The sequence below is a fragment of the Haloarcula sp. CBA1131 genome (assembly GCF_008728975.1).
In the GTDB taxonomy this organism is placed as follows: Archaea; Halobacteriota; Halobacteria; order Halobacteriales; family Haloarculaceae; genus Haloarcula; species Haloarcula hispanica.
The window spans coordinates 115,344-173,014 of sequence record NZ_RPCY01000002.1 but is presented as its reverse complement, the minus strand read 5'-3'; the positions used below and the strand labels follow the sequence as shown (position 1 = coordinate 173,014).

At 62.1% G+C, this 57,671-nt stretch carries 43 protein-coding genes and 11 pseudogenes (2 of these 54 cut by a window edge); 31 read left to right on the top strand and 23 right to left on the bottom strand.

Annotation, left to right across the window (positions count from 1 at the left end; genetic code table 11):
• Positions 1-91, bottom strand: the beginning of a protein-coding gene (locus tag Har1131_RS16195; protein ID WP_225308145.1) for a response regulator. Its footprint begins 419 nt before the window's first position; the window shows 91 of its 510 coding nt (coding positions 1-91); the start codon lies at positions 89-91; the stop codon falls past the left edge of the window.
• A 540-nt stretch (positions 92-631) separates the two neighbouring features.
• Here Har1131_RS16195 and rdfA point away from each other — a divergent pair.
• From rdfA to Har1131_RS16165, 6 genes and pseudogenes are all read left to right on the top strand, one after another.
• Positions 632-1,279, top strand: a complete 648-nt coding sequence (gene rdfA / locus Har1131_RS16190) for a rod-determining factor RdfA (protein ID WP_050038396.1) — start codon at positions 632-634, stop codon at positions 1,277-1,279.
• Positions 1,276-3,066, top strand: coding sequence for an archaea-specific SMC-related protein (locus tag Har1131_RS16185; protein ID WP_050038397.1), 1,791 nt, complete (start codon positions 1,276-1,278; stop codon positions 3,064-3,066). Before rdfA ends, Har1131_RS16185 begins: the two co-directional genes overlap by 4 nt.
• Positions 3,067-3,219: 153 nt before the next feature.
• Positions 3,220-4,044: a hypothetical protein gene (locus Har1131_RS16180; RefSeq protein ID WP_050038398.1), complete on the top strand. Its 825-nt coding sequence runs from the start codon at positions 3,220-3,222 to the stop codon at positions 4,042-4,044.
• Between the two features lie 407 nt (positions 4,045-4,451).
• Positions 4,452-5,299 (top strand): annotated as a pseudogene (nadE, locus tag Har1131_RS22745) (NAD(+) synthase).
• Between the two features lie 146 nt (positions 5,300-5,445).
• The gene (locus Har1131_RS22740) at positions 5,446-5,643 is read left to right on the top strand and encodes a 30S ribosomal protein S17 (RefSeq protein ID WP_050038399.1); all 198 of its coding nucleotides are present in this window, start codon (positions 5,446-5,448) and stop codon (positions 5,641-5,643) included.
• 119 nt (positions 5,644-5,762) lie between these two features.
• Positions 5,763-7,097: a 5'-deoxyadenosine deaminase gene (locus Har1131_RS16165; protein WP_151147443.1), complete on the top strand. Its 1,335-nt coding sequence runs from the start codon at positions 5,763-5,765 to the stop codon at positions 7,095-7,097.
• Between the two features lie 19 nt (positions 7,098-7,116).
• On the opposite strand, the gene Har1131_RS16160 is transcribed toward Har1131_RS16165, so the two are convergent.
• The 3 genes and pseudogenes from Har1131_RS16160 to yqeC all read right to left on the bottom strand — a co-directional run bounded on the left by Har1131_RS16160 (position 7,117) and on the right by yqeC (position 8,972).
• Positions 7,117-7,497, bottom strand: a complete 381-nt coding sequence (locus tag Har1131_RS16160; RefSeq protein ID WP_151104074.1) for a Rid family detoxifying hydrolase — start codon at positions 7,495-7,497, stop codon at positions 7,117-7,119.
• Between the two features lie 32 nt (positions 7,498-7,529).
• Positions 7,530-8,146, bottom strand: a pseudogene (locus Har1131_RS22735) (nucleotidyltransferase family protein).
• 46 nt (positions 8,147-8,192) lie between these two features.
• Positions 8,193-8,972: a selenium cofactor biosynthesis protein YqeC gene (gene yqeC, locus Har1131_RS16150; protein WP_151147437.1), complete on the bottom strand. Its 780-nt coding sequence runs from the start codon at positions 8,970-8,972 to the stop codon at positions 8,193-8,195.
• 94 nt (positions 8,973-9,066) lie between these two features.
• Between yqeC and Har1131_RS16145 the strand changes: the two genes are divergently transcribed.
• Positions 9,067-9,315 carry a sulfurtransferase TusA family protein gene (locus Har1131_RS16145; RefSeq protein ID WP_014031298.1) on the top strand — a complete coding sequence of 83 codons (249 nt, stop codon included), beginning with the start codon at positions 9,067-9,069 and terminating at the stop codon, positions 9,313-9,315.
• Between the two features lie 2 nt (positions 9,316-9,317).
• Positions 9,318-10,358: a selenide, water dikinase SelD gene (gene selD, locus Har1131_RS16140; RefSeq protein ID WP_058990897.1), complete on the top strand. Its 1,041-nt coding sequence runs from the start codon at positions 9,318-9,320 to the stop codon at positions 10,356-10,358.
• Positions 10,359-10,375: 17 nt separating this feature from the next.
• Here the strand turns inward: selD and yqeB are convergent, their stop codons facing one another.
• From yqeB to Har1131_RS16085, 11 genes and pseudogenes are all read right to left on the bottom strand, one after another.
• Entirely contained in the window at positions 10,376-11,956 is a 1,581-nt protein-coding gene (gene yqeB, locus Har1131_RS16135) for a selenium-dependent molybdenum cofactor biosynthesis protein YqeB (RefSeq protein WP_050038402.1), read from the bottom strand.
• Positions 11,953-12,198, bottom strand: coding sequence for a hypothetical protein (locus tag Har1131_RS16130; protein WP_023843018.1), 246 nt, complete (start codon positions 12,196-12,198; stop codon positions 11,953-11,955). Before Har1131_RS16130 ends, yqeB begins: the two co-directional genes overlap by 4 nt.
• Positions 12,199-12,200: 2 nt before the next feature.
• Positions 12,201-12,554 (bottom strand): DsrE family protein, encoded by a 354-nt coding sequence (locus tag Har1131_RS16125; protein ID WP_014031294.1) that lies wholly within the window; start codon positions 12,552-12,554, stop codon positions 12,201-12,203.
• On the bottom strand, positions 12,551-12,922 hold the full coding sequence (locus Har1131_RS16120) for a DsrE/DsrF/TusD sulfur relay family protein (protein WP_014031293.1): 372 nt from the start codon (positions 12,920-12,922) through the stop codon (positions 12,551-12,553). Before Har1131_RS16120 ends, Har1131_RS16125 begins: the two co-directional genes overlap by 4 nt.
• Before the next feature lie 100 nt (positions 12,923-13,022).
• A pseudogene (locus Har1131_RS16115) lies at positions 13,023-15,501 on the bottom strand (xanthine dehydrogenase family protein molybdopterin-binding subunit).
• Positions 15,498-16,067: a (2Fe-2S)-binding protein gene (locus Har1131_RS16110; RefSeq protein ID WP_014031291.1), complete on the bottom strand. Its 570-nt coding sequence runs from the start codon at positions 16,065-16,067 to the stop codon at positions 15,498-15,500. Before Har1131_RS16110 ends, Har1131_RS16115 begins: the two are co-directional and overlap by 4 nt.
• Before the next feature lie 134 nt (positions 16,068-16,201).
• On the bottom strand, positions 16,202-16,561 hold the full coding sequence (locus Har1131_RS16105) for a hypothetical protein (protein ID WP_014031290.1): 360 nt from the start codon (positions 16,559-16,561) through the stop codon (positions 16,202-16,204).
• Entirely contained in the window at positions 16,554-16,922 is a 369-nt protein-coding gene (locus tag Har1131_RS16100; protein WP_014031289.1) for a hypothetical protein, read from the bottom strand. Before Har1131_RS16100 ends, Har1131_RS16105 begins: the two co-directional genes overlap by 8 nt.
• 159 nt (positions 16,923-17,081) lie before the next feature.
• Positions 17,082-19,531 (bottom strand): annotated as a pseudogene (locus Har1131_RS16095) (xanthine dehydrogenase family protein molybdopterin-binding subunit).
• Positions 19,524-20,102, bottom strand: a complete 579-nt coding sequence (locus Har1131_RS16090; protein WP_175055174.1) for a (2Fe-2S)-binding protein — start codon at positions 20,100-20,102, stop codon at positions 19,524-19,526. Before Har1131_RS16090 ends, Har1131_RS16095 begins: the two are co-directional and overlap by 8 nt.
• Before the next feature lie 203 nt (positions 20,103-20,305).
• Positions 20,306-21,538, bottom strand: a complete 1,233-nt coding sequence (locus Har1131_RS16085) for a Zn-dependent hydrolase (RefSeq protein WP_050038406.1) — start codon at positions 21,536-21,538, stop codon at positions 20,306-20,308.
• 149 nt (positions 21,539-21,687) lie between these two features.
• Between Har1131_RS16085 and Har1131_RS16080 the strand changes: the two are divergent.
• Positions 21,688-23,402 (top strand): annotated as a pseudogene (locus Har1131_RS16080) (amidohydrolase family protein).
• 95 nt (positions 23,403-23,497) lie between these two features.
• Here the strand turns inward: Har1131_RS16080 and Har1131_RS16075 are convergent.
• Together Har1131_RS16075 and Har1131_RS16070 are read right to left on the bottom strand one after the other, a co-directional pair.
• On the bottom strand, positions 23,498-24,625 hold the full coding sequence (locus Har1131_RS16075) for a BMP family ABC transporter substrate-binding protein (protein ID WP_014031284.1): 1,128 nt from the start codon (positions 24,623-24,625) through the stop codon (positions 23,498-23,500).
• A gap of 195 nt (positions 24,626-24,820) precedes the next feature.
• Positions 24,821-25,971: pseudogene (locus Har1131_RS16070) on the bottom strand (BMP family ABC transporter substrate-binding protein).
• 307 nt (positions 25,972-26,278) lie between these two features.
• On the opposite strand from Har1131_RS16070, the gene Har1131_RS16065 reads away from it, so the two are divergent.
• From Har1131_RS16065 to Har1131_RS16050, 4 genes and pseudogenes are all read left to right on the top strand, one after another.
• A complete protein-coding gene (locus Har1131_RS16065) occupies positions 26,279-27,943 on the top strand; it encodes an ABC transporter ATP-binding protein (protein ID WP_151147434.1) in 1,665 nt (554 codons plus the stop codon).
• The gene (locus Har1131_RS16060; RefSeq protein ID WP_014031281.1) at positions 27,943-29,043 is read left to right on the top strand and encodes an ABC transporter permease; all 1,101 of its coding nucleotides are present in this window, start codon (positions 27,943-27,945) and stop codon (positions 29,041-29,043) included. The genes Har1131_RS16065 and Har1131_RS16060 overlap by 1 nt, the downstream gene beginning before the upstream one ends.
• Positions 29,043-30,034, top strand: a pseudogene (locus Har1131_RS22730) (ABC transporter permease). Before Har1131_RS16060 ends, Har1131_RS22730 begins: the two are co-directional and overlap by 1 nt.
• Positions 30,035-30,134: 100 nt before the next feature.
• Positions 30,135-31,169 (top strand): LLM class flavin-dependent oxidoreductase, encoded by a 1,035-nt coding sequence (locus tag Har1131_RS16050; protein ID WP_151147431.1) that lies wholly within the window; start codon positions 30,135-30,137, stop codon positions 31,167-31,169.
• A 48-nt stretch (positions 31,170-31,217) separates the two neighbouring features.
• On the opposite strand, the gene thrC is transcribed toward Har1131_RS16050, so the two are convergent.
• Positions 31,218-32,477, bottom strand: coding sequence for a threonine synthase (gene thrC / locus Har1131_RS16045; protein ID WP_151104088.1), 1,260 nt, complete (start codon positions 32,475-32,477; stop codon positions 31,218-31,220).
• A gap of 160 nt (positions 32,478-32,637) precedes the next feature.
• On the bottom strand, positions 32,638-33,981 hold the full coding sequence (locus tag Har1131_RS16040) for a dihydroorotase family protein (RefSeq protein ID WP_151104089.1): 1,344 nt from the start codon (positions 33,979-33,981) through the stop codon (positions 32,638-32,640).
• Between the two features lie 142 nt (positions 33,982-34,123).
• On the opposite strand from Har1131_RS16040, the gene Har1131_RS16035 reads away from it, so the two are divergent.
• The 3 genes from Har1131_RS16035 (at position 34,124) to Har1131_RS16025 (ending at position 37,579) form a co-directional block, all read left to right on the top strand.
• A complete protein-coding gene (locus tag Har1131_RS16035) occupies positions 34,124-35,422 on the top strand; it encodes an amidohydrolase family protein (RefSeq protein WP_151147428.1) in 1,299 nt (432 codons plus the stop codon).
• Positions 35,423-35,716: 294 nt separating this feature from the next.
• Positions 35,717-36,643, top strand: coding sequence for a hypothetical protein (locus Har1131_RS16030; RefSeq protein WP_014031275.1), 927 nt, complete (start codon positions 35,717-35,719; stop codon positions 36,641-36,643).
• Between the two features lie 87 nt (positions 36,644-36,730).
• A complete protein-coding gene (locus Har1131_RS16025; RefSeq protein ID WP_014031274.1) occupies positions 36,731-37,579 on the top strand; it encodes a hypothetical protein in 849 nt (282 codons plus the stop codon).
• A 214-nt stretch (positions 37,580-37,793) separates the two neighbouring features.
• On the opposite strand, the gene Har1131_RS16020 is transcribed toward Har1131_RS16025, so the two are convergent.
• The gene (locus Har1131_RS16020) at positions 37,794-38,564 is read right to left on the bottom strand and encodes a hypothetical protein (RefSeq protein WP_146417873.1); all 771 of its coding nucleotides are present in this window, start codon (positions 38,562-38,564) and stop codon (positions 37,794-37,796) included.
• Between the two features lie 92 nt (positions 38,565-38,656).
• On the opposite strand from Har1131_RS16020, the gene Har1131_RS16015 reads away from it, so the two are divergent.
• Positions 38,657-38,887, top strand: a complete 231-nt coding sequence (locus Har1131_RS16015; protein WP_079980859.1) for a hypothetical protein — start codon at positions 38,657-38,659, stop codon at positions 38,885-38,887.
• 68 nt (positions 38,888-38,955) lie between these two features.
• On the opposite strand, the pseudogene Har1131_RS16010 reads toward Har1131_RS16015, so the two are convergent.
• Positions 38,956-40,790 (bottom strand): annotated as a pseudogene (locus Har1131_RS16010) (bacteriohemerythrin).
• 102 nt (positions 40,791-40,892) lie between these two features.
• Between Har1131_RS16010 and Har1131_RS16005 the strand changes: the two are divergent.
• The 10 genes and pseudogenes from Har1131_RS16005 (at position 40,893) to Har1131_RS15960 (ending at position 50,408) form a co-directional block, all read left to right on the top strand.
• On the top strand, positions 40,893-41,327 hold the full coding sequence (locus Har1131_RS16005) for a pyridoxamine 5'-phosphate oxidase family protein (RefSeq protein ID WP_050006953.1): 435 nt from the start codon (positions 40,893-40,895) through the stop codon (positions 41,325-41,327).
• Positions 41,328-41,481: 154 nt separating this feature from the next.
• Complete coding sequence (locus Har1131_RS16000) at positions 41,482-41,760, top strand: SHOCT domain-containing protein (protein ID WP_023843015.1); 279 nt, start codon at positions 41,482-41,484, stop codon at positions 41,758-41,760.
• A 134-nt stretch (positions 41,761-41,894) separates the two neighbouring features.
• A complete protein-coding gene (locus Har1131_RS15995; protein WP_014031268.1) occupies positions 41,895-42,512 on the top strand; it encodes a bifunctional 2-polyprenyl-6-hydroxyphenol methylase/3-demethylubiquinol 3-O-methyltransferase UbiG in 618 nt (205 codons plus the stop codon).
• Between the two features lie 125 nt (positions 42,513-42,637).
• Positions 42,638-42,907 (top strand): hypothetical protein, encoded by a 270-nt coding sequence (locus tag Har1131_RS15990; RefSeq protein WP_005532887.1) that lies wholly within the window; start codon positions 42,638-42,640, stop codon positions 42,905-42,907.
• A gap of 276 nt (positions 42,908-43,183) precedes the next feature.
• Positions 43,184-44,173, top strand: coding sequence for a DMT family transporter (locus tag Har1131_RS15985; RefSeq protein ID WP_064289027.1), 990 nt, complete (start codon positions 43,184-43,186; stop codon positions 44,171-44,173).
• Between the two features lie 133 nt (positions 44,174-44,306).
• On the top strand, positions 44,307-45,767 hold the full coding sequence (locus tag Har1131_RS15980; RefSeq protein WP_151147425.1) for a carotenoid oxygenase family protein: 1,461 nt from the start codon (positions 44,307-44,309) through the stop codon (positions 45,765-45,767).
• A gap of 267 nt (positions 45,768-46,034) precedes the next feature.
• Positions 46,035-47,014 (top strand): annotated as a pseudogene (locus Har1131_RS15975) (NAD(P)/FAD-dependent oxidoreductase).
• Positions 47,014-48,128: pseudogene (locus Har1131_RS15970) on the top strand (FecCD family ABC transporter permease). Before Har1131_RS15975 ends, Har1131_RS15970 begins: the two co-directional pseudogenes overlap by 1 nt.
• The gene (locus Har1131_RS15965; RefSeq protein ID WP_151104097.1) at positions 48,128-49,060 is read left to right on the top strand and encodes an ABC transporter ATP-binding protein; all 933 of its coding nucleotides are present in this window, start codon (positions 48,128-48,130) and stop codon (positions 49,058-49,060) included. Before Har1131_RS15970 ends, Har1131_RS15965 begins: the two are co-directional and overlap by 1 nt.
• Before the next feature lie 136 nt (positions 49,061-49,196).
• The gene (locus Har1131_RS15960) at positions 49,197-50,408 is read left to right on the top strand and encodes an ABC transporter substrate-binding protein (RefSeq protein ID WP_151147422.1); all 1,212 of its coding nucleotides are present in this window, start codon (positions 49,197-49,199) and stop codon (positions 50,406-50,408) included.
• A 478-nt stretch (positions 50,409-50,886) separates the two neighbouring features.
• Here Har1131_RS15960 and Har1131_RS15955 read toward each other — a convergent pair whose 3' ends face one another.
• A complete protein-coding gene (locus tag Har1131_RS15955; protein ID WP_014031261.1) occupies positions 50,887-51,927 on the bottom strand; it encodes a zinc-dependent alcohol dehydrogenase family protein in 1,041 nt (346 codons plus the stop codon).
• Positions 51,928-52,040: 113 nt separating this feature from the next.
• Here Har1131_RS15955 and Har1131_RS15950 point away from each other — a divergent pair, with 113 nt between their 5' ends.
• Together Har1131_RS15950 and Har1131_RS15945 are read left to right on the top strand one after the other, a co-directional pair.
• Positions 52,041-52,619, top strand: coding sequence for an FAD-dependent oxidoreductase (locus Har1131_RS15950; protein ID WP_044952838.1), 579 nt, complete (start codon positions 52,041-52,043; stop codon positions 52,617-52,619).
• Between the two features lie 219 nt (positions 52,620-52,838).
• A complete protein-coding gene (locus Har1131_RS15945; protein WP_050038422.1) occupies positions 52,839-53,408 on the top strand; it encodes a hypothetical protein in 570 nt (189 codons plus the stop codon).
• A gap of 90 nt (positions 53,409-53,498) precedes the next feature.
• Here Har1131_RS15945 and Har1131_RS15940 read toward each other — a convergent pair whose 3' ends face one another.
• Positions 53,499-54,239, bottom strand: coding sequence for a ThuA domain-containing protein (locus Har1131_RS15940; RefSeq protein WP_044952836.1), 741 nt, complete (start codon positions 54,237-54,239; stop codon positions 53,499-53,501).
• A 677-nt stretch (positions 54,240-54,916) separates the two neighbouring features.
• On the opposite strand from Har1131_RS15940, the gene Har1131_RS15935 reads away from it, so the two are divergent.
• Positions 54,917-56,695 (top strand): L-lactate permease, encoded by a 1,779-nt coding sequence (locus Har1131_RS15935; protein WP_151147419.1) that lies wholly within the window; start codon positions 54,917-54,919, stop codon positions 56,693-56,695.
• 27 nt (positions 56,696-56,722) lie between these two features.
• Positions 56,723-57,671, top strand: a pseudogene (locus tag Har1131_RS15930) (FAD-binding and (Fe-S)-binding domain-containing protein); it runs 2,095 nt beyond the window's last position.

Here is a 57,671-nt window from a genome sequence, read left to right as displayed (position 1 = left end):
CGTAGTCATCGACTAACAACACCTTGATTTTCGAGGCTGCCGTTCCACTATCCGTTGGTGCCGGTCCAGTCTCACCGGCCAACTTCCGCATACTACACTACTTACGCAACAGTCCGTATAAACGTTTGACTTGGTTGCAACGCTGCACGGTTCTACGTCTGGTAACAGTAACCATCTCTCGCGAGGAATCCGGTCTGCCCTCCAAATGCGTAGGAAACTCATATTTTGGAATGTATACGGATACTGCGATCTACCCTAGTTCCCCTCCAAATTTTATTGGAGGTTGTATATCTTGGAACTTTGTATGTTCTAAAATACACTTTTTGCTTATACTATTATACAGATGTGAAACATCCTGAAACGCCCATAATCGAAGGAATAGATGGAAAATCGACTTTAGTTCTGCGTGAAATTATAGTATAATAACGTTCTTTAATTATCAGATTTCAGTATAAACACCCCAAATTCAGAAAATTTGATAGTATCCTCGATTCATAAATACACACTCTGTTCAACCCTGTATTCCATCTCTAAAATACACACTAAGGGTGTGTTTTCTGCAGGATATACCTACACTGTGCGTACACCGACTGTCAAAAACTATTACTGAGCAGGCAGAAAAAGCTGAACAATGGCTGTTAACTCCGGTTGCAAAGTAGACGCGGTTATCGACAAGTACGGGTTGGCATCAACAGACCCAGTCTACGACACCCTTGATGATGGCCTGCTCGCACGCTGGACGGGCGCTGATGACCGAACCGAAATGGGGTATCGGTCGCTGACAGCGTGGTTCAACAAACGGCTGCTTAAACAAGTCTATACCGAACACGGGCGTGAAACCCTTGACACGCGTGTAGACAGCGATTACGACACGTTGCGTGGTGACGACGACTTGCGACGGGACGAACTCATCGAGCGACTGCAAGCTACGGGTATCCCGGGAGCGTCGCTTCACGACGATATGGTGTCGTGGGGAACGATGCGAACGCACCTCAACGACTGTTTAGACGGTGAAAAAGAGCCCAGGAAGGCGACAACTAACTGGGAGCAGGAGAGCGTGGCAACGGCCAAAACGGTCGTCGAACGGAAGGCCGAAACGGCACTGTCCTCACTCGCGAAGAAGGGTGATATCGACGGCGGTGACACCGCGGAGATAGAGGCCCAGATACAACTCGGATGCCCGGACTGTCCGACCCGTGTTCCGTTCGATGTTGCACTCGAACGTGGGTACGTCTGCAAGCAACACCGGAGCGCGAACTTGTCAACACACGATTCATGACCTGGAACATCGAAATCGAACGAATCGCGGGTATACTTGACGGATCGGCGACAGTAGAGCCGGGAGTGAACGTCGTCCGTGGCTCGAACTGGCAGGGGAAATCGAGCTTCATCGAATCTGTCAAGACGGCCCTTGGCACCTCCACTGAACTGACCGAAGGCGCAGACAGCGGTGCGGTGCACCTCGAAACGCCAACCGGTGTCTACGACGTGACGCTTACCCGAGAGAACGGTACCGTAGTCCGGCACGGCGAGCCGTACCTCAGCGACGAGTACGACGTGATCCGCGCTGAACTGTTCGCGTGTCTGGACGAGCGTAACGAAGTCCGTCGCGCTGTCCGGACAGGAGAAAACCTCGAGGACGTGCTGTTACGGCCGCTGGACTTCCAGAACATCGACTCGCAGATCGAGACGTTACAACGGGAACGCGAACAGATCGAAACGGAACTCACGCAGGCACGCGAGGCCAAAAAGCGGCTCCCCAGCGTGCAAGAGAAAGTGACACGGCTGGAAAACGAGATCGAAGACCTGCGGGCCAAACGCGAGACGATCGACAGTGAGGCAGGAAGCGACGACAGTCCGGAGTCGGTCCGCCGCCAACTCAGCCAAGCTCGGACTGAACAGAATCAGGCGAAAAACCGCGTCGAACGACTCGAACAAAGTATCGAGCGGACGGAACAGCGTCTCTCGGAGCGCCAGGACGCTCTCGACGCTCTCGAAATACCGGAGTACAATGACGTCGCGGACAAACTCTCGGAGGCGCGCGAGAGCCTCTCGCAAGTGGAGCGAGACGCCGAGGTACTCCAGTCCATGTACTCGGCCACTGAGATGGTACTCAGCGAGGACCGGGTTGACCTGCTTACCGAGGTGGAGCGCGATATCGACGGTGACACCGTCGCCTGTTGGACGTGCGGCAGTGAGACGACACGGGCGGACTTGGCTGACCAACTGGACGCGCTCGGAAACGAACTCACGGCGCTCCGGGCCCAGAAAGAGACCTACCGAGATACTGTCGAGGAACTGGAAACACAGCGCGAGGAGATCAGCCAGGCCCGCCGTCGAAAGGCCGATCTAGAGGAAGACATCGCTGAGCTAGAGGCGACGCTGGCCGACCGGAAACAGAGTCTCGACGCAGCCAGAAACAGGCTCGAACAGGCTCAGTCGGACGTGGAGCAGCTTTCGGACCACGTTGATGCGGCCGTGGCGGAGCTTTCGGACGTCGAAAGTGAGATCAAGTACCGCGAGGCCGAACTCGAAGACACCGCCGACGAACTGGCGCAACTCGAAACGAGGGCGGCCCGTGTCGACACGCTCGAAACCGACCTCGAAACCGTCCGTGACGACCTCGCGGAACTTCGAAACCGGAAAGACCGAATCAAGCGTGAGGCACGGGAAGCGTTTGACACCGCGATGAAGGATATCCTCTCCCGATTCGGGACAGGGTTCGAAACGGCTCGACTCACCGCTGACTTCGATATTGTGGTCGCCCGCGACGGCCAGGAAGCGAGCTTAGATGCCCTCAGCGAGGGGGAACTCGAACTCATCGGCTTTGTGGCAGCGCTGGCCGGTCGGCAGTCGTTCGATGTCGGCGACGCTGTGCCACTTCTGCTCGTCGACGGCCTGGGCGGGCTCGACGACGACAACCTCCACACCCTCATCGAGTACCTGCAGCAGGGAACGGAGTATCTGGTGTTTACTGCGTACCCGGAATACACGGCGTTCGACGGACGCGAGATCGACCCGACCCAGTGGACTGTTGCGAACGAGAAAGAGGCCTCGGCCGACTGATAGCGACCGAACTGGAGTGTTCTCGTCACTGACGCCGATACCCTTAGCTGCAGGCCTCTGGTGTCTGAGAATAGCATATCTACCTAGGTGTAATTTCACTTTTAGGACAATAATACAAAAATACTATTAACAAAGACGGCTTTTTCAAACCAGATGGCAAACATACGGGTCAAAGATTGGACGAAAAATAAATTGAGGGGAATACGGGCTGCGGAGTCACACTCATCGTACGATTCGGTCGTCAAAACACTGCTAAAAGACCGTAAAATCGCGAAGTACGCGGACGACGCCTCCGATACCGTGACTGGCGAGTCCGTGCAGTCACAGGACGCCGACATCGATAAGCCGTTCGACGATATGACTGTGCTGGCAGAACTGACTGGTAGCCACGACGACGTGTTGTTCCTGTGGTGTCCGAACTGCGGGAACGAACTCGTCCACTTCACGGTCGAGCGGCCGCTTGGTTGCTCCGTATTTGAGATGGAGTGCCAGCGGTGTCTTACGCATCTCGACAGCTGGGCCATCGTCGCTATCGAACTGCAGTATCCAATCGAACAGAAGATGATCGAGGGACAGCTTCAGGCAGATCTCAAAGCCTGTGTGATAGACTACTGGGACCGGACATTGCAGGCGGCGGCTAACGATACTCTCGACACAGAGGCCCCTGCCGACCGTCTCGTGTGGCAGTTCGATCAGTATCACAAGCAGTTCTCCTGGGACTGGCCGACTGATGTCCCGACTGTCAGTTTTGTCCCCGGCGTCACGTATCGCAACACCGTGACTGATGAGCGAATCGAAGTCGTCGAAGCTGTCACCGAGAACCGGAACGCGATGGATGCGTACACAGTCAGACGCTACGCTGCAGACGGCGATGTCGTCTCGGACCAGCTAGACAGCAGTGCAATCGTCGACCGGATCGTCAACCGGGAACTTGTCGTCGCCGAGCAGGCCGTGGGAACGACCAAACCCACGACCTGATGAATCACGATGCCAACCGTCTTGGCTTATTGCTGGTGTACGCGGTCTGCCTTTCAGAACACGGTTTGGCGGGGCCGGGATGAGCGGGGAGTACAATTGCTCTGAAAGCGCCCGTTCCCCCTCAGCAAAGGGTTAAAGATAAAACGATATACTGGATATAGTGAAGCGCACATCCGATTATAGTCACAAGAATATTGTGATATTGGTCAGATACCCGTATACAGTTTTGTATAACCATAGGTAATGTATAAGGTGTATCGAGGCTACCGAAGACACTCATGACGTTTGTCGACAACAGTTATACGACACCAGTGGCCTACGTTGTAGTATGATTAGGCTGGTTGGATGCACGCGTTCGGTAGTCGTATCTCCGAGCGTGCCTTGGGTAGCGGGGGAGGAGAAAGTCCGTGAGTAAAGCGACGCACCCTCACACGCTCACACTCCCGCGTGAGGACCACGGATTGGCGACGTCGAAGGCAGCGACCAGACGGATACAGGGAATCCTTCCGGTGTTCCTGGAGAACAAGATCACGGAGGCGGAGGCTAACGGACTGGTCGTTCCGCTCGACGGCAGCATCGAATCGACAGTTGCGGCGGCGCTGGCTGTCGACGGCATCGGGGCCGACTACGTGACTGGACTGGTGATGCCGGTACAGCTAAGCGACGAGGGGCCTGCTCGGACGGCTGAAACCGTCGCGTCGCTGCTTGACATCGACTGTCACCGGCTCAATCTGCAGCCAGTGCTGACGGCGTTCCAGCGAGTTGTCGGTGAGACCGGGGGCCGACCGACGACCTCGTGGCGATGCAAAACGCTGGCGAACGCTTCCGGATGGCGTGTAAGTACTACGTCGCAAACACCAGGAACGAACTCGTTGTAGGGACTGTCTCCCGGACTGACCGACTGCTGGGCTCCGTTGCGAAACACGGCGAGAACGGCGTGGACCTGTCGCTGTTTGGCGACCTCTATAGAACTGAGATCGAGGCCCTGGCTGCTGCACTTGCGGTTCCATCGGACCTCCTCGACCAGTCACCCCATCCAATGGAGCACACTGGGGCAACTGATGCGGCGGAACTGGGTATCGACCAGCGAGACCTCGACAGCGTCCTCCACTTCGCGATTGATAGAGGCTGTTCCGTGTCGGTGGTTGCCGACAAGGTCGGCGTCAGCGAATCTGTCGTTGAGCGTACGGTTCAGTGGTGTGCCAGTACGCGCCACAAGCGACACACGCCACCAAAGCCATCGATGGATAACTGACACTGTCGGCTGTTCGTCTGTGGCGTATTTCGCCACCCTCGGGGAGTCACAAATCTCTCGCAAGAGGGACAGCCAACAGTACGAGCCAAACGTGGTATTTCTGTGAGCAAAGCAGTTAACAGCCACACTCCGCGATTCTCACACCCATGCAGGCCGACCCTCAGGAGATAATCGACATCGGCGACAGGCTACTGTCGGAGTACCCCGAACTGTTTACTGAGCAGTACGAGACAAACACCCGTCTCGTTCAGCGACTTGCCAGCGTGGATTCGTTTCGTACCCAAACCAGACTCACCAGATACATCACCCATCAAAAACGGACACGGAACGGCTCGCAAAGATGAGGCCACTGCGAAGCACACGCGACACACGGAATGCCACACGTCTGTGGCCGGGTTGTCTGCACTCGGCGCTCGTCCCGATATGAGGACCTTCTTTATGTAGAGACCGTCTTGCAGGACGTATGTTACTCACTGGGACTGTCGTTGCGGATTCTGAGACTGTTCTGCAGGACGGGGCGGTCGTCGTCTCCGGGGACCGTATCGAGGCTGTGGGTTCACGTGCCGAACTCGAATCGCAGTACACCAACCACGAACACCAGTCCTACGACGTGCTGTTGCCGGGACTCGTCGGCGGCCACATCCACTCCGTACAGAGCCTTGGCCGTGGCATCGCCGACGACACGGAACTGCTCGACTGGCTATTCGACTACATTCTGCCGATGGAGGCCTCCTTGACCGCCGAGGAGATGGAAGTCGCGGCGAAACTGGGCTATCTGGAGATGATCGAAAGCGGGACTACGACCTGTATCGACCACCTCTCGGTCGCCCACGCGGACCGCGCCTTCGAAGCGGCGGGCGAGATCGGTATCCGTGGCGTGCTCGGCAAGGTGCTGATGGACCAGCGCTCGCCGGATGGGCTGCTGGAGGATACGCAGGCCGCACTGGAGGAGTCCGAGCGGCTCATTCAGCAGTATCACGGTGCCTACAACGACCGGATTCGGTACGCTGTCACCCCGCGATTCGCCGTCTCCTGTAGCGAGGCCTGTCTCCGGGGAGTGCGCGAACTCGTGGACAAATACGACGGCGTCCGCATCCACACCCACGCCAGTGAGAACCAGAGCGAAATCGAGACGGTCAAAGAGGATACCGGGATGCGCAACATCCACTGGCTCGACGAGGTAGGTCTCACCGGTGAGGACGTCGTCCTTGCGCACTGCGTCTGGACCGACGAGAGCGAGCGCGAAGTCCTCGCAGAAACGGGGACGCACGTCACCCACTGCCCGTCCTCGAACATGAAACTCGCCAGCGGCATCGCGCCGATCTGGGACTACCGTGACCGCGGTATCAACGTCGCCATCGGCAACGACGGACCGCCCTGTAACAACACGCTCGACGCGTTCACCGAGATGCGACAGGCGAGTCTCCTCCAGAAGGTCGATCAGCTAGACCCGACAGTGACGCCCGCGGCCGAGATCTTCGAGATGGCGACGCGCAACGGCGCGAAAGCCGCCGGCTTCGACGAACTCGGCGCGATTCGGGAGGGGTGGCGCGCCGACATCGTCGGTCTGGATACGGACCTTACGCGGGCGACGCCGCTGCACGACGTGCTCTCCCATCTAGTGTTTGCGGCCCACGGCGACGACGTCCGCTTCACGATGGTCGACGGGAACGTGCTCATGGAACACGGCGAGGTAACCACCATCGACGCCGACGCCGTGCGTGAAGGGGCCTCGACTATGGGGCTTGAGATGGACCTCGAAGACGAACGCAAGTCCGCACAGGAACAGAAGCCCTGAGTGGCCCTTGGCGGTGCCCTTACTCGCTCGTCGCGATTGCTTCGATTTCGACTCCCACGCCCTTTGGCAGGCTTGCGACCTCGACCGCGCTACGGGCCGGCGGCTCGTCGTCGAAAAAGCCGGCGTACGTGTCGTTCATCGACTCGAAATCGTCGATGTCGTCCAGATAGACGGTCACTTTCAACACGTCGCTCATCTCCAGTTCCTCCGAAGCTAGCACTGCTTCGACGTTCGATAACGCCTGTTCCGCCTGCGTCGCTATCGGTTCGTCGTCCAGCAGGTCGCCGTCTGGCGTCATCGGAATCTGGCCCGCGGTGAACACGAGCGAGCCGTTTGTCGTCGCCTGGCTGTACGCGCCGACCGCATCGGGTGCATCGGCCGTGCTGATGGTCCGTTTCATCAGTCGAATGTTCCACCATCAGTGTCTTAAATTTACAGGCTGTCGCGGCGGTCCGCGAATTCGGCGAGGTCAGCATCGGTATCGATATCCCAGTGGACGCCGGGGTCCTCGACCTCGATGAACGCTGTCCGCTCGGTGGCCTCGATGATATCTCGACCGCCGCGGTCGCCGGAGACTGAGGCGAGCGCATCGAAGTGGCAGCCGTCGAATAGCACGGGGTTGCCCCGCGTCCCTCGTGTTCGGGGACGACGACGGTTGCCGTCCCTGTACGGTACGCTTCGATAAGCTCCTCGATAGTTTCGGGCCGGACGAAGGGCATATCGCCCAGCAGGAACAGGGCGGCGTCCCAGCCGGATTCCTGTGCATAGTCGACTCCATGTCGAACCGACGCACTCTGGCCGGTCGCGTAATCGTCGTTATGACGAAGCGAAACTGAGAGCCCCTCCAGTGCCTCAGCGACGGCCACGCCCTCGTACCCAATGACGGCGACAAGGTCCGACAGCGATGACTCGCAAGCGGTTTCGGCTACCTGTCGGACGACTGCCCTTCCGCCGATGGTCGCCAGTAGTTTGTTACCCGGCTCGTACCGTGAACTCCGCCCAGCGGCGAGGATGACGCCGCCAACTTCGGTCCGGTGCTGCCCGCTCATCGTGGCCCTCGTTTCACGACGATACTGAGTAGTTCACCGACGTTCGTCACCGCTGGGCCTCCTGCACATCCGTTGCAGCGACGATCTCACAGATATCCGACGCGAACGACGTAATCACGCCCCGAGAACACCGCTCTGTTTGCGACAGTGCGTGGCTGAGCACGTCTCTGGCGGTACACCGCTGTGATTCGGTATCCGCTTTGTTGACTAGCGGTATCACAGACGCCCCGGCTGGCGCGTTTCGGAGCCCACCCTCAGGATTTGTGAGCACTGTCCCGACAGCCTCCGCGGTAATGGTGTCGCCCACATCGAGGCCCGTGATGTCCGCTACCCGCTCCGGTCGGTGGACCACGTCCGTCGTCAGCACTTCACCGACGGCGGCGACTGAGGCGACCGGAACGACGTGGCTCGCTGTCCCCGGTACGACCGGTTCCCCATCACCGGGCGCTTTGAACTCGCGCTTGCGTGCGCCGTCAGCCTTGACGAGCAGCCAGTCGAACAGTCCGGCGACGGATATCTGCTCGATAACGTCGGCGTCGAACCCACGAACCTTCCGGTCGACTCGCGCCGGATCGGCTACCTCCTCGCGAGCGAAGGCAACTGGCAGTTCGTGTGCGTGAAGGTCGGCCCGCCACTCGTCCGGGCCAGTGAGCGTCAGCGGCAGGTCAGGCGGCGGTGGCATCGCTGTCGTTGTCGTGTAACCCACGTCGTACCCCCTGTCGGTCCCTTCGGCGGTCAACTGTCCCATCGCGGTTTTCTTCCCACCGGCCCCGACAAAGGCGACAGCAGCGCTGGAACCCAGACCCAGCGCAGCAGCCAGATGCATACAGTCGCTCCGCGGGACACACAAAAATAGCTTGCCGGGGCAACAACGTGTGTCGCCGACAGCGTTTTTGTGATCTAGTGGCACACGTACCCGTATGCCCCGCGTAGACGTTCGTGGTGAAATCTGTCCCCGGCCGGCGCTCATTGTCCGGCAGGCGCTTTCAGACCTCGACCCTGGGGAGACGCTCGTCGTTCGAGGTGATTACCCACCGGCCGAAAAGAACCTGCGGCGGATGTGTACGACTCACGGCATCGACGTGACGACCGCAGAGACCGCCGGCGAGTCCGACGAGTTCGAACTCGAACTTCAGGTGACCGAGATGGCGTCGCTATCGGAGGCCTGAGTGTGGGCACCGATACGGCGGCTGATGGAGACGAGGAGACGACTCGCCTGACGGAGTACACGGAACTCCACGGCTGTTCCTGCAAAGTCGGCCAGAGCGATCTCGATTCGCTGCTCGCCGATGCCGGCCTCACGGGTGACAGCGACGCGCTGCTGTTCGGTGTCGGCGAGGACGCCGCCGCCCGGAAACTTACCGACGAGCTCGCGCTGGTCTCGACGGTGGATTTCTTCACGCCTATCGTCGACGATCCGTACGACTTCGGCCGTGTCGCGGCCTGTAACGCCGCCAGCGACGCGTTCGCCACGGGGGCCGTCGAGAACGTCGACTGCCTGGTCGTCCTCGGCCTCCCACGAGAACTAACCGACAGCGCGGCCTCAATCCTCGCCGGCATGGCCGACGCACTGGACGCGATGGACGGCGTCATCGCCGGCGGCCACACAATCATGAGTCCGTGGCCTTTCGCCGGTGGCGCCATCTCGGCGACAGCACGGCCAGACGCCCTGCTCACTTCGCAGGGGGCCAGCCCGGGCGACCGGCTCTACCTGACCAAACCGCTCGGGACACAGCCGGCTATGGGGGCGACCCGCGTGACCGACGCGCAGTTCGTTGAGACAGTCACCGACGCCGCTGACCGCCCGCTCGACAGTATTGCTTCGGAGGCCATCGCGTGGATGACGACCCCGAACCGGGACGCAACGCTGGCGTGCCGTGAATACGCGACAGCCGCGACCGACATCACCGGCTTCGGCCTCGCCGGCCAGAGCCGCGTGGTGGCCGACCGCTCGAACGTCGGTATCGAACTGACACACCTCCCGGTCATCGCAGGAACGCCCGCCCTTTCCACGCTTTTCGGATACGGGCTAACTGACGGGGAGAGCGCGGAGACCAGCGGCGGACTGTTCGTCTCTGTCCCGCCGGCCGCGACCGACGCCGTCGAAGCAGCGTTCGACGACGCCAGCGTGTTCTACCGAGCTGTCGGGCGTGTCACGGGCGGCAGCGGCGTTACGCTGGATGACCTGACCCTCGAAGAAGTCCGTTCCTAACGTCTAGTAGGAGCCTTCTACCGCAACCGAAGCGTCGCCTCCAGCACGCCACCGCCGAGGCACAGCGCCTTGTCGGAGATCTTCGCTGGGTCGACGGACTCGCCGCGGGGGTCGACGTCGCCGAGCTTTGTGCCCTCGCTGACGCCGAGGCCGCCGTGGACCAGACCGCGAACCAGCCCGTCTATCTCGGTCTCGACCGGCCGGTCGTCGACGGTGCCGACCACGTCGCCGGCTGTGACACTGTCGCCGATGGCGACCGTCGGAGTCCAATTACCGTCGACCGGGGAACGAAGCACCCGCTCGTGAGTGTAGCCGCGCCGTTCGCCGGGCTCGCCGTCGTATTCGCTCGCAGTCCCCTCGTAGAACACGCGGCCGAGTTCGTGCCCGCGGTCCGTTTCGACGACCGCGTCCACGTCCTCACCGGCCTCGAACCCCGGCCCCATCCCGACAACTACGTCGGCGTCTCCTCGACGCGTGCCGGTGTCGAACTTCCCTTTCGCCATGATAGCGTCGACGAGCACCGCGGCATCGAGTTCGTCGGCGACGGTTGCCTCTGGGTCGACGAGTACCGGGACGACATCCCCGGCGAGCAGTTCGAGCGCCTCGTCGACATCAGAAGCTGCCTGGCCGGTGACCCCCTCAACAGTCACCTCGTCCTCGTACAGCGCCGCACCGAAGGCGACCGCCCGCCGGACGACTGTCGGCTGTTCGACTTCGGTGACGATGACCGGGAAGCCGGCCTGCTGGAGCCGGTAGACCACGCCGCTCCCGAGGTCGCCACCGCCGCGGACAACGACGAGGTCGTCGAGGTTCAGGCGCGTCGCCCGCTCACCGGCGGCGTCGTGGCGGTCCATGGTGACCTCGGCGAGAATCGAGAGCGCGACGGCGGCCGGCCCGCTCCCGCCGAGGTCGAGCCCCACCGGCGTTCGGACCCGGCTGAGGTCCCGTCGGGCGTACCCCGACTCGGCGAGCGAGTCGAGGACGTGGTTGGCCTTCGCCTCGCTGGCGACGAGGCCGACGTAGCCAGCTTCGTCGTCCAGCGCCGTAGCGACGGCGTCCTGGTCGAACGTCCCGCTCCGCGTCGCAACGGCCACGGCTGTCTCGGTCCCCATCGACAGGTCGCCGAGCGCCTCGCCGTAGTCGCCGTGAATCACGTCGGTAGCGTCGGGAAACTGCCCCGGGTCGGCGTAGGCCTCGCGGTCGTCGACCACGGTGACGGCGTAGCCAAGTCGCTCCGCCAACGGAGCCAGCTCCGTGCTGATGTGGCCGCCGCCGGCGATGTAGAGCCGTGCCTGCCCGCGAACGCGGTCGATGAACACCTCCATCTCGCCGCCACAGACCATTCCCGTGTTGCCGCCGCGTTCAAGTTCGTACGTCCGGACGCCGGGGTCGTCGGTTCCCGAGAGTACTGACCGAGCGTCTTGGACGGCGAGGTGCTCGACTGTCCCGCCGCCGATGGTCCCGTACTCCTCGTCGTCGGTGACGACCATCTTGTCCCCCACGTCCCGCGGTGCACTGCCGTCCTTGCGGACGATGGTCAGCAAGGCCGCCGACTCTCCCTGCTCGGCCAGTTCGTCGATACGTTCGAACAGGCTCATACGAAGCTCTTCACCTCCTGTTCGACGATGGCAGCGACTACGTCGTCGTAGGGTATGGGGTCGATGTCCGGCGTGAGGTCGACCCCCCGTACGTCCACGTCCCTCGCGACCGCCGAGACTGGCGCGTCGATATCCGGCGAGAGGTAGACGCCGTCCTGAATGAGGACGACGTGCGCCTCTGGGTCCCCGGCGGCGGTTCGCAGTCCGATTTCGGCCATCGGCTTGTCGATGAGATACAACATTATCAGAAATCCAGTGTGTGGTCGGCGTCACGGATGCGGGCGGTGACGCGGTCGTCCGACCAGACTGTTACGTCGTCGGCGATTTCACCCTCGTCGACGCCGCGTTCGGCCATCGCCGCGCGGTCCGCGATCATCTGTCCGCCCTGTTCCGCTAAGTCGGCGACGTGCCCGCTCATGTTGAGCGCCTCGCGGCCGACAGCGTCCCGAGCGCCGTACACGCCGTCCTGGGTGAATATCACCGTCACGTCGTGCATATCGAAGCCAGCTGCGACGCCGCGGGCGGCACGCAGCCCCTCCGGGATGTGGACTCGGCCGCACGGAGCGCGGGTGAGCAACACGACGACATCTCGTTTCATAGCGAGACCACCCGGTCAGCCTCACCGATGATGTCCGCCAGGTCCGGAAGCAGCCCGACTTCGACGCCCTCGGGGTAGTCGGCCGGCGCATCGATTCCCCGCGCGTCGACACAGAGCCCGCAGCAGATGACGTCCGCGCCGTCCGCGATAAGCTCCTGAAACTTCTCTGTCGGCATCTCGTCGTACAGTCCGCTGTCCGAACAGCCGGGCAACGTCTGGTCGGCGACGGGGACAAGCGCGCCGTCGAGGTAGTGGAAGTAGCTCACCTCGTGGCCCTGGTCCAGCGCCGCCCGGCCCAGCTCGTAGGCGGTACGCCATCGCTCGCTGTCGAAGGGACCGCCTGTCAGCAGAAACCCGATGTACGCCATACTGTCGAGATTTCGCCGACCTGCTCTTAATAGTTTGCTCGACACAACAAAAAACACTCCGTGTGTGATATTAATCGGAAGAAAACTGTTCGAAACCAACTCACCCATCGTCAGCAGACTGCTCATCGAGTGCCGCCGTCACGTCTTCCGCAGTGAACGGTAGCTCGGTCAGCCGAACGCCGACAGCGTCGCAGATGGCGTTCGAGAGCGCCGGCGGGACGCCGTTCGTCGGGAGTTCCGCGATAGATTTCGCGCCGAACGGACCCGTGGGTTCGTGGGTCTCGACGAGGATGGTCTCCGTCTCGGGGTGGTCGGTCGTCCGTGGCATCCCGTACTGGCGGAACCCGAGCACTTCGGGGTTGCCCTCCTCGTCGAAGGTGAGGTCGCCGCTGGTGGCGTATTCGAGACTCATGTGCTCGCCGCCCTCTATCTGGCCCTCGACCAGTGCGGGGTTGATTGCGACGCCGCAGTCGGCTGCAAACACCAGCTTGTTGAGTTCGTACTCGCCGGTCTCCGTATCGACGGTCACGTCGACGAACTGCGCGCCGTAGGGCGGCGGGCTCTCGTCGGTCGAGTGGTTCCCGTCCCCGAGGATGTGTTCACGCTCGTCATCGCCGTAAGTGGCCTCGTAGCCGATCTCCTCCAGCGACACGCGGTTTCCGGTCCGTTCGCTGAACACGCCGCCGTCGCCGGTGTCGAGCACGTCCGGCGGCTCGTCGAGCAGTTTCGACCCCCACTCTAGCAGCCGCTCTTTGGCGTCCTCGGCGGCGTTCTTGACCGCGCGACCGCTGATGTATGTCGTCGAGGAGGCGTACGCGCCGTAGTCGAACGGCGTCAGGTCGGTGTCGGCAGCGATGACGACGACGTCCTCGGGAGTGCAGCCCAGCACCTCGGCGGCAATCTGGGAGAACATCGTGTCCGCGCCCGTGCCGGTGTCGACGCCGCCGACCTGCAGGTGGAAGCTCCCGTCCTCGTTCATCTGCACCTGCGCCGCGCCGAGTTCCTTGCCTGCGACACCGCTCCCTTGTGCGATGAGCGCCATTCCGACGCCGCGCTTGCGGTGGTCTTCGTCGGGCTGTTCGAGGTCGTCGTAGCCGATAGCCTCCCGTCCGCGGTCGACACATTCGCGGATGCCACACGAGCGAATCCGTCGAGTGAACCGGTCACCGTCTTTCAGGATAGCGACGCTCCGGTCGAGATCGCCCTCTTGGACCGCGTTCCGCAGGCGGAACTCGATGGGGTCGAAGTCGAGGCGGCGGGCCACCTCGTCCATGTGCGCTTCGACGGCGAAGTGGCCCTGTGGCGCGCCGTAGCCCCGCATCGCCGCGCCCATCGGAAGGTTCGTGTGTACCACGTCCCCTGCAAAGCGGACGTTCGGGACCCGGGGATAGAGGGGGAGTGGCTTCGTCCCGACGTTGTTCGCGACGGTCATGCCGTGGGTGCCGTAAGCCCCGAGTTCGACAGCGTGTAGAGGTCCATCGCCTCGATATCGCCCTCGTCAGTGACTGCAGTCCGCATCTGCATCTGCATCGGGTGTCGAAAGCGGAGCGCGGTGAACTCCTCCTGACGACTCATCTCCAGTTTGACCGGTCGGCCCGCCGCCAGGTGGAGCGCGAAGGCGATGGGTTCTATCGCCATCTCCTGTTTCGACCCGAACCCCGCGCCGATGCGCGGCTTCGTCACCCGTACGTCACGGATGGGCACGTCGAACAGGTGCGCTATCTGGCGGCGGGTGTGAAAGGGGACCTGCGTCGCTGTGATGAACGTGTGCCGGTCATCCTCGTCCGTGTAGGCGATGGTCGTGTGCGGTTCCGGGACGCAGTGGGACTGGTACGGCGTTTCCCATTCCGTCTTGATGACGTGCCGGTCGTCGTCGTTGCTGGCCCGCTCAAACGCCGCCTCCACGTCACCGAGTTCCCCCTCGAAGTGTGATTCGAGGTTTCTACTGTAGTCCGCGCCCGACTGCTTGTTCTCCACGTCGTCGGTCTCGAACAGTTGCGGGGCGTCTTCATCCAAGGCCTCCTCTGGGTCGAACACGGCGTCCAGTTCCCGGTATTCGACTTCGATTTTCCGTGCGGCGCGGTCGGCCGCTTCCGGGTCGTCGGCCGCCACAGCCGCGACCGGGTCGCCGACGAAGCGGACGTGCTCGCGCAACACTTTCAGGTCCCACGGGCTCGGCTCGGGATAGGACTGGCCCGAACTGGAGTACAGTTTGTCCGGGACTACGTCGTCGAACGGCGTGATGACGGCGTCGACGCCGTCCATCGCCTCGGCGGCGCTCGTGTCGACCGATTCGACGTAGCCGTGGGCGATGTCGCTGCGAACCACTTTCCCGTGGGCGAGGTCTGGAAACCGGTCGCGGTAGTCCGCCGTGTAACGGGCCTCCCGGTCACAATCTTCCGCGCGTCGTCTTTCTCCTCGTCCGCCGTGATGGTGTCGCGTTCGGATTTGGGCTTCCGGTCAGGTTCCCGTGCCACGTCCGCCTCTGACTCCTTCTCAGCTCCGGCAGGGGCCGCGTCTTCCACCCCTGTCCTGTCGGGCTGCTCGCTCGTCTCCCGAGCCCGGTCGAAATCGCTCACTGACCGCCCTCCATGCAGTCGCAGTCGTTGACTGTACACTCGGTCGAATTTGCGACCCTCTCGTTGCCTTCGACTGCCTTCCCACCGTCGGCGGCGACGGCTGTCCCGCCGTCCATCCGCTCGGCGGCGTCCAGCACCGCTTCGACGATTTTCTTGTAGCCGGTGCATCGACAGAGATTGTCCGACAGCGCTTCCCGGACCTCCTGCTCTGTCGGGTCCGTGTTCGCCTCTAGCAGCGCCGTCGAGCGCATTATCATCCCCGGAATGCAAAAGCCACACTGCAACGCGGTGTTGTCGACGAAGGCCTGCTGGACCGGATGCAGCTCGTCCTGCTCGCCCAGCCCTTCGATTGTCTCGACAGATGCGTCCTCTACGTTCATCACCGGCTCGACGCAGGATTTCACCGGCTCGCCGTCGACGTGTACCGTACAGAAGCCACACGCGCCGGTGTCACACCCCCGTTTCGCGCCGGTGTATCCGTTCCGCCGAAGGACATCGAGGAGCGAGTCGGACTTCGCTGCGTCGACCGTCCATTCCACATCGTTAATCTCCAGTTCGATTTCCATATGGCTCATCAGCTCGCTGGCTATGTCAGATACGTGACGAACAGAACGATAAATAGCTGTCGCGGGTGAGTGCCGTCACAAACCGCGACAAACCGCGTGTGTCGTTTATTTGCCCCTTCAGCTGACTGGGTCGGTCAGGCTGACTCGCGGTCGGTGTCGCCGGTAATGTACTCGGCACTTTGTCTCGTTACCGTGGCTGTGAACTCCGGGACCACCCGCCCCTGTGGATTCGATACCGCATCGTGTTTGACCGTGGCGAGCACCCAGGGCGAACAGTACGATTCTCTGTCCGGGTTGCCACCGGCTAACCAGTTGTCTCCAATCGCGATGTTATCCTGGAGGTCACTGAGTGTCAGTCCAGCACAGATGTACTCCTCCCCGCTGAATGGCAGTGCGTCTGCAGTAAGGACCAGCCACGGGCGGGGATTGTTGCCCCGGTTGTACGGGTCCGGGGCCCAGAACACGTCGCCGGAACTGTACCGACCGTTACCCATCGATGTCACGCGGGTCAACCGCGTGCTCCTGCCAGTCTTCGTAGGACGGTGTCTCACCGTCGGCCTCGTGTGCGGCGATGGCGGCAGCGGCGTGGGCCGTGGCGGTATCGACGCTTGCCTCGTGATCACTGATGCGCCAGTAGTTCCCACGGTGGTCGACTCGTCCCCGTTCACGCAGTCGGACGAGCGTTGGGCCGACAGAGCCTTTCTTGACACCAGTTTCAGCAGCGATTTCGCTCCGGGTAAACGCCTTCTCGGGGTTGTCACGGAGAAACGCAAGAATCGCTCCCGCGTTCGTCTCCGGCGAGGGCGTGTCGACGTCGTCCGGGATATCTTCGAACCGGTCCGCGCTGATTGGCATACCCAGGTGTTACGTACTGAGTATATTAAATATACTGCTGTACTGGACATACTGATTATACCGACAGCTACTATAGTTCATAATTTTAAACAAATAAACCAACAGGTGACTTCGGTAGCCTCAACTGCGGACAGAATAGGACCGAACTGGGGGACTTCCTCAGTCCTTGCGCTCGTCAAGCCTCGCCTTGATTTTTTCGGCGGTAATCGGCATCTCCCGGATACGGACGCCGATGGCGTCTCTGACGGCGTTGGACAGCGCCGGTGGGACCGTGTTGGTCGGGACTTCGGCGACCGACTTCGCGCCGAAGGGACCGGTCGGCTCGTGGGTCTCGACCAGAATCGACTCGATGGGCGGCGTCTCGGTCGCCGACGGCAGTCCGTACTCGTCGAAGTCAGTCACTTCCGCCCGTCCCTCGTCGTCGAGCGTGATCCCCTCGCTGACGGCCATCTCGTAGCTCATGTGGTTTGCGCCTTCGATCTGGCCCTCGGCCATGCCGGGGTTGATGGCGACGCCGCAGTCGACCGCGACGACCAGTTCGTGCACCTCGAACTCGCCGGTGGTCTCGTCGACGGTCACGTCGGCGAACTGCGCGGCGAAGGGCGGGGGACTCTCTTCGGTGCAGTGCGTCCCCTTCCCCAAGATGTGTTCGCGCTCGTCGTCGCCGTACGCGGCCTCGTAGCCGATCTCTTCGAGCGTGACCGAATCACCGCTGGTCTCGCTGTACACCGTCCCGTCGCCGGTTTCCAGATTATCGGTCGGCTCGCCGAGCAGTTTCGATCCCCAGTCGAGAATCCGCTCTCTTGCGTCCTCTGCGGCCTTCTTCACGGCCATACCGCTGATGTAGGTCGTCGAGGAGGCGTACGCGCCGTAGTCGAAGGGCGTCACGTCAGTATCGGCGGACTTGACGACTATGTCGGCCTCATCACAGCCCAGCACTTCGGCGGCGATCTGGAGGAACGCCGTGTCAGCGCCCGTCCCGATGTCGACGCCGCCGACCTGCAGGTGGAAGCTCCCGTCCTCGTTCATCATTATCTGGGCGGCCCCGAGTTCGTCGCCGGCGACGCCGGTCCCCTGCGCGGACAGCGCCATCCCGATGCCGCGGTGCAGATGGTCTGCGGCGGGCTGTTCGAGGTCGTCGTAGCCGATAGCGTCCTTCCCGCGTTCGATGCACTCGTCGAGGCCACACGACCGGATACGGCGCTCCGCGCCTTCGCCGCCCATCATCCCCGCGATCTCGTCGAGGTCGCCGACTTCCATGTGGTGTCGGCGTCGGAACTCGACGGGATCGAGACCGAGGTCGCGGGCGACCTCGTCGAGATGGCCTTCCAGCGCAAGCGTGCCCTGTGGCGCGCCGTACCCCCGCATCGCCCCGGTCTGGGGCGTGTTCGTGTGAACGATATCGGCCTCGAAGTGGACGTTCGGGACCTTCGAGTACAGCGGCAGCGGCTTGCTCCCGACGTTGCCCGCGACGGTCATGCCGTGGCTGCCGTACGCGCCGGTGTTCGAAAGCGCGTAGATGTCGATGGCTTCGATGTCGCCGTCGTCGGTGACGGCCGTCTTCGCTTTGACCTTCATTGGGTGCCGCGAGCGCATCGCGTAGAACTCCTCCCACGGCTGGCTTCGTACAGGACCGGGCGGTCGGTGGCAAGCGACAGCGCGAGCGGAATCGGCTCGACGACCATCGCCTGCTTGCCGCCGAAACCGCCGCCGACCCGCGGCTTCGTCACGCGGATATCACGGATCGGGATGTCGAACAGGTGGGCGAGCTGTCTGCGGGTGTGGTTCGGCACCTGCGTGCTGGTGATGAGGACGTGGCGGTCGTCCTCGTTCGTGTAGGCCAAGGAGGTGTGTTTCTCGACGTTCGCGTGAGACTGTCGGATCGTCTCCCATTCGGTCTCGTGGACGTGGGTCTCGCCGTCGAGCGCCGCGTCCACGTCTCCGAGTTCGCCCTCGATGTGGGCCATCCGGTTGCGGTCGTAGTCGTGGCCGACAATCTCGTTCTCGACCTCGCCGTCCTCGAACAACTGCGGCGCGTCCTCGCCGAAGGCGTCCTCCGGGTCGGTGACGTAGTCGTACTCCTCGTACGACACCTCGATAGCCTCGACGGCGGCGCTCGCGGTTGTCCGGTCGTCGGCTGCGACGGCGGCAATCGGGTCGCCGATGTAGCGGACGTGCTCGTTCAGAACGTCCATGTCCCACGGGCTCGGTTCGGGATAGGACTGCCCGGCGCTGGTGTATTTTGCGTCCGGCACCGCGTTGGATTCCGGTGTCAGGACCGCGTCGACGCCGTCCATCGCCTCGGCCGCGCTCGTGTCGATATCGGTCACGCGGCCGTGTGGGATTTCGCTCCGGACGACCGCTGCGTACGCCAGGTCCGGATACCGCGCCTCGTAGTCGGCGGTGTACTTCGCCTGCCCGGTGACGAGCTTTCGATCGTCGTACTTCTCCGTCCGGTGGGAGACGCTGTCGCGCTCGTCGGGGGCCTTGTCGTTGTTGTCGGGTTCGTCCCATTCGAGAGGGTGCTCCTCGAACCGTTCGTCTTCGACAGTCTCTGACTGTGAGGCCGTGCCGCCGTCGGCCCTGGCTGTCTCGTCGTCGTCACTCATCGCAGCCACCTCCACAGCAGCCGGTCGACTCGGCTCTGCGCGGGGGCCCATCGACCGACCGGCCGCCGTCCGCGGCAACCGACTGCTCCCCCTGCATTCGTTCTGCTGCGTCCAGAACGGCTTCGACCGGCTTCTGATAGCCGGTACAGCGACAGATGTTGTCGTCCAGCGCCTCCCGGACTTCCCGCTCGGTTGGGTCTGGGTTCGAATCCAGCAGTGCCACCGCCTGAATTATCATCCCTGGGATACAGAACCCGCACTGGACGGCGAAGTTGTCGACGAACGCCTGCTGCACCGGGTGCAGGTCGTCCTGTGTTCCGAGCGCTGCGACGGTCTGTATCTCACTCCCGTCGGCGTCCGCCGCGGCCATTCCGCAGGCCATGCGCACCTCGCCGTCGACGAACACCTTCGATGCGCCGCAGGCTCCGCCGTCGCAGCCACATTTCACGCCGATGTAGCCGTGTTGTCTCAAAACCGTCGCCAGGTCCTCCGCCGACCCGGCTTCGACTCTCGTTCGCTCGCCGTTGATTGTGAGTTCAATATCCACAGAGTACCCTCCAGTTTTCGGCATGCATTACGGATACACGCCTGTTAGTGAACAGGTGTGCAACACCATCTCATATATGTATGGTTCACAGGTGTTTGATCGCAGTGTTGCCAGACGAAGCCGCGGGTCACCAGCAGACAACAGGCTGACACAGCTGCGACAGACAAGACAGTCGCTGTGTGACGTGTGCCAGATGTGTGATATTCACACGCTTGGAACGGAACGGCTCACTCGGCGGCCTTCGTCTGCACAGCGTTCAGCAGTACCTCAGTCCCGGTGACGATGTCATCCCATTCGGTGAATTCGCTCTCGCGATGGCTGATTCCGTCGACGCTTGGAACGAAAATCATGCTCGTCGGAGCTATCTTGTTGAGGTAGTTCGCATCGTGGCCCGCGCCGCTGACCAGTCGCGTGTACTCACAGCCGACCGTCTCGGCGGCCTCAACGACTGTGTCAATGCAGCCCTGATCGAACGGGTCCGCGTCGACCCGCATTATTTCCTCTATCTCGTATTCAAGGCCTTCGCGCTCGGCCGCGTGGGCAACCTCTTCCCTGATCTGTTCGACGGCCGCGTCGACCACGGCATCGTCGTACGAGCGGAAATCGAGCGTGAACTCTACGCGTTCGGGGATGACGTTGATGGCGTTCGGCCAGACGTCGACGCTGCCGACCGTGCCGACGAGGTCCGTTCCCTCGGTCGCCGTGATCCGTCGGACCGCGCGGGTTACGTCCGCCGTCGCCACGAAGGCATCGTGGCGCATATCCATCGGCGTCGGTCCGGCGTGGTTGGCCTGCCCCTCGAAGGTGACGTTCAGCCAGGCAAAGCCGAACACGCCCTCGACAGCGGCGACGGGGATGTCCTGCTGTTCGAGAAACGGCCCCTGCTCGACGTGCATCTCAAAGTAGCAGTGGATATCATCGGCTTCACAGGGTGTTTCGCCCTTGTAGCCGATGCGTTCGAGCTCCTCTCCGAACCGCTTTCCGTCCTTGTCTTCGCGCGCGTAGGCGTAGTCGAGGTCGAAGATATCACAGTAGACACCGCTGCCGAGCATATCCGGCTGAAAACGGACGCCCTCCTCGTTGCTCCAGGCAACGACCTCCAGTGGACGTTCGGTCGTCACGCCGGCGTCGTTGAACGCCTCGATGACTTCCAATCCACCGAGGACGCCGATAACGCCGTCGTACCGCCCGCCGTTGTACTGGCTGTCGATGTGTGACCCGATCAGGACCGGCGCGGCGTCGCTGTCAGTTCCCGCCCGCCGACCGAAGATGTTGCCCATCGTATCGATACGGACTCCCAGCCCGGCCTCGCGGAACCACTCGACGAGCGTATCACGGGCCGCCTTGTTCTCGTCGGACAGGCTCGGCCTGTTCACGCCGCCCCGTTCTGTCGCGCCGATCTTGTTGAACGTATCGAAGCGCCGTCTGAACCGCTCGCTATCGAGACTGACGGATGGCATTGCGTAGCTGTTCCGCGGTGTCGTCTTGAAGATTGTGTCGGGGTGGCCCCACACAGATCGACAGACACGGTGTGGCACGCGCTCGCCCCCTGTCACACACGGTTGAGACCACCGAAAGAGCCAAACGACCGTTCCGCGAGTCAGCAGACATGACCGAGCTGAGTGCCGCGTCCATCGCGTTCAGAGACGCGCGGGTGCTGGACGGGAGCGGTCGCCCTCCGTTCACTGCGAGCGTGCGTGTCGCCGACGGTCGAATCGATGCAATCAGCGATGCCCCGCTTGACGCAGACCGCGTCGTCGACCTCGACGGGTCGTTTCTCGCGCCGGGGTTCATCGACATGCATGCGCATTCGGAACTGCGGCTGTTCGACCATCCCGGGGCCGAGGAGAAACTGACGCAGGGAATTACGACGGAAGTTCTCGGCAGGACGGGGTCAGCGTCGCCCCGGTGCCACCGAACCTCACCGACGAATGGGCACAACGGGTCAAATCACTCGACGGCACGCTCGGCGAAACGTGGCCCTGGCACACCGTTGACGGCTACCTCGCGGCGCTCGAATCCGTCGAGCCCGCTGTCAACTGCGCGTACTACGCCCCCCATGGCAACATCAGGTCGATGTTGGCCGGGTTCGAGGACCGCCCGCTCGGCGGTGAACACGTCGTCGCCGCCGGGCCAGTCACCAGTCGACGGCTGGACAGACCAACGTCCGACCACGACACAGCGCCCGGTGAACTCGATGCGATTCGACAGGAACTCGAGGTAGCGCTGGAAGAAGGCGCGTTCGGCATGTCCAAAGGGATGATATACCCACCGAGCTCGTACGCCCGCGACGACGAACTGGTGGCGCTCGCGGATACCCTCGCCAAGCGCGACTCGTTTATGATCTCCCACGTCTGGAACGAGACGGACCGCGTGGTCGAATCTATCGACCGATATCTCGACATCTGTCGGCGCGGCGGCTGTCACGCCCACGTCTCACATCTCAAGGTCGGCGGCCAGCAGAACTGGGGGGATTCCGAGGCCGTGCTCGACCTGTTCGACGATGCCGCCGCCCGGGGCCAGCGGGTCACCTTCGACCAGTACCCCTACACGGCCGGGTCGACGATGCTCACCGCGCTGTTGCCGCCGTGGGCACGGCAGGGCGATTCGGAGGCCATCCGTCACCGTCTCAACTCCGCGGCAGTCCGGGACCGTATCGCCGCTGACATCTCCCAGCCGGGTGACTGGGAGAATCTCGCGTACGCCGCTGGATCGTGGGACAATATCCTCGTGACGCGGACTGGGAGCGGCCGCTATCAGGGTGATACTATCGGGGATATCGCCGCCGAAACCGGGCGCGACCCGGTCGACGCGATGTGTGACCTGCTCGTCGCCGAAGAACTGGACGTGACGATGGCCGACTTCGTGATGGCCGAGGAAGACATCGAGCGGTTCCTCGCGGACGACCGCGGCACGTTCTGTACGGACGGTATCTTTGGCGGGAAACCCCACCCGCGGGCTATCGGGGCGTTCAGTCGCATTCTCGAACGGTACGTTCGTGAGCGGGACGTGCTCTCGCCGGAACTGATGGCATACAAGGCCGCGGGACATCCGGCCGATATCCTCGGTCTCAGGGACCGCGGGTACGTCCGCGAGGGGTACGTCGCGGACCTCGTGGCCTTCGACCTCGACTCGGTGTCGGCGAACGCGACCTACGAGGACCCGTTTCAGTTCTCCGATGGAATGGCGTACGTCCTCGTCGGCGGCCAGGTTGCGGTCCGGGACGGCGAACTGACCGGGGAGCGAAACGGCGACGTGCTTCGCTCCTATGAGGAATGGGGTGGTGCGACCCGTCCGGCACTCGACCGTGCTGCTGATGACTAGATGGCCGCCCTGTCGGCACCCGATTGATTGGCTTGCCTGCTAGCCACCGCTGTGGCAATCCGTGGCTGAAATACGACCGCTGAGGTCGGACTGTCTTACTCCGGCACGTCGGCGTCGACGGCGTCGACGAAACTGTTCATCTCCTGGAACAGGAATTCGTCGCTCTCACCCTCGAACTCGGAGCCGGCCCAGACGTCGAGTTCGCCGTTGACGATTTGCTCTTCCGTCTCGGCGACGGTGTCTTTGACTTCCTGTGGGACCTCCGGTCCCCACTCGTCGAGTGCAGGGAGGTTCGTCTCCATGCCGCCCCAGAAGGCATCGGCTTCCCAGGTTCCGTCCCGGACTGCGGAGATGGTCGGGTCGTACACCTCTTCCCAGTTCCACACCGGGGAGACGAGGTAGTTGTCGCCGCCGAACTCGCCCATCGGCGCGTTGTAGCCGGAGGCCCACACGTCCGCCTCGTTTGCGGCCCTGACCGGAGCAGGGGAGTCCTGCTCTTGCGAGATGACGTCACACCCTTCATCGATAAGCGAGTTGGCCGCCTGCTTTGAGGTCTGGGGGTCGAACCACGCGTTGACCCACCGGATTTTGAATGTCGCGTCCGGGTTCACCGACCGCGCGCCGAGCGCCATCGCGTTGATCGAGCGGATGACTTCGGGGATCGGGAAGGCGGCGACGTAGCCGATAGTGTTGTTCTCGGTCACCATTCCGGCTGCCTGACCGGCCAGATACCGGGGCTGGTAAATCCGGCCCATGTACCGTCCCATGTTCTCCCGGGTGCGATAGCCGGTCGCGTGTTCGAAGTACGTGTCGGGGTACTGTTCCGCAATGTTGAACATCGGGTCCTGGTAGCCAAACGTCGTCCCGAAGACGATGTCGGCGTCACCCTGCGCGTACTGCTCGAAAACGCGCTCCGAGTCTTCAGGCGCGACAGCCTCCGTGTACTCGGTTTCCAGCCAGTCGTATTTCTCGTCGACCGCCTTCCGCCCCTCGTCGTGTGCATGGGACCAGCCGAGGTCGCCGACCTCCGAGATGTACACCCAGGCAGCAGTCACCGAGTCTGACCCGGAGCCTTCGTCGCTACCGGTCGTAGTGCCATCAGTCGAATCACCGTCGTCGCTCCCGCTGTCGCCACCACTACAGCCGGCTAGCGCGGTTACCCCTGACGCCCCGATGGCACCCAGCATCTCCCGCCGCGATATCGTTCGGTTGGTATTCACCATTACTGAACTGAGTAGACGTAGCGAAAACTCCTACTTAAGAGATACCATCTTTGATCTTACAGCGAACAAATATATTTGCGTGAACGTGACCGAAAATCGTCTTCGTGGCTCGATACTACTACGACCGTGGTCACAGCCGTCTGAAAGGCCCCAGCAACTGCAGATGAGTACGTCAGCTGTGTGCCGGTGGCAGAATCAGTTCGGGACCTCCCCCTCGACAGCGTCGACGTAACTGCTCATCTGCTGGAAGAGGAACTCGTCGCTCTCGCCTTCGAACGCCGAGTCGGCCCAGACGTCTCGCTCGCCGTTGAGTATCGCCGACCGCGACTCCGAGACGGTGTCTTTCGCTTCTTGGGGCACATCCGGTCCCCAGTCGTCCAGGCTACAGATGCCCGAGTCGATACCCTCCCAGTACGCGTCGGACTCCCAGGTGCCATCCCTGACAGACTCGATAGTCGGGCCGTAGAACTCTTCCCAGTGCCAGATCGGGGACGTGAGATAGTTCTCGCCGGCGATGTCGCCCATCGGGGCGTCGTAGCCAGTCGCCCAGATACCCGCATCGGAGGCCGCACGGAGTGCAGCGGGGGAGTCCTGATGCTGGGCCATCACGTCGACGTCTTCGTCCAGCAGGGCGTTCGCCGCCTCGCTCTCGGTTGGCGGGTCGAACCAGGAGTTCGTCCATCTGACCTTCAGCGTCGCGCTGTCGTTGACTGACGCAGCCCGAGCGCGTAGGCGTTGATGCCACGGATGACCTCGGGAATCGGGAATGCCGCCACGTATCCCAGCGTATCTGTCTCCGTGACGGTACCGGCGGCCTGTCCGGCGAGATATCGAGGCTGATAGATCCGGCCCATGTACCGGCCCATGTTCTCCATCGTCAGGTAGCCGGTGTTGTGTTCGAAGTACGTGTCGGGGTACTGCTCCGCCACGGCCGCCATCGGGTCCTGGTACTCGAACGTACAGCCGAAGATGATGTCGGCGTCACCCTGTGCGTACTGTTCGAACACCCGCTCGGAATCAGCGGGGGCGACAGCCTCGGTGTACTCCGTCTTCAGCCAGTCGTATTCTTCTGCGACCGCCTCCCGACCCTCGTTGTGGGCCCAGGACCAGCCGAGGTCCCCGACCTCCGAGTTGTACACCCAGGCGGCCGTGACCGAATCCGTTCCGGACCCGCCGTCACTACCGGTTGTGGTCCCGTCAGCAGCCCCGCCATCGGCGGTGTCGGTGGCTGCTTCGCCATCGCCTCCGTCATCACCACCGCTACAACCGGCGAGTCCGGTAATTCCTGCTGCCCCAAGTGCTGTCAGTAGCTCCCGTCTCGATTTGGCGTGTTTCTTGTCAACCATTCACTATCCGGATTCCCATTGCAGAAACAATCACTTAAATTGTCCCGTTCGTGCAGCTTTTTCTACCCTATTATCAATATATGTGCCACAAAACCAAATCTATCATACGTATATGGTGATTATCTGCAGCATATGTCTATCCTACTGGCTGTCACGACAGACTGGATGGACGTCGACAACGGACGCTAACACATAACAACTGATACTTGGCAAATGTCCGGCATTTCCCGTTCTGGACGGCGAATATGGCTACCTTTGGAAACAATTATGCCACTACATTGTTGATACCCGGCCAAGATCAGAGAGCATGTCCGAACACACCACGCTCAGGATGGAGGGGATTCTGAAGGAGTTCCCCGGGGTCGTCGCCAACGACCACGTCGACCTCTCCGTCGAGCGCGGGGAAATTCACGGCCTCCTCGGCGAAAACGGCGCGGGAAAAAGCACGCTGATGAAGATTCTGTACGGGCTCTACTCTCAGGACGACGGCGATATCTATCTCGACGGCGAGCGGCTCGACCTGGAGTCGCCACAGGACGCTATCGACGCCGGGATCGGGATGGTCCACCAGCACTTCATGCTGATACCACGCCTGACCGTCGCCGAGAACGTCGTGCTCGGTGAACGTGAACCGGCCACAGCGTTTCGCAGCGATGCCGAGGACAGCTGGCTCCCGGCGACGGTCCGGAACAACAGCCTCGTCCAGTCGCTCGCCGGCCAGTTCTCGCTCGGTCTCGACGTCCCCGAGCAGCGGATTCAGGACCTGGCGGATCAGTACGGGTTCGACATCGACGTGAGCGCAAAGATCTGGGAACTCGATGTCGGCCAGCAACAGCGCGTCGAGATACTCAAGGCGCTGTACCGGGATGTCGACCTCCTGATTCTCGATGAACCCACAGCAGTCCTTACGCCGACCGAGGCCGAGCGGCTCTTCGACTCGCTCGAACGGCTGACTGACGAGGGACTCTCGATAATCTTCATTACGCACAAGCTCACCGAGGTCGACGCCATCGTCGACCGCGTAACGGTTCTCCGGGAGGGAGAAAACGTCGGCACCGCCGAGGTGTCGTCAGTCTCCCGGGCAGACCTCGCGGAGATGATGGTCGGCCGCGAAGTGCTGTTCGAAATCGACAGGGACGCTGTCGACCTCGGTGAGCCGGTTCTGCGCGCACGCGGGGTTGAGGCCACCGATAACCGAGATATCGAAGCTCTCTCCGGTATCGACCTGACGGTTCGGCAGGGCGAAATCGTCGGTATTGCGGGCGTAAGCGGTAACGGCCAGAAGGAACTGGCCGAGGTCCTGGCCGGCATCCGTGACGTGACAGCCGGCGAGTTAGTGGTCAACGGCGAGGACATCACTGGCGCGAAACCGAAGACGTTCGTCGACAGCGGCGTCTCGTTCGTCCCCGAGGACCGACTCCAGTACGGCTGTGCCGAGGACCTCTCGGTGATGCACAACGCCACGATGAAAGACTTCAGGGACGGCCGGTTCGGCGACCGGCCGTTTTTGGACTACGGGGAACTCCGGAAGTACGCCGAGACGCTGGTCGAGGAGTTCGATGTCCGCGGTGTCAGCGACGTCACCGAGACCAACGCCGGCGACCTCTCCGGTGGGAACCTCCAGAAGCTCATCCTGGCCAGGGAAATCTACCGCGACCCCGATCTGCTCATCGCGAACCAACCGACCCGTGGCGTCGACGTCGGGGCAATCGAGTTCATCAGGGAGACACTGCTCGAACAGCGCAAGGCGGGCACGGGTATTATCCTGCTCTCTGAAGACCTGGACGAGATTTTCGACTTGAGCGACAGAATTCTCGTCGTGTACGAGGGCGAGTTCGTCTACGAAACGACACCGGCCGAGGCCGACCGGGAACGGATCGGTCTGGAGATGACCGGCGGAGGTGGGGACGACGCCAGTGAGACGGCTTCGTCGCCGCCTCAGTCCGTGGCCACACAGGAGAGTGAGAGCTGATGAATGTCGCAGTCAACGTCGACGCACGCGAGGAGATTCCCGCCTGGCTTGCCTACGGGACGCCCGTGTTCACCGTACTGGCCGCGCTGGCGGTGAGCGCCGTCGCGCTGGTCGTCCTTGATGTAAATCCCGTCGCGGCGTACGCGACGATGTTCGTCGACACGCTCTTTACCGAGTTCGGCCTCACCGAGACGCTGACGAAAGCGGTGCCGCTGATTCTCACGGGACTGGCGGTGTATCTCCCGCTGAAAGCGGGACTGTTCAACATCGGTGCCGAGGGACAGCTCGTCGCCGGTGCACTCGCCGGGACCTGGATCGGGCTGAACGTCTCGCTTCCGGGGCTCGCACTGGTCCCGCTGATGTTCGTCGCCGCAGCCGTGGCCGGCGGTATCTGGGCGGGCATCCCGGCGTACCTGCGTGCGAAGTGGGACGTCAACGAGATCATCACCTCGCTACTGCTGACGTTCGTCGCCCTCGAAATCCAGAGCTACTTGCTCCGGGGACCGATGCAGGGCGGGACCGGGAACTTCCCGCAGTCCGAGCGGTTCTCCGAGGCCGCGACGATTCCGGAACTGGTCAGCGGGGTCCACGCCGGCTTACTGGTCGCCGTCTGTATGGTCGTGGTGACCTACGTCCTGATGACGCGAACGCGACTCGGGTTCGAAATCACGTTCGTCGGCTCGAACGATGCGGCCGCACAGCAGGCGGGGATGAGCAAGTTCTACGTCTACCTCCTGGTGTTCGTCGTTGGCGGTGCGTTCGCGGCCATGGGCGGCATCAGTGAAATCGCCGGCGCACAGGGTCGCTACCGCGCCGGGTTCGAACCCGGATACGGCTTCACCGCCATTCCGATCGCGCTGCTCGGCCGCAACAGCGCGCTCAAAGTGCTGCTCGCGGGGCTGTTCTTCGCCGTGCTGTTCGTCGGCGGGTCGAGCATGGAAGTGGCGTTCGGCGTGCCCGCGGCGCTGGTCGAGATCATCCAAGCGCTTGTCATCCTCTTTCTGATCACTGCGGAGTTCTTCAAGAGCTACCGTGTCGGTATCGACGTAAAACGCGGGCCAGCGGAGACGCCGGCCCAGCCACAGCGGGGTGACGACTGATGGTGAGCTTCATCGCCGGGCTGCTCGATGCCACCGTTCAGGCGGCGACCGTGCTCCTGCTGGCCGGGACGGGGGAACTCCTCAGCGAGCGGGCGGGCGTCCTCAACCTCGGCGTCGAGGGCATGATGCTCGTCGGCGCGCTCGGCGGGTTCATCACTACCGTCGTGACGGGGAGCCACTGGCTCGGATTCGGCGTCGGCATCCTCCTCGGGATGGTGCTTGCGCTGGTCCACGCGTTCCTCTGTATCACGCTGAAGTCGAACCAGGTCATCAGCGGCGTCATGCTGACGCTGCTGGGGGCGGTCTGACGACGTTCTTCGGCTCTGGCTGGGTCGAGGAATCAATCGACGGCTTCCCACAAATGACGCTCCCGCTCGTCGGACAGTACCTCGTCGATATCCCGGTCATCGGTGAGGCCTTTTTCCGGAGCACGGCGACGGACTACCTCGCACTCGGCCTGCTGGTCGTGGTTTGGTACTTCCTGCACCATTCGAATCTCGGGCTGGAAATGATAGCCGTCGGCGAAGACCCCGAGATGGCGGACACGATGGGCGTGTCCGTGTTCAGACTGCGGTATCTCGCGGTACTCATCGGCGGCGGGTTCGCCGGCGCGGCTGGGGCACACCTCTCGCTGGCGTTCTCACAGCTCTGGGTGCCCGGCATGACCGCGGGCCGGGGCTGGATCGCCGTCGCGCTGGTTATCTTCGCACAGTGGCGGCCCCGCCGGATGCTCGTGGGAGCGTATCTGTTCGGCCTGCTCGACGCGCTCCGCATTCGCTCGCAGTCCATCTCGCTGACGGTGGGTCCTGACGCGCCGCTCGCCGGGGTCATCAACCCCGTCGTCGAGTTCCTCATGAACCCACAGATCATGGGGACGTACCCGTATCTGGCGACGATTCTCGTACTGGCTTACGCCGTCATCCGGACCAAGAGCGACCAGCTCGCGGTTCCCTCGGCGCTGTTGCAGTCCTACAGCCGCGAGACGGATTAACGGATAGTCGGGTACGGGCCGAAACGAGCGGCCACACCTGCCACAGACCGTGTGTGTTGCCAAATCTATTTATCGGCATTCGAAGAATTCAGGATGTCTCATGAGCGCCAATCAGGTCTTCGAGAGAGGCGACCGTGTCGGGATCTACTTGCAGGACAAACACTCGCTGGAAGCGAACGTGGAACTCGTGCAGTACGCGGAGGAACAGGGGATCGACGAGATCTGGCAGGCCGAATCGCGGCTGGCACGCGACGCCGTGTCCCCGCTCGGCGCGTACGCCGCGGTCACCGACGATATCAAACTTGGGACGGGTGTCATCAACAACTGGACGCGCAACGCGGCGCTGATCGCGCAGTCGATGAGCACGCTCGAAGAACTCGCCGGTCCGGACCGCATCATGTGCGGTATCGGGGCCTGGTGGGACCCACTGGCTGAGAAAGTCGGCATCGACCGCAGCGGCGCACTGCGGGCGATGCGGGAGTGCGTCGAGGTGACACAGGATTTGCTGGACATGGAGAATGTCACCTACGACGGGGAGTTCGTCCAGATGCGCGACGTGGAACTGGACGTGGTCCACGGCGACGACGGGCCGCGGACCGTCCCGGTCTACGTCGGCGGAACCGGGTTCAAAATGCTGGAACTCACCGGCCACTTCGCCGACGGCGCGCTGCTGAACTACCTCGTCAGCCCGGAGTACAACGAGAAGGCCCTCGACGCACTGAAGACCGGGGCGGAACGTGGCGACCGTTCGCTCGACGACATCGACCGGCCCCAGTTAGTCGTCTGTTCGATGGACCATGACCAGGAGAAGGCCCTGGACAACGCCCGCGAACTCATCACGCAGTATCTCGGACAACAGCCCCACATTATGAAAGCCAGCGGTGTCAGCCAGGACCTCATCGACGAGGTGGGCGAAACTATCGGCGGGTGGCCGGCCGACAAGGACGACATCAAAGAGGGGATGCACCTCATTCCGGACGACGTAGTTCACAAACTCACCGCCAGCGGGACGCCCGAACAGTGCCGAGAAAAAGTCCGGGAGTACGCGGAAACTGGCTGCCAGTGCCCGATTCTCTATCCGCTTGGCGAGGACCGGCGGTTGATGATCGACGAGTTCGCGGACGGCTACCTGTAGGTCGCTGGCCGCCGACTCGATAGGTGACGATATCCCTTTTCGGCCTGCTCAATCGTCGGCCGCGGCTTCCTCGGCCGTGCCGTACAGGCCTTCGACCTCCGCGATGTCGGGGTCGATTCGATCCACTTCACCGGTCGCCTTCTCGGCGCTTTTCGTGTCTTTTAGTCCGAAGCCAGTGGACACCACGACGACGGTTTCGTCCTGTTCGATGATCCCACGGTCGAGTGCGGTTCGGACGCCGGCGACGGGCGTCGCGCCCGCTGGCTCGGAGTAGATTCCCTCGGTGCTGCCAAGCAGTTTCTCTGCCGCCAGAATCTCGTCGTCGGAGACCAGCACGCTCGTTCCGCCGCTCTGTTCCAGCGCGCGGCAGGCCTTGAGCGTGTTCCGCGGCCGCCCGACCGCGATTGAGTCGGCCAGCGTTTCGGCGATATCGTCGATATCGTCGTGGTCGTGGAAGGCGTCGTGGATGGCCGACGCACCGTCGGCCTGGACGCCCAGCATCTGGGGGTGGTCGTCGACGTAGCCGAGGTCGTAGAACTCCTTGAACCCCTTCCAGGCCCCGGCGATCGTACAGCCGTCGCCCATCGAGAACACGACCCAGTCCGGGACGTGTCCGCGAGCAATCGACTGGTCGGCGAGTTCGTGGCCAACCGTCCGCTTGCCCTCGACCTGGAACGGATTGATGGCCGCGTTGCGGTTGTACCAGCCGTACTTCTCGGTCACTTCGACGCTGAGGTCGTAGGCTTCGTCGTAGCTGCCGTTGACAGCGAGGACGTCCGCACCGTAGACGAGTGGCTGCGCGAGCTTGCCTGTCGGAGCGTCACCGGGGACGAAGATTCGACAGTCCATCCCCCCGCGGGCGGCATAGCCCGACAGCGACGCGGCGGCGTTCCCGGTCGAGGCGCAGGTGATGATGTCTCGACCGGCGTGTTTGGCCTTCGTGACAGCGATAGCGCTGGCGCGGTCCTTGAAACACCCCGTCGGGTTCCGTCCGTCGTCTTTGACAAGCGTTTCGACCCCCAGGGCATCGCTGAGGTTCGGTGCGTCGAAGAGGTCGGTCCCGCCCTCGTTGAGCGTCACGACATCGGCGTCCGCTGCGACTGGCAGAAACGCCTCGTACTTCCACTGGCTCGATATCGGCCCGCCGAGGTCGCCATCGAACGCGTCGTCGATAGCATCGTAGTCGTATGTCACTTCGAGAATTCCCTTTACGCCCTCGTGTTCGGGACAGGTGTAGATGATCTGGTTCGGGTCGTACTCCACCCCGCAGAGTGTACACTCGAGGGTTGTGACTTGCGTCATGCCCATACTACTCCCTGAGTACAACTGGGTATAAAACCGTACTGCGGCTTTAGCTCGATTGTGAGGTGAACCTCCTCTGTCGTGGCTGACACATGTTCACACACGGCCAGCACACGCCACACATCCATTTGTGAACCATCTATCAGGTCAATGGAGACCAAAACCGCTACAGCGGGCGGTCCAAGAACTGGCCACGGCCCGCCGTTGACTGGACTTCGTGGTCCTTCGCGACGACCTCACCGCCGGCGACGACCGTATCTACGCGCGCGCTCCACTGCTGTCCCTCGTACGGCGTCCAGCCACCGACGAACGTGAGGCCGTCGGCGGTGACCTCGTACTCCTCGGTCCGGACGAGCATCACGTCCGCGTCCGTTCCGACTTGCAGTGAGCCTTTCTTGGGATAGATGCCAGCGTTCTGGGCCGGTGCCGCACACACGAGTTCACGTAGTCGCGGCCACGAAATCCGATCCTCGTGGACGCCCTCGCTGACGAGGAACTCGACCATCGTCTCGACGCCCGGGAGGCCGGCGTATGGCTCCCAGATGTCATCCCAGCCGACATCCCGAGTTTCGCGGTACGTCGGGAAGTGGTCCGTGCCGATGAGGTCGATCGTCCCGTCCTGAACCGCATCCCAGAGCCGCTCCCGCTCGGCGTCGGATTTGAGGCTAGGGTTGACTTTCAGGAACGGCCCGTGTTCAGCAACGTCTCCCTTCGAGAAGGCGAGATACTGCGGACAGGTTTCGAGCGTGACCGGAACGTTCGCTCGCGATTTGAAGCGGTCGCCCTCCCGCGCGCCGCTCCCGCTGGAGATGTGGACGACGTGCAGCGGACAGTCGGCGTACTCCGCGAAGTAGCCCGCCCGAGAAATCGCGTCTAGCTCGGCTTCGAGCGGCCGTGAGTCCATGTACACCTCGGGCTCGTCGCCGTCGATAGCCGACCGCGCGTCGTCGAGCAGTCCCTGCGTCTCACAGTGGACGCGAACTGTTCCCCCGGCATCGCCGACGCGCCGCATGAGCCGGGCGATGGACGCGTCGCCCGCCAGGTACGGGTCGGCGGTGAACGTCTTGAAATCCGCCGTTCCGGCGTCCATGATGCCGGCCACGTCGATGTCTGGCTCTTGGATATTACCTGCGACGAGGCCGAAATCGACGTGTGCGAGCGCCGAGCACGCCGCTGCTTTCTCCTGCATTGCTTCGGGAGTCGTGACGGGTGTCTGCGTCGGCAACTCGATGACCGTCGTCACTCCGCCGGCGACCGCACTCGCAGTCTGAGACGCGAAGTCGATTCCATCCGGAAACAGTTCGTCGTCGTGCATGTGGGTGTGCACGTCGATAGCGCCCGGGAGCGCGACCATGCCGTCCGCGTCGATGACGGTATCCGGGTCACTGGGAGTCGGGACCGACGACGCCGGACCAGCGGCGTCTATCGTTCCGTCGGAAATCGCAATCTCACCGTGCTGGATGCCCGACGCCGTCACCACCTGTGCGTCTTTGATGTGAACATCTGTCATGCCAGTACGGGCAGGGCGAACGACGAAAACAGTTAGTGTGTGAGACGCCACATCCGGCCCACACACGGCTTGTGAGAGAATGGCCGCTAAGGCCGTTCTGGGGCGGAGTAGCTTTTAGTCGGTTGCCGGTATCGCCCAACCTGTGATACTGAACGCAGGGACGCTCATCACGATGGACGGTGGGCGCACGGTCCGGTCGGAGGTACACGTCGTTGTCGAGGACGGTGAGATCGTCGCTATCGAGGACGGCTACGCGTCCGGTGCTGACGTGATCGACGCCACTGACGAGGTCGTCATCCCGGGACTGGTGAACTGCCACACTCACATGTACGCGCTCCCGATTCGCGGTGCGCCGCTCGCTGCCTCACCAGAGAGTTTCTACGAAGCGCTCGTCGATATCTGGTGGAACGTCGACGAGGCGTTTACCGAGCGTGACGCTCGCCTGTCCGCACTGGGGTCCTGTGCCGAGATGCTTCAGAGCGGCGTCACAACCTTCTGTGACAACTACTCCGGGCCGAACACACTGCCGGGCGGCCTCGACGCCGTCGCAGCGGGCGTCGAACAGACGCCGATCCGCGGGATGATCGCCTTCGAGACGACGGCCCGAAACTCCGAGTCCCAGGCCAGAGACGGCATCGCGGAGAATCAGCGATTCATCGACGAAACCGAGGAGCGGTACGACACCGTCTCCGGTCACTACTGCCTCCACACGCTGTTTACCAACACCGAGGACATCGTCGAGGAGTGTGTCGACCGGGCTACCGACCACGACCGCCCGATCCAGATACACCTCGAAGAGGGGCTGGTCGACGTTCACGAATCCATCGCCGACTACGGGAAACGACCGGTGCCAGCGCTCGAAGACATGGGCTTTTTCGACGCCGAAGTCATCGCCGCCCACTGCGTCCATTCCACCGAGTCCGAAATCGAAATCCTCGCCGAAAACGACGTCAACGTCGCACACAACCCATATTCCAACATCAACAACGCCGTCGGTATCGCTGACGTCGAAACGATGCAAGCCAACGAGATGACAATCGGACTCGGTGACGACGGGTGGGACCCGGATATGTTCGAGACCATGCGTTCGGCCGTCGGTATCCACAAACTCAAGCAGCGCAACCCGAGCGGCTTCGACATGGCGACTGCCCTCGAATGGGCGACAATCGGCAGCGCGGCAGTGCTGGGGATGGACGACGCTGTCGGTAGTATCGAGGTCGGCAAGCGTGGTGATTTCGTGACACTTGACCTGGGGCCGAACCCGGTGTTAGACGGGAGTGCACCCTACTACGTCGTCAGCGCTGCAAGCCGTGCGGACGTTACCCGGACGATTATCGATGGGGAGACTGTGTACGACCAGCAATCCGGCGTCACTGGAGTCGATGATTCGGACATGACCGCCGTCGGCGATGCGAGTGCAGAACTCTGGGAACGGTTGTAGGAGTTACCGGCTGTGAATGACACCTGTTCGACTGCCGCAAATATATACACTCTAAGGGTGTATATCCACTTCTTCTGCGAATTGCGGAGAGCCACCTTTTCGGGCACGAAAGAATAACACTCTTAGGGTGTAAAAAACGGACGATATCTCGATTTCACCGTAGATGTGCACATTCTGTACACACGGTATTTTGACTGTAGCATCGTTGATGGGCCGAATCTGTCTATTTCGTGTGCCATCGCAATTTTTTCCGGTTCCCGTATGTAATAGTGGGTCTGTGAGCGTGAATGTCACATGGTAGTTAGTGACGCCTTTGAGACTTTCACGCAGGTACTCGAATGCCTAGATTCGTCTGATACTGAGGTCAAATCGGTCTCAGTCAGGGGCCAGACGACAGCGGATAACGACGAAATCAGTGCTGACCTGACACTCGCGACGCCGGTATTCGGTGGTGTTTCGATACACGACGACGTATCTGTCGAGGCTGAGGGCTTCGATTTGACCGATAAGCGGGTTGAGATTGACGTGACGGTTACCGTCCCTGTCGGAACTGACATACCAGTACCATCAGACGATCAAGGGGGCACGTCCAATGAACTGGCAGAGACCCTCTCGCAGTCGGATTCCGTGCCAGCATACAAGGACCCCGAGGCACTTCAGGCGGCTTACGAGGCCTGCGATACGTTCCCGGAGATGACCGAAGCGCTTGACGCCGACGTGACTTCCGAAACTGTGCGCCGATATATGGTGGAGTATGATATCCACGACCCGACCGACACGACGCCACAGGCAGGCGGACTCAGCCTTGCGGACATGCAGACAGATTCGGATACCGACACCGACGCCAGCTCCCCGGTCGAGTCGGACCCTTCTGAGGACAGGGTGGCCGACAACAGCCAACCCGAAGAACCGGACGGACTGGGGGCCAGATCTGTCGCCGACCTGCTCGCTGAGGCGGACTCACAGGACAGCGACGACAATCTCGTCGCGGATGGAATCGGTATCTCTCAGGACGTGACTGTGGCCGACCTCGCACAGACTGTTACCCAGTCCACCTCACTGGACGAGGTGACCCAGCGTCTCGATTTGAGCCAGACACACGCCCGGAGATTACTGTCGGAACTGGACCTCCTCGACCTCGTCACCCATCGGCTGGCAGCTACCCAGATACGTGTCTCGAACGCCGAAATCAAGCGGCGTATCACTGCTGCCAGTCGGTAACTGATCTCTACGTGGTGGTTGTGCGCGAAGATTAACCTTCATTATAAAAGGAAAATGTTTTTGTAGCCCGGTTTGAATGTGTGATAAATGGCAACTATACGCGTACGAGATTGGACGAAAGAACAGATAGAGAAGATACGTGATACGGAGTCTCACTCCTCGCACGATTCGGTTATCAAGTCGCTGCTGAAAGACCGAAAGCTGGCCAAATACGCGGACGATGCCGCAGAGGCCGTTCCGGAGTCGGAGTCCGACTCCCTGACGAACGATCCCGACACCGCGTTTGATGACCTGACTGTGCTCGGCGAGTTGTCCGGTGCAGACAACGGGGTGTTGTTTCTCTGGTGTCCCAGTTGCGGGAACGAACTGGCGCACTTGACTGCGGATAACCCACTCGGCCTGTCCGTGTTCGAGATCGAATGCCAGCGCTGTCTCACCCATCTCGACCGACACGCCATCGTTGCCATCGAAATCGGCTATCCCATCGAGCAGAAGCTGGTCGAGGACTGTCTGCAAGACGATCTCAAGGACTGCGTCGTCGACTACTGGGACCGGACACTCGACTCGGCCGCCGTGGGAGCGCTCGACGACGATCTCGACCCGGCGCACCTCGTCTGGCAGTTCGACCAGTATCTCCGGCAGTTCTCGTGGGAGTGGCCTGTGGATGTCCCTGTTGTCGGTTTTGCCACGGGAGAGACCTATCGTAACACCACCACCGACGAGTACCTCGAAGTTATCGAACCAGTCTCGGAGAACCGGAACGCGATGGACTCGTTCAAGATACGGCGGTACGCCGGCGACCCGGATACCCACGACGGTGAGACGGAAATTCTCGACAGCACTGCTGTCGTCGATCACATCGTTAATCGGCGACTACTGCTCGAAGCACGCACCGACTCGGCGTCACTGCCCGAGTCGACCGAACCGACAACGTGACCAGTGGGCTCAGCCTGTCTGGACCTCTTCTCTCTAATCCTCTATTCTTACTAGACTGAGTAACTCCGGATCTGCCTGTAATAGAGGTACTGCTGTCAAATCGGATAACGCAGACTTCAGATGGCTTTTTATAGGACACTTTTAATATTGAAAAGTCGAAATACGGATACACAATACCGACATTTTGACCTATTCTGGAAACAGATGCTGTGTATTAGTTTGTCTCGGCCGTCGGACGGGAACACCGTAGACAGACGACACTCTCTGCGACCCAGTTCACATCTGTCGAGCCACAGTGCGGGCAGCGGTGGTGGTCAGTGTCGTACTCTGTCGTCCCGCGAGGGGCGGCAAGGAATCCGTCGGTAATCACTTGCTGGACGAGGCTGGGGAACCGTTGCCGTTTGACGACGGCCCGCTGTGCGAGGAACCTGCCGGGCTCGTCCGGGTCCGTGCCGTGGAGGTCTTCCCAGGGAAGAGCGATTTCGCCGTTGGCAGGGCCACGAGCGACTTGCTGGATGAGGGTCGCAGCGGCCTCGAACAGCGGCGTCGTCCCCCACGCTTGCGGGTTGTCGACAGCACTGCCAGCGTCCTTGTAGGCCGATTCAGCTTCGCGGTACGCCGCCTCGACATCGTCGAGTCCTGCGACTGTTCGGAAGTCTCCGACGAACTCCTTGAGGCAGGCGTGCTGAACGGGGTGTTCGAGCCCGTTGGTCAAATCCTTGGCCACGGCGACTCCCTCAACGCCGCGGCGGGTGGCGCGCGTGTCCGCTCCGGCGACGCGGTAGCAGACCGCGCTCGTCGCGAGGTACTGGAGACCGTCACCGACCCATCCCTTCTCGTCGGCACTGAACGGCTCGATGCCTTCCCGCGGGTCCGAAAGAACACGCCACCCGGCCCGCGTGTACTCGTCACCAGCGCGACGGTAATCCCGGTCAGCGATGGCGGCGACTGCTGCCGCTCGGTGTCCCGCGTCCTGTGTGCGCATAGCGTCACTACGGCGTACGGCCTCACAGGCTTTCGCACCCAACAAATCGGTATCACATCGCTGGCTGGCTGACTGGTCCGCTGTTCGTCTGGATGCTTCTCACCAGCGAAGGGCTCGTGGGCGGGCAGTCGATACTGGCAACAGTGGTCGCCGCTGCTGTCCTCTATATCCTGATGGTCGGCTTCTTCGTTTTCGTCGTGCTCCCGCGGTCCCGACTGCCGTCGGCTCGAATAGCGGCTATCCGACGCGACTGGGCGATTTCGGCGGCTGCGTACCTACTCGTTCTCCTGCCACTCGTCGCACTCGGGTCTCGGCTCGTCTGACCCGACTCGAACCACGACCTTGCTCGACTGTACGGTAAACAGGGCTGTTCACCGCTCACCCGATATGCTCACTCGGCGAGCGACAGTTCCCCGTTTGGCCCCACCTCACCGACTTCGCCGGTGTGATACCAGTCGTCCCGGAGCGTCTGTGCGCCAGTCTGGTCGCCGTCGAGGAACCCACCGAGGACAGTCGGGCCACGGACCAGTATCTCCCTGCTTTCCGAGACAGCGATTTCCACGCCCGGCATTGGGTCGCCGATTGACTCCTCAACGAAGGACGCAGCCGGATTCAGCGCGCCGACACCGGTTGTTCCGACGGAGCCGTATAGTTCGCATATCGGAACGCCCAGCCCCGGAAGAAGTACAGCAGATGATCGTCCAGCCGGCCTGTCCCGGAGAGGGCGTAGGTGAGGTTTGATAACCCTGTCTCTCGTCGCAACGGCTTGTAGACGAGTCGCTTGGCGGCCCTGTACTTCAGCGGTGTTCCCCGCCCCTCGACGATACCCTGCCCGTAGGATGCCACTCGACCGCCGACCTTCCGCTTCATCCAGCCCATGTCGCCGAGACGGTCCTGTATCGTCCCGTAGAGCTGCTGGTACATCTTCGGGACCCCGACGAGCACGTCGGGCTTGACGGCCGCGAGCTGTTCCACGAACTCCTCGGCCTCAAGGTAGGCGACGGCGCTCCCGGTCGCCCAGAGGTAGTACGTCGCGACACGTTGATAGATGTGTGCCAGCGGGAGCGAACACGTCCCGGTCGCGCCGGGGCCGGTGGGAAGCCCCTCCCGGAGACTCTCTGCTGCCGCCAGTAGATTCCGGTGTGTCAGCGCGCAGCCGGCCTTCTCCGCAGGGGCTGCCACGTCGAACGCGACTGTCGCAACCTCGTCACCGTCAGTCTGCAGGCCGGGGAGCACTCTCGCCTCAGCAGTCGGTAGCGCCTCGAAGTCGAGCACGGTTTCGACGGCCATCGAGAGATCCCCGGCCTCGTCTCCCGCTGCCACGAGTCCGGTCGCGCCGGTCCGCTCGATGATCTGGGCTGCTCGGTCGTTGCTCGCAGACGGGTAGAGTGCGACCGGGACGAGTCCGGCGAAATGACAGGCCAGGTCGAGCACGGACCACTCGTACTGGGACTGGGCTCTGATGGCCAGTCGATCCCCGGGACGCAGTTCCGTCGAGAGGAGCCCGCCCGCGACCGCCTTCGCCCGCTCGGCCATCTCCTCGAAACTCCGCTCGACGAACTCGCCGTCATCCCGGACGAGCGCCGCGGTCCGGTCCCCGTGGTCCGAAACGATGTCTTCGAACCAGGCCGCGACCGACCCCTCCGGAACCGAAAGCGAGCCACCGTCGTAGACGTCGCTGTCGAGGCGCACGCCGGCGTCTTCGGGCTGCCGGTCAACTGGCACGGGGTCCTCCGACGCTGTTCGGTCCTGATACAACTGTCCGGGTTCGTACTCGTAGTCGTCGCTGACTTCGCTCTGGAAGTAGTCAGCGTAGTTCTGGTCCTCGTCGCCGGCGGCGATATGCGCATCGAGCCAGTCCCGGGCGACTGTCAGGACCTCCATCGTGACGTACTCCCCGTTCTCGTGTTTCTCGCGGAGCTCTTGTACTTTTCCAGCGAACTCCTCGTGCATTTCGCGGTGATTGTAGAAACAGTCGCTGCAGTCCATGGCGTAGCCACAGTTCTGCATGAACTCCTCTTCGTCACCGAAATGGTACTCCGTGTAGCGTTCGAGTTCCCGGAGGATGTCACCGACTTCCTCCTCGGAGTGGCCCTCGTTCATCGCCGTATGGAGGTCGTTCAGCAGCCCGAACAGGCGCTTGTGCTGCTCATCGAACCGTTCGATATTTGTGCTGTACCGTTCTTCGTCCCACTCGGCAAACTCCCCCGTCGAGTCTGTGCCCATACCTGTTCTGTTACCCATTATTTGAAAAGTAACTCTCACGTTCCCATCGAGTGAAAATGCGGTCTGCATCCCAAGTAGTTTCCAGTTAACATCGCAGTCGGGATGCGAGAATTACGTGACGAAACGGTTGTCGACGTCCTCACTGACAACGGAATCGGCGTGCTGGCACTGTCCAGCCCGACGGAGACGGCTCCGTATCCGGTCCCGGTCGCCTTCGGGTACGACCCGGCGACCGATAGCCTGGCGTTTCACCTTTCAGAGAGCGACGAGAGCCAGAAACACCGCTATCTGACGGCTGACGCCACCGTCGGGTTCACCGTGTACGAAGAGACAGAACCCAAATCCGTGTGGCGAAGCGTCGTGGTTACGGGTGAGCTGGTAGAGGCGACATATGACGAGGTAGAGCCAGCCCTCGCCTCGCTGGCCAGCAACACACAGTTCGCCCCGAATCCAGTCAGCTGGGACGACACATCGACGACGACGCCGTACGAACTCCGAATCGACGACTGGTACGGACGAGAATTCCGAGTCGGGTGAAACTGGTGTCGCGACCCACGGACACCACCGGTTACAGACCTCCCTCTCAGCGCTGTATTCACTGCTGTTCGGCCCGCTTCGTGTTCTCAGCCTGTGGGAACTAACGCACGTAATTATGGCTTGAACCCCGTAGATACAAACAGAGGTGTACCAGATGCTACCGCCAACAACTGCGCTACTCCAGCACGGACCGATGGGACCCCACGGTGGGGCGACGGGCATGGGCATGGCCTCAGGCGGCTGGTGGCTGCTGCTCGCAGCGTTCATCATCGCTGTTGTGGCGATCGGTGTCCTGCTGTACGTGCAGTTACAGCGCGAGGCGACCGCTGAACCGGATTCACTCGAGACCCTCAAACAGCAGTACGCGTCGGGCGAGATCGACGAGGCGGAGCTTGAAACACGGGCCGACCGGTTGCTCCAGCACGAGTCATAGGCCACGACACTGGCAGTTTCATCATCTGTCCGTCTGGTGGGACACTCATCCGTGACTTATGACTCCCTGACTGCGTCCGCGGCCCGCCTGACACACTTCGTGGTACATTTATTCCGCAACGGTGTACGGTGGGTATGGACCCGGACGACGTTCGCGACGACTGGGCCTCCCGCTCCGGGAAGTTCTCGCCGGCGTACTACGCTGAACTCGGACCGAACGAAGTGAGTGAGACGCTGGTCAACGTGCTCGACCACTACGTCCACGATGACGCCCGGATCATCGAACTGGGGTGTGGCTCGGGCCGCCATCTGGCACACCTCCAGACCAACGGGTACGGGAACCTCACTGGTATCGACATCAACGACGAATCCTTCGACGTGATGGCCGAACACTACCCTCGGCTCGCGGATTCGGGGACATTCCACACCGGAGCGCTTGAGGACATCGTTACCGAGTTCGAGGATGACGCCTTCGATGTCGTCTACTCGGTCGAGACGCTCCAGCACATTCACCCCGACGACGCGTGGGTGTTCGAGGAGATCGCTCGCATCGCAGGGGACCTCCTCGTAATCGCCGAAAACGAGGGCAACAGTCCCCAACGTGGACGCGAAGACACTGACGTGAGCTACGTCGACGACGACTTCCCGCTGTATCACCGCAACTGGAAGCAAGTATTTTCAGAACTAGGGTTCGCACAACTCATTCGGGAACCGACGTCTCGGGACACCATTCGCGTGTTCCGTGCGCCGTAGCCCGCACCGCTATGTATCACTTTTCGCCGGTTCTGTCGTCGGATCGCCACCCGCCGGTAACTTCAGGATCGATAACCGGGCAGCAACTATTTGTGTCACGGTATCATGCGTCAAGTTGGATCGCTATGCAACTGTGCCAAAACTGTCAGGCGGCTATCGACGAGTACCTCTTGGACAAACAACTCGAACCCCTGCGAGACCTCACAGTCGACGACTTCAATCTCTGTGCGGACTGCGTGACCGTCGTCGCGGACGCCTGTGTGGAGTGTGACGGCGCGGTGTACGTCCCCCGGTCCGAAACCGCTGTCCCCGACTGCTGTCCGGCGTGCCGGTCCGAGCACATCGACGAAACCGGGACTGACCCGGGCTGGCACTTCGACACGATGTCGACCTGACCTGGGTCATCAGCCGGGATGCCGATGTGGGCATCAGCCTTTTTTGACACAACTGACCGCGAACTGAGGACACGGTCGCACCTGAATACGAGTTCTGTGTTCCGTTCCCGAGTAGAACAATACGTCTCGGTACAAGTGACCGCAATTGTACTGTGGACACGCACTATCTGCCATAATTTCTGAACGTCGGATTCGCCGACAGAAGCCGTGTGTGTGCGTCACAGTGGCGATAGAAGCTTCATACTCCTCCAGCACATACGGTAGGTCTCTACTGGAATGACACGCTCGACACGACATATTGGCTTGCTGTTTGCTGCGCTCGCACTCATCTGGGGACTTTCCTTTGTGGCGATCAAAACTGGTCTCGAAGGCGTTCCGCCGGTGCTGCTGGCAGCTGTCCGACACGACATCGCTGCGGTTGTACTGCTCGGTTATGCTCTCTGGCGCGGCCGGTCACTGCGCCCACAGACCCGCGATGACTGGTCACTGATTCTCATCGGCGGCACCGTCCTCATCGGCGCACACTTCGCGCTCCTGTTTCTCGGACAGCAGTACGTCCCGAGTTCCTTCGGCGCGATCCTGCTTAGTCTCACGCCGGTTGTGACGCCAGCGTTCGCATCGACGCTGATACCGAGCTACAGGGCCCGTCCGCACGAACTCATCGGTACCGTCTGTGGATTCATCGGCGTGGTTATCATCGCAAATCCCACGCCGGGAGCGGTCGGCGGCCGACTGCTCGGCGTTGCCCTGCTCATCAGTTCGGCTGTGGCCTTCGCCGTCGGGGCAGTCCTGACCGAACGCTACACCAGTTCGCTCCCGCTTGTGAGTCTGCAGGCCTGGATGACCCTGCTCGGGGCGGGCATCCTGCACGCCGTCAGCGCGGGGCTGCCCTCGGAACGGCTCGGAACAGTCACAGTCGGGCTCGAACAGCTAGCGGCAATCGCGTACCTCGGCATCGTCGCCAGCGCGATTGGGTTCCTCCTTTACTTCCGGCTGATCAGCACAGTCGGGGCCGCTGAAACCAGCCTGGTCTCCTACGTGGTTCCGGCAGTGACGGCCATCAGCGGCTGGCTCCTGCTCGGTGAAACACTTGGCCCGGTTACCGTCGCCGGCTTCGCCGTCATCGTGGTCGGCTTCGCGTGGGTGAAAGCCGACGTGCTTCGGTCGTTACGCCGCCGTCACACTGGTTCGCCGCCCCATCGAACACAGACTCCACGGGACGATTGCGTCGTCGTCAGCGGAAACGCGTACTCGACGCAGGACTGATACGGATTGTTGGGGCGATGTTCCGGTATGCGCCGACCCCGAGATCAGCGCTACCCGGACATAATCTACAACAATCCGTATGTACTCCAGTCAGGGGCATCAGGACTTAGCCGCTGCCACCCGTTGCAACGGTATGGCTCCCCATCCCGGGTTCCACTCGCTACACGACGAAACAACGGCATCGATCCCCGTGACCGGTGGCCTCCCGGACTGGCTCCGTGGCAGTCTCATCCGGAACGGCCCCGGCGCGTTTTCCTTCCCAAATGGAAGCAGTGTCGACCACTGGTTCGACGGGTTCGCGATGCTGTACCGGTTCACCTTCGACCCGGATGGTGACGCCGTTCACTATCGGAACCGCTTCCTCCGAACGGATGCGTACGAAGCGGCGACGAGTGGCGAGTTCGAGGGCGGCTTCGCGACCGGCGAGACGACGCTTCGCTCGCGGCTGGCGACGTTTCTGACAGACCCCTACGACAACACGAACATCATCGCTGAGCGGTTCGGCCGCGAGTACGTCGCACTGACTGAATCGCCCCGGAAGGTGCGTTTCGACCCGAACACGCTCGAAACGACGGGTCACATCGAACACGACGACGGCGTCCCGACCGGCCAGCTCTCCTGTGCCCACGTCAAACGCGACCCGACGAGCGGCGTCCTCGTCAACGTCGACACGGCGTTCGGACGGACCAGCCAGTACCACGTCACTGCCATGACGCCGGACGGGACCCGGCGACACGTCGGGAGCGTCGACACCGACCAGCCGTCGTACATGCACAGCTTCGCGCTCACGCCCCGGTACGTCGTATTGACGGAATTTCCGCTTCGGCTCGACCCCCGACGGTTTCTCAAGCCCGGCCGACAGGCACCCTTCATCGAGCAGTTCGAGTGGGACCCCGACCGCGGGACCCGAATCGTCGTCATGGACAGGACTACCGGGACGGTCGTGGCGGAGCCGGTCATCGACGCCGTGTTCGGCTTCCACCACGTCAACGCGTTCGAACGAGCCGGCGGGAGAGAACTCGTGTTCGACCTCGAAACAGTACCCGACGCGACGACTATCGACTCGCTGTATCTGGACACCCTCCGTGCGGGCGAGATGGGCGCTATCGTCGGCCGCATCGAGCGGTTCACTGTGGACCTCGGTACCGGAAGCGGTGCCCCTCGCTACGGCGACGTCGACGCGGCGGTGTCACGCGAGATGTTGTACCCGGACGGCAGTGCGCTGCCGACCGTCTCACCGGCTCGCTGGTGTCGTCCGCACCGGTACGTGTACGCGATGGGGATGGATACTCCCGTCACCGAGTGGGCCCGTCGCGTCCTGAAACTCGACACGGACACGGGCGCTGTCGAGACGTTCGACGATGGCGGGGACTACTTCGGTGAGCCGGTGTTCGTCTCTGCACCGAACGGCGACGCCGAGGATGACGGTGTGGTGGTAGTCGTTGCGCTCGATGGGGACGCCGACCGGTCCCGGCTACTCGTCCTCGACGGTCAGACGTTTACGGAGCGCGCCCGGGCAACGCTCCCCCACGCCGCCCCGTTCGATTTCCACGGTCGATACTTCCCCGAACTCAGGGTGGCGGCCGACGACTGATACGGACGGTTGGAGATTATGTCTGGATAGCTTCGACCACTGGGTAGGAACGCACCGGTACATCGCTCCACCAATCCGTGTCAGGCTGCATCCATCTTGTCCCGGCAACGAATACGAACTGTTGACATGATGTTCGGCTTGCCTAAAATTCGAAAACGCTTTATCCATTTAGGCTGGCCTAAATAGTATGCTGAACGAATCGATTGACACCCCCGAACCGTCACACCGGCTGTCGGTGTCACGGACACTGGACGGAGCGTCGTGAACATGGTGGCAGTGGGGAACCGGACGGGGACGACGTTCGACCACGATGTCATCATCGTCGGGGGCGGTCCAGCCGGTTGTTCGGCGGGGTGTTCACGGCCAGAGCGGGCCTCGATACGGTCATCTACGACCGCGGCCGGTCGTCGCTCAAGCGCTGTGCCTACCTCGAAAACTACCTCGGTTTCCCGGCCGGTATCGACGTCGAGACGCTGTACGACCGCATTCAGGACCACGCCGAAACTGCCGGTTGTTCCATCGTCTCCGAGCTGGTCGAATCGCTCGACAGAACCGATGCCGGGGAGGGATTCGTCGTTGAAACGCAGGACGGGGAGACCGCCACGACTCAGCGGGTCATCGCGGCGACCCGCTACGACGGCGAGTATATGCGCGGTCTTGACGACGACGCAGCGATGTTCGAGACGTACGAACACGACGGCGAGGAACACGAAGCCTTCGACAACACGTACGCCGACGCCGACGGCACGACACCGGTTCCGGGTCTCTACGTTGCCTCACCGTCCGAGGCGGCGGACATGCAGGCGATCATTGCGGCCGGCCGGGGCGCACGGGTCGCACGTCGGGTGATCGCGGATACGAGAATCGACGACGGCTGGTGGGAGTCTGTCGCTGATGGAGTGGACTGGGTCCGACGGAGGGCTGAACTCGACGACGAATGGACCGAACGATCGACCTGGGTCGAATATTTCGACGACCGGTACGCCGAGGACGCCCCCGTCGAACCGGGGTCGGACCGCTTCCAGCGGGTCCGTGAGGCGGTCATCGACGAACGACGGTCGTCGTATATCTCGCCCGAGGAAATAGCCGACCGGACCGAAACAGGCCAGGAAACACTGGCGGGCTACTTGAGCCCCGAAGCGGTCGTTTCGGGGCTCGACCAGACCGCCGTTCTCGATGCAATAGATGACGAAACGATCCGGGACTACCTCGGCGCGAGCGACGGACGCGCGGAGGTGAGCGAGTAATGGCCAGCGAGACACGCGGAGCCACCGACGTGTTGTCACGGGCCAGGACCTGGCTCGACACTCTCGATGGGTCCCTGTTCGGGCTATGTGTCGCGAGCGTTGCCGTCGCCTTCGGGGCCGGGCTCCTGCAGGTGAGCTTCGGGGCGTATTCGATGACCATCCTCGAGGCGTGGCAGGCCGTGTTCGACCCGAAGGTGTGGTTCAGTGTTCAGGCGTGGCAGTCGTTTTTCTTCGGGGCCGAGCTTCCCGAACTGCCGAAACGGACGCTCATCGTGTGGAACATTCGGATGCCGCGGGTAATCGTCGCCGTGCTTGCGGGGATGTGTCTCGCCGTTTCCGGGGCGATATTCCAGGCCGTCACGAGAAACGAACTGGCGAGCCCGTTCATACTGGGCGTGAGTTCCGGGGCGGGGCTCACCGTACTGCTGACCCTCGTTCTGTTCAGCAGTCTCGCTCCGTTCCTCCCGCTGTTTGCCGCGGTCGGTGGCTCCATCGCGTTCCTGCTCGTGTACATGATCGCGTGGCAGGGCGGAACGAGCCCGGTCAGACTGGTCCTTGCTGGTGTCATCGTCAACATGGTGTTTACGTCCCTCCAGCGGGGCTGTTCTTCTTCGCTGACGATCTGGGCGTTGTCCAGTCAGCACTGGCCTGGATTACCGGTTCGCTCACGGGCGTCGGCTGGGAGGAGTTTCGCATCGCTGTCATCCCGACGCTGGCCGCGACGCTCCTCGCGCTGGCGGGCGCACGACAGCTGAACCTCCTCCTGCTCGGAGAAGAGACCGCGAGTTCGCTCGGGATGAGTGTCGAGCGGGTCCGGTTCATGCTGTCCGCGGTTGCCATTCTGGCGGCCAGTACGGCAATCTCCGTTGCGGGGATCATCGGGTTCTTCGGCCTCGTGGTCCCCCACATCGTCAGACTCATCGTCGGGAGCGACTACCGCCGGCTCCTCATCGGCTGCGTGTTCGTCGGTCCGGCGCTGATGGTCGTCGCGGACGTCGGTGCACGGCTGGCCCTGAGCCCCGCACAGGTTCCAGTCGGCGTCGTCACTGGCGTCGTCGGTGGGCCGTACTTCCTCTACCTGATGCGGCGACAGGAACAGATGGGTGAGATCTAATGTCACAGGACAACTCCAACTCGGACGGTATCGCTACGGTCAATGACACCGCTGCTGGGTCCCAGTCCAGTCACCGGGACCGGCCGCTGGTCGGCGACGATGTGGTGCTTTCGTACTCCGGGACGGATGAACCGGTCATCGACGGTGAATCGATCACCGCCGAACCCGGGGCCGTGACGGCGCTCGTCGGTCCGAACGGGTCGGGCAAGAGCACGCTGCTGAAAGGCCTTGCAAATCAGCTCGAACCGGAAGCCGGATCGGTGTTGCTGGACGGGCAAGACATCCAGACACTGGAGACCAAAGCGATCGCTCGGAAGCTCGGCCTGCTCTCCCAGGAGAGTACGTCGCCAAACAGCATCTCGGTCGAGGATCTGGTGTACCACGGTCGGTACCCACACCGGGGGTTCTTCGACAGTGTCACCGAGGAAGACGAGGCTGCCGTCGAGCGGGCAATTGACCTAGCCGGCTGTGGACATCTCCGTGAACGTGAAGTCGGTAGCCTCAGTGGTGGCCAGAAGCAACTCGCCTGGATCGCGATGGTCCTCGCACAGGACACCGACGTGCTGTTGCTCGATGAACCGACGACGTTCCTCGATCTCCACCACCAGCTTGAGGTGATGGAGATCATCGAAACACTCCGGGACGAGAGCGACATTACCATCGTGGTCGTCCTGCACGACATCGAGCAGGCGGCCCGTCTCGCCGACCGGATGGTCGCACTCAAAGACGGCGAGATACAGGCCCGGGGACGACCCGAGGCTGTCGTCACGGAACAACTCCTCGCGGACGTTTTCGAAATCGAGGCAGAGGTCTCGGCTACGCCACACGGGCCGCGCGTGAATCCAATCCGTGCCCGCCACGACGGCGACGAACGCACTGCTGGTGACGATAGTGCCGAACCGGATCGCGCCGAGGAGGTCGTGGCCGAATAGGGCCAGTAAGACCACCACGAAATCGCACTCTGGCCCACGGATTTTTCTCACGGATGTCGGGCTCTGCGCTTGATACTGGATTGTTCCGGGTTGGTGAACCGGAACATCTATATATTTTTTAGGCTAGCCTAAAACAATGGCTGACGACACCACTGACATCGAGTCACCGACGCGAAGAGAGTACGTCAAGTATGGGGGCACGGTTCTCAGTGCCGGGCTGCTTGCGGGATGCACCGGTAATGCCGAGCGGGGAACCGGCTCCGCGTCGACGGAGGCCGTGACGGAGACGGACACGACAACTGCAGACGGGTCGTACTCCGTGTCGATGTCCCCGATGGGAGCGGTGACCTTCGACTCGCCACCGGAGACCGTCTTCACGCGGCTCACGCACCACGCAGACATGGCGCTCGCCCTGGGTCGCGGGGACACTGTCACGGCAATGCACGCGCCGGACTATTACAGTGGGCTGTGGAACCAGTTCGTCGAACGATTGCCGGGCGTGTCGCTGGACTGGACCGGGCTGTACTCTTCGTGGAAACCGAGCAAAGAGAAACTGTACGAACTGGACAGCGATATCCACCTGGCAGACTCGGCCTGGATCGCCAAACAGGACAACTGGGACCGTGAGGACTTCGAAGAGATCGCCACCAACGTCTCGCCGTGGTTCGGCAACTCGCTGAGTGACCGACACGCCGAACCCCCGTCCGGATGGGGGGACTACGAGTACTACACTCTCTGGGAGCAGTTCAAACTCGTGGCTGAGGCGTTCCAAGAACAGGCCCGATACGAGGCGCTTGCGGCGGTTCACGACGAGATGCGCTCGACCATCGACGCGAACCTGCCGCCCGAGTCGGAGCGCCCGTCGGCGGTACTGCTCGCTGCGGCTGATCTCGACGAGATCTACGCCTATACCCTTGACAACCCCGGATTCCTGACCGCACACACCCGCCCGTTCGGAGCGCGGGATGCCTTCGAGGGCTCGGTCGAGACGAACTCCGTGGTCGACTTCGAGACGCTGCTTGCGGCGGACCCGGACGTCATCCTGCACCTCGGCGGGTTCGAGCCGAACACGAGCCTTCCGGAGCGACGGGAGGCGTTTAAATCCGACCCGGTCGGATCGGAAATCACGGCCGTACAGAACGACCGGATCTACCCCCAGGGAGCGAGATATCAGGGTCCGATACTGCATCTCTTCCAACTGGAGATGACCGCAAAGCAACTGTATCCCGAGCAGTTCGGCGAATGGCCGACGTACACTGAGGGGCCGTATCCCGAAATCCCGGCCGAGGAACAGTTATTCGACCGCAAGCGGGTCGCGGATATCATCAACGGTGGGTTCGAGGCCTGAGCGACAACGATACGGCAGCCGACGCACGGACACTCGGAGCATACTATCGAATAGGCCCATTGTGACAGAGACATCCCAGATATGGATGAATAGTCTACTATCGTAGTAACTATTGGCAGTATATATTGAATATAAGGGTATAGTGGCCTGTTTGTCCAGAAAGAATTTATACCTCCCTGTCATCATCTCACATATGTTAGTTCACGAAGGAAACACGCACTCTTACACCACCGGCTCCGACCGATACTGCCGTCACTGCAACGACGTTGCGTTAGCCTACGACCCGTCGGCTGACCGCCCTCGCTGTCGGTCGTGCGGAAAGCTAGTGTAGCAGCGTCTCTAGCCTTTAGCTGAACCGCCGCTGACCGCCAGTATCGGCCGATCCGAAGCCTGGTCCGTGGGAATTCTCCGAAACTAGTCGCGGAACGCGTAACGAGCTACCGGGTGGGTTGCCTGGCTGACTGCCAGTGCAGACCGACTACAGCTTGACGAGAACTTTGATCGCTTCGCGCTCGTCCATCGCCCGATACCCCTCGGGAACGCCGTCGAGGTCGACGGTTTTCGTGAAGATCGGTGACGGGTCGAGTGTGCCCTGCAGCACATCGGCCAGCAGTTCGTCGGCGTAGGCACGAACCGGTGCCACGCCGCCGTTGAGCGCGATGTTGTCGCCGAACAGTGAGAACACGTCCAGTCCGGAGTCGTCGACCCCATGCGGGACACCGACGTAGCCGACGGTCCCGCCCGGCCGACAGACGTCGATGGCGGTCTCCATCGCTGAGGCCGCACCGACACATTCCAGGACGTGGTTCGCACCGCCGTTGGTCAGATCGTCTGCCGCGTCCACGGCGTCCTGACCACGGGCGGCGATGGTCTCGGTCGCGCCGAACGACTCCGCGAGTTCGAGCCGGTCCTCGTGGTGGCCCATCGCGATGATACGTTCCGCGCCGAGACGGCGGGCCGCGAGTACGCCACACAGTCCGACAGCGCCGTCGCCGACCACGATACAGGAGTCTCCCTCGCTGACGCCGGCGCTGACTGCCGCGTGGTGCCCGGTCCCCATCACGTCCGTCAGCGGGAGAATCGCCTCTAGTGTGTCCTCGTCGTCGGCGTGGCGGTCGGGAACGCGGACGAGCGTCCCGTCGGCTTCCGTCGCTCTGACGTACTCGCCCTGGCCGCCGCCGTTGTCGCCGCCCCAGGAGTCGCCGTTGACACAGGACGTGTGCAGTCCCTTCCGGCAGAACTCACACCGCCCACAGCTGATGACGAACGGGGCGAACACCCGGTCGCCGGGCTCGACTGAGCGCACGTCGTCGCCGACTTCCTCGACGATACCCATCGGTTCGTGGCCGACGCGGGACCCTTCCTCTCGGTCGCTCTGACCGCGATAGAACCACAGGTCGGAACCACAGACAGCGGTGTGGGTCACACGGACAATCGCGTCGGTGGGCGATTCGATCTCCGGCCGCGGGACCTCTTCGACGGCAATCTCACCGGGGCCACGGTAGATGGCTGCGCGCATGTGATCGCTTCGGGGTGGCTGTGGAAAACCGTTCTCATGCCACTTCGGTACGTCACCTTCGCTGCTCGTATTGGATGACAACAATTACCAGTGGTGAGACAGAACTAGGCGGCATGACGGACGTTCTCGTCGTCGGCGGCGGCCCCGCCGGCCTGAGTGCGGCACTGTTCACACAGAAAAACGGCCTAGAAACGACAGTCTTCGACACTGACGGGACCTGGATGCACAAAGCACACCTGTTCAACTATCTCGGAGTAGGCTCTCAGGACGGGTCCGCGTTCATGGAGACTGCTCGTACACAAGTCGACAGCTTCGGCGTCGACCGAAAGCAGGGAACAGAGGTGACCGATGTGGGCCAAACCGACGCCGGATTCGAGGTCGCAACCGAGGATGACACGTACGAAGCATCCTATCTCATCCTCGCGACCGGGGCTAACCGCGACCTCGCTGAGACGCTGGGCTGTGACATGACTGCTGAAGACGTCGTCGACGTGGACGTGACGATGGAGACGAGTGTCGACGACGCCTACGCGACAGGTGGTATGGTCCGAGTCGAGGAGTGGCAGGCAGTCATCTCCGCCGGCGACGGCGCGGCGGCGGCCCTGAATATTCTCACGAAGGAGAAAGGGGAACACTTCCACGACTTCGATACGCCCGCCGACGCGGACGCGCTGTTTGGTCCCGAGGAGTAGATTCCGAAACGGCTCCGGACGTGTCTATCTCATTGCTAACCGCTGAATACCGTGTTACTGGTCACTGGCCGGCGAGTACGGACTGCATTCGGCGGTAAGCAAACTCGGACCGGATGAGGCTAAGCAAGTGCGTAATTTGTGGCACTGCCGCCTTTACTACGTCACTGCAGTCGGTTTGGGGTTCTGAAACCGACCGACAGCATTATCGACTGATTCACTATGGCATCACAGAGCCATGTGTTCTCTGTGAAGGAGTTCGAGTTCAACATCAGGTTCACTGCCGGTGCCGACCCGGTAATGGACCTGTTTCACGAGTACCCGACGCTACGACTCCGGAACGCCACATGTACCGTGACCGAAAACGCCATGTGGCGTATCGACCACGTAGACGGTCCCGCTGACGCCATCTCCACGTTCGATGAGGTGTTTCTCGACGACGACGGCTGTAACGAGTGTCTCGACGAGCACCGCTGTTCCGGGACGCGGGAGTACCAGGTTCTCGACCGCCGACCGACTGCCAGAACGGTATATACGTACCACACAGACACTGACCGGTGTCGTGCAGTACCCACTATCGTCACCGACCACATCGGGGATGGTGTCGTCTTCGAATCGGAACGCACTGGCAGTACGTATCGGTGGCGGGTGTTGTCGCCGGTCGAGACGTCGCTCGATCCGCTGTTTGATCATCTCGAATCAACACTCCGAACTGGGGTACAGCTCGATGTCGACCACCTAGGAGGCGCTGAACCATGGCGAGACAAGACACAGCCCGTGTTCCCACAGTGACTGTACAAGGTCCACGGCTGTGCGTATTCGTTGTAATAGGGTGTAAACACGACTCGATTGAATACGACGCCACTAAACCTGACGCCGAAATCAGTGGACCGACCGCTCGTCGCTTTCGTCGATGGCTTCAATCGGATCGGCGTTGCCAAACGATGGCTCCGGACCGTCCCCGGCCGCGGCCCACTCGCAAGCATTGGCGAGGACTTGTTGGATCGCTTCGTTGTGGTAAATCGGATAGGTCTCGTGGCCCGGCCGGAAATAGAAGATTCGGCCCGCCCCGCGGCGGTAGCAACACCCTGAACGGAACACCTCACCGCCCTCGAACCAGGAGTTGAACACGAGCGTATCCGGTGCCGGAATGTCGAACCGTTCCCCGTACATCTCGGTCTCCGGGAGTTCGATGTACTCGTCGACGCCGTCGGCGATGGGATGGCCCGGCTCGACGACCCACAATCGCTCGGTTTCGGCGGCTTCGCGCCATTTCAGACTGCAGGTCGTCCCCATCAGTTCGCGGAAGATCTTCGAGTAATGGCCCGAGTGGAGGACGATGAGCCCCATGCCGTCGAGGACCCGCTCTTTCACTCGGGAAACCACCTCGTCGTCGACCTGGTCGTGCGCGGCGTGGCCCCACCAGGTCAGAACGTCCGTTTCTGCCAGTACGTCCTCGGTAAGCCCGTGTTCGGGCTCCTGCAGCGTCGCGGTCTCCGTGTCGAATCCGCGCTCTTCCAGTGCCGAGGCGATAGTGCCGTGAATCCCGTCGGGGTACAGGTCCGCGACCGCTTCGTGTTCCTGCTCGTGGACGTATTCGTTCCAGACTGTAACGCGTGTCATACTCGTGGTTTCCACCTCCGCCGTAACGGCGTTGGCCAAGCGGCAATCCGTACGACAGGCGGACGCGATACGTTTTCGTCTCCGCTGGGTATTCGCCGGGAGACCCTCCAACACATCCATCTGCCTCAGAGACCGTCTTGTGTCGCTCAGCGCCGAGTGTCCGGTTCACGTTCTATCGCGCGCCAGCGCCGTTCCAGCGAGGGGACGACAGCCTCGATCTTGAACCCCGGTACGGCCCGTTTTCCAACTGCGTCCACAGGACTGTGAATAACGCCCTGAAACCACCAGATACAGACGACTGTAAGGGGCTCGCGTGAGAGTACAGTCGAGTGAAATCGGGGCGTAAAGCACTGTTATACCGGATACACACGACTGTACTGCACTCCGGACGTTCGTACAGAATACGGCCTGTTTTTTCGGCTATCAGCGCTTCTCGCTTCTGTTCCGGCGCTATTCTGGGTAGACGATAATGTAAACAGTAGATAGGTATAAATACTCCCTGCCAGACGACGTGACTGATGCACCCTACCAGAAACCGCTGTATCGGAAGGTTTCGAGCGATAGAGGCCCGTACCGAGGTGGTTCAGAAATGAGAGCGCGATACTGTTTCCCAGGGCACGTAGCTGGTGACAGTGGCGGCACGTCTCCGGACGAACGGATTCCGGTGGTGAGAACCCATGTCTGAGCACACGCTGGTGCTCCTGGCACTGCTGCCGCTGGCGACGATTGCGGTGTTGATGGTCGGGCTGTACCAGCCTGCGACACGGACAATGCCCATCGCATGGGCGGTTGCGGCTATCGCTGCCTTTGTCGGCTGGCAGATGTCGCCCACGCTGATCGCTGCCGCGTCGATACGCGGCGCGCTGACAGCGACCAGAATCTTGGTCATTGTCTTTGGGGCAATACTCCTGCTGTACACGCTGAAACAGTCCGGCGCGTTCGAGGTCATCAACGCAGGGTTCTCCTCTATCAGTGACGACCGCCGCGTGCAGGTCATCCTGCTCGTCTTCCTCATGGGCTCGTTCATCGAGGGCGCAGCTGGCTTCGGGACGCCCGCGGCAATCGTCGGCCCGCTGCTGGTCGGCCTGGGCTTCCCGCCGCTGGCCGCGGTGGTCGTTGCGCTGACTGGGAACATCCTCGCAATCACGTTCGGCGCGGTCGGAACGCCGCTGATAATCGGACTGCGTGACGTGGTGTTCGCAGAGGGTACGGGCGCATCACAGCAGGTGCTCCAGCAGGGCGGCTTCGAGAGCGTCGGCGCGTACGTCGCTCAGATCGGTGTGTGGGCGGCGCTCATCCACGCTATCGTCGGCATCGCCATCCCGTTCATCGGCGTGGCGATGATGACACGCTTCTTCGGCGAGGAGCGGTCGATCAAGCCGGCGCTCGAAGTCCTGCCGCTGTGCCTCTTCGCGTGGGCTTCCTTTGCAATACCCTACGTCGCGACCGCGTACTTCCTCGGTCCGACGTTCCCGGCCCTGCTCGGTGCGATGGTTGGCCTGCTCGTGGTCACGACCACGCTACGGGCCGGCTACTTCCTCCCAGACGACGAATGGGACTTCGGCCCGCAGGAGCAGTGGCCGGACCACTGGATCGGCAGTATCGAGCCCGGCGAGGGCGTCGGCACCACGACGGGTGACAGCCGAGAGGGAACCGTCGCGGCCGACGGCGGCACGGCAACGTTTGAAGAATCCCACTCGCAGGACATGTCGCTGGGTATGGCCTGGCTGCCGTACCTCCTCGTCGCCGCACTGCTGGTCGTGACCCGCGTCGTCAGTCCGATTCAGGAGTTATTGTCGACGAACGGCGTTCTCCTGTGGAGTAACATCCTCGGTACGCCGTTCTCGGAGGGCGTCGAGCTGTTCTACCTCCCCGGGAGCCTCTTCGTCCTCGTCGCCGTGATCACGTACGCGCTCCACGGAATGGACACTGATGGAATCAAGGCCTCGTGGAGCGAGGCGCTTCGGAACATCGCTCCGGCCGTCGTCGCACTGTGGTTCGCGGTCGCCACGGTCATGATCATGCAGCGGACCGGCAGCGCCGTCGTGCTGGAGGCCGCGCCGATCAACTCCGGAATGCTCGGCCTGCTGTCGGAAATCACGGCGAACGGGACCGGCCAGATGTTCCCGTTCTTCTCGGGCTTCATCGGTGCGTTCGGCGCGTTCATCGCCGGTTCGAACACGGTCAGCGACATCCTGTTCGGACTGTTCCAGTTCCAGGCCGCACAGCAGATCGGTGCGCCGACCCAGATCGTGGTCGCCGCGCAGGCGGTCGGCGGCGCAATCGGCAACCTCATCGCGATTCACAACGTGGTCGCCGCCCTCACCGTGGTCGGCCTCATCGGCGAGGAGGGACGTGTCATCCGCCTCGAACTGATACCGGTGCTGTACTACGGCGTGTTCACGGGCATATTGACGCTCATCCTGGCATACGTCGTGGCACCGGCCGCGTTCTAACTTCTCCCACTCTCTCACTTCCTACTTATGGCATACGACTCCCGACCCCCCGAGAAGCGTGACCCGGCGACAGACCCGAGCGCGAACTACGATTACCAGGGCGACAGCGTCCACCGACCGGACCTCGTGGCGGCCCTGAAGCGCCGCGTGGATGGCGACGTACGCTTCGATACGTACACCCGTGAGCTATTTGCGACTGATGCGAGCGCGTACGAACAGCGCCCAATCGGCGTTGTCTCACCGGTTTCGACCGACGATGTGGTCGCGGTGATGGAGTACTGCGACAAGCAGGATATTCCGGTGCTCCCACGGGGTGGCGGGACCAGTCTCGCCGGGCAGGCCGTCAACGAGGCCGTCGTCCTCGATTTCAAGCGGCACATGGACGAGACGCTGTCGGTCGATCCCGAGGCCAAGCAGGCCCGCGCACAGGCGGGCATCACCATCGCCCGTCTCAACGACCGGCTCGAACCCCACGGCCTGAAGTTCGCGCCGGACCCCGCCTGGGGCGACAAGAGCGTCCTCGGCGGTGCAATCGGGAACAACACGACCGGTGCACACTCGCTGAAATACGGCAAGACAGACGCCTACATCGAGGAGTGCGAGGTCGTTCTCGCTGACGGCACTCAGACAACGTTTGGCTGGGTCGATGTCGACGACCTCGAATCGCGAGCGGCCGAGGCCGGCCCGAACGCCGACCTCGAAACCCGGATCTACGCCGAAGTCGCGAAGATCCTCTCGAAGGACGCGGCGGAGATAGACGCCAGATATCCGGAGCTCAAGCGCAACGTCTCGGGATATAATCTGGATGAACTGGTCGACAGCGCCAGGGAACGCGGCGAAGTCAACCTTGCCCGCTTGCTCGCCGGGAGCGAAGGGACACTGGCTGTTGTCACTGAGGCGACAGTCTCGCTCGAACCCGTTCCCGACGCTACGGCCATCGCCATGCTGACCTACGACGATATCCTGTCGGCGATGC

What these genes read in the sequence shown, in the direction of transcription:
- rdfA (WP_050038396.1), top strand. Translation starts at nt 632, where the DNA reads ATGGCTGTTAACTCCGGTTGCAAAGTAGACGCGGTTATCGACAAGTAC.
- Har1131_RS16185 (WP_050038397.1), top strand. Translation starts at nt 1,276, where the DNA reads ATGACCTGGAACATCGAAATCGAACGAATCGCGGGTATACTTGACGGA.
- Har1131_RS16180 (WP_050038398.1), top strand. Translation starts at nt 3,220, where the DNA reads ATGGCAAACATACGGGTCAAAGATTGGACGAAAAATAAATTGAGGGGA.
- Har1131_RS22740 (WP_050038399.1), top strand. Translation starts at nt 5,446, where the DNA reads ATGCAGGCCGACCCTCAGGAGATAATCGACATCGGCGACAGGCTACTG.
- Har1131_RS16165 (WP_151147443.1), top strand. Translation starts at nt 5,763, where the DNA reads ATGTTACTCACTGGGACTGTCGTTGCGGATTCTGAGACTGTTCTGCAG.
- Har1131_RS16160 (WP_151104074.1), bottom strand. Translation starts at nt 7,497, where the DNA reads ATGAAACGGACCATCAGCACGGCCGATGCACCCGATGCGGTCGGCGCG.
- yqeC (WP_151147437.1), bottom strand. Translation starts at nt 8,972, where the DNA reads ATGCATCTGGCTGCTGCGCTGGGTCTGGGTTCCAGCGCTGCTGTCGCC.
- Har1131_RS16145 (WP_014031298.1), top strand. Translation starts at nt 9,067, where the DNA reads ATGCCCCGCGTAGACGTTCGTGGTGAAATCTGTCCCCGGCCGGCGCTC.
- yqeB (WP_050038402.1), bottom strand. Translation starts at nt 11,956, where the DNA reads ATGAGCCTGTTCGAACGTATCGACGAACTGGCCGAGCAGGGAGAGTCG.
- Har1131_RS16130 (WP_023843018.1), bottom strand. Translation starts at nt 12,198, where the DNA reads ATGTTGTATCTCATCGACAAGCCGATGGCCGAAATCGGACTGCGAACC.
- Har1131_RS16125 (WP_014031294.1), bottom strand. Translation starts at nt 12,554, where the DNA reads ATGAAACGAGATGTCGTCGTGTTGCTCACCCGCGCTCCGTGCGGCCGA.
- Har1131_RS16120 (WP_014031293.1), bottom strand. Translation starts at nt 12,922, where the DNA reads ATGGCGTACATCGGGTTTCTGCTGACAGGCGGTCCCTTCGACAGCGAG.
- Har1131_RS16110 (WP_014031291.1), bottom strand. Translation starts at nt 16,067, where the DNA reads ATGGAAATCGAACTGGAGATTAACGATGTGGAATGGACGGTCGACGCA.
- Har1131_RS16105 (WP_014031290.1), bottom strand. Translation starts at nt 16,561, where the DNA reads ATGGGTAACGGTCGGTACAGTTCCGGCGACGTGTTCTGGGCCCCGGAC.
- Har1131_RS16100 (WP_014031289.1), bottom strand. Translation starts at nt 16,922, where the DNA reads ATGCCAATCAGCGCGGACCGGTTCGAAGATATCCCGGACGACGTCGAC.
- Har1131_RS16090 (WP_175055174.1), bottom strand. Translation starts at nt 20,102, where the DNA reads ATGCCGAAAACTGGAGGGTACTCTGTGGATATTGAACTCACAATCAAC.
- Har1131_RS16085 (WP_050038406.1), bottom strand. Translation starts at nt 21,538, where the DNA reads ATGCCATCCGTCAGTCTCGATAGCGAGCGGTTCAGACGGCGCTTCGAT.
- Har1131_RS16075 (WP_014031284.1), bottom strand. Translation starts at nt 24,625, where the DNA reads ATGGTGAATACCAACCGAACGATATCGCGGCGGGAGATGCTGGGTGCC.
- Har1131_RS16065 (WP_151147434.1), top strand. Translation starts at nt 26,279, where the DNA reads ATGTCCGAACACACCACGCTCAGGATGGAGGGGATTCTGAAGGAGTTC.
- Har1131_RS16060 (WP_014031281.1), top strand. Translation starts at nt 27,943, where the DNA reads ATGAATGTCGCAGTCAACGTCGACGCACGCGAGGAGATTCCCGCCTGG.
- Har1131_RS16050 (WP_151147431.1), top strand. Translation starts at nt 30,135, where the DNA reads ATGAGCGCCAATCAGGTCTTCGAGAGAGGCGACCGTGTCGGGATCTAC.
- thrC (WP_151104088.1), bottom strand. Translation starts at nt 32,477, where the DNA reads ATGGGCATGACGCAAGTCACAACCCTCGAGTGTACACTCTGCGGGGTG.
- Har1131_RS16040 (WP_151104089.1), bottom strand. Translation starts at nt 33,981, where the DNA reads ATGACAGATGTTCACATCAAAGACGCACAGGTGGTGACGGCGTCGGGC.
- Har1131_RS16030 (WP_014031275.1), top strand. Translation starts at nt 35,717, where the DNA reads ATGGTAGTTAGTGACGCCTTTGAGACTTTCACGCAGGTACTCGAATGC.
- Har1131_RS16025 (WP_014031274.1), top strand. Translation starts at nt 36,731, where the DNA reads ATGGCAACTATACGCGTACGAGATTGGACGAAAGAACAGATAGAGAAG.
- Har1131_RS16020 (WP_146417873.1), bottom strand. Translation starts at nt 38,564, where the DNA reads ATGCGCACACAGGACGCGGGACACCGAGCGGCAGCAGTCGCCGCCATC.
- Har1131_RS16015 (WP_079980859.1), top strand. Translation starts at nt 38,657, where the DNA reads ATGCTTCTCACCAGCGAAGGGCTCGTGGGCGGGCAGTCGATACTGGCA.
- Har1131_RS16005 (WP_050006953.1), top strand. Translation starts at nt 40,893, where the DNA reads ATGCGAGAATTACGTGACGAAACGGTTGTCGACGTCCTCACTGACAAC.
- Har1131_RS16000 (WP_023843015.1), top strand. Translation starts at nt 41,482, where the DNA reads ATGCTACCGCCAACAACTGCGCTACTCCAGCACGGACCGATGGGACCC.
- Har1131_RS15995 (WP_014031268.1), top strand. Translation starts at nt 41,895, where the DNA reads ATGGACCCGGACGACGTTCGCGACGACTGGGCCTCCCGCTCCGGGAAG.
- Har1131_RS15990 (WP_005532887.1), top strand. Translation starts at nt 42,638, where the DNA reads ATGCAACTGTGCCAAAACTGTCAGGCGGCTATCGACGAGTACCTCTTG.
- Har1131_RS15985 (WP_064289027.1), top strand. Translation starts at nt 43,184, where the DNA reads ATGACACGCTCGACACGACATATTGGCTTGCTGTTTGCTGCGCTCGCA.
- Har1131_RS15980 (WP_151147425.1), top strand. Translation starts at nt 44,307, where the DNA reads ATGGCTCCCCATCCCGGGTTCCACTCGCTACACGACGAAACAACGGCA.
- Har1131_RS15965 (WP_151104097.1), top strand. Translation starts at nt 48,128, where the DNA reads ATGTCACAGGACAACTCCAACTCGGACGGTATCGCTACGGTCAATGAC.
- Har1131_RS15960 (WP_151147422.1), top strand. Translation starts at nt 49,197, where the DNA reads ATGGCTGACGACACCACTGACATCGAGTCACCGACGCGAAGAGAGTAC.
- Har1131_RS15955 (WP_014031261.1), bottom strand. Translation starts at nt 51,927, where the DNA reads ATGCGCGCAGCCATCTACCGTGGCCCCGGTGAGATTGCCGTCGAAGAG.
- Har1131_RS15950 (WP_044952838.1), top strand. Translation starts at nt 52,041, where the DNA reads ATGACGGACGTTCTCGTCGTCGGCGGCGGCCCCGCCGGCCTGAGTGCG.
- Har1131_RS15945 (WP_050038422.1), top strand. Translation starts at nt 52,839, where the DNA reads ATGGCATCACAGAGCCATGTGTTCTCTGTGAAGGAGTTCGAGTTCAAC.
- Har1131_RS15940 (WP_044952836.1), bottom strand. Translation starts at nt 54,239, where the DNA reads ATGACACGCGTTACAGTCTGGAACGAATACGTCCACGAGCAGGAACAC.
- Har1131_RS15935 (WP_151147419.1), top strand. Translation starts at nt 54,917, where the DNA reads ATGTCTGAGCACACGCTGGTGCTCCTGGCACTGCTGCCGCTGGCGACG.